Raw genomic sequence first — 57,671 nt, 5'->3', positions numbered from 1 at the left:
GCCTCTGCGAGGCGGCCCTCGCGGCCGGGGCCCTGGGCGGCAAGGCGTGCGGGGCCGGGGGCGGGGGATGTCTTGCATTCCTGGTCCGGGAGGGCGCACGATGGGATGTGGAGCGGGCCCTCGAAGCGTGCGGCGCCCGTATCCTCGCCGCACCGCCGTCGGCCGAAGGGCTCGCCGTGGAGGTCGTGCCGTGAAACGCCTTGTTTGGACGGTCCTCGCGCTGGCCTTCTCCGCGCCCCTCCTCGCCCAGGAGGTGGTGATTTTCAAGGACCACCGCTCCCTGGTCATCCAGAGCCACCGGACGGACAAGGAGTGGACCTACCTGCGGGTGGGCAACGGGGAACTGGCCGTGCGCTCCTCGGAGATCCTTCAGTTCACACAGGAGAAGGGCGCCCTGCCCCTCACCTTGCCGCCCTCCGCGCCCCAGCCGGCGGTCCAGCGTGGATTCCCCGGCCCGACGCCCCCCTCCCGTCCCGGCTTCGTCCCCGAAAGGCCGCCAACCCCTCCGCCGGCCGAGCCCGAGGAGGAGGAGCCGGAGGAGGATCTGGACGAGGAGGTCACGACGGAGGACGAGCCTCCCCCCGAGAAGGAAGGGGAAAAGAAGCCCCAGCCGCCGGCGGGATTCGCCCGGCCCAATCTCAATCTGGACAAGCCCATCCCCATGAACCAGGCCTCCGACGAGGGGAGCGAGGACGATTGACCGTTCGGCCTCCGACGGCATCCTCCTGACGGTGGACGTGGAAGAGTGGTTCCATGTCCCGGACCACCCGGCGGGCGCGGATCCCCGCCTGTGGGCCGGGCTTCCTCCGCGGCTTCCCACCGCCCTGGCCGCGACGCTCGACCTCCTGGCCTCTTGGAGGGTCCGGGCCACCTTCTTCGTGCTCGGCTGGGCCGCCACCCGCCATCGGACGGCCGTCCGACGGATCGCGGAGGAGGGCCACGAGGTGGCCTGCCACGGGAACCTTCACCGCCGAGTCTTCGAGCTGTCCCCCGAGGCCTTCCGACGGGAGGCGAGGGAGGGGCGCCAGGCTTTGGAGGACGTCTGCGGGCGCAGGGTGCGGGGGTTCCGGGCGCCCATGTGGTCCATGGGCGCGGCTCCCTGGCCTTACGAGGTGCTCGCCGAGGAGGGCTTCACCTACTCCTCGAGCCGGCTGGCCGTGCCTTTCTTGGGAGGGGCCCGCGCCGGTCCTCCGGGGCCCGGCGCGGGGGTCCTCGAGGTGCCGGCCCTCCGTGCCCCCTGGCGGTGGGTCGCCCTTCCGATGGGAGGGACCGTCCTGCTTCGGCGCCTTCCCCTGCGCTTCCTGGAGGCGGCTCGGGACGCCGCGCTCCGCCGGGGCGTGCCGGCCGTCTACTGGTTTCACCCCTGGGAACTGGACTCCTCGGGCCCCCGGCTCACCCTGGATCCGGTCCGCCGCTTCGCACGATTCTCCTGGCTTCCCAATCTTCCCGAACGCTTGCACCGCCTCATCGGACCGGGAGACAGAAGGCTGGAAACCTGGATAGCACAGAATTGGGTGAAAAAACCCGCTTGATGGGGCCGTGTTTTCAGTCTGTAAATTGCTCTGCGCCAATTGGTTGGCTCCCCTCGATTGGAGTGCTAGGTGAAATACCCCAATGCGCGCGCGCCCGCGCGGACGCCGGCTTGTCCGATGCCCGCCGGACCGGCTACCGTTTCCCCGGACCGGGGGGGCTTGCACCGAATGTCCCGAACCCGGTACCGTAAAACCAGCGCGTTCCAACCGTTCGTTTGGCGAAAACCTGATCGTGTGCAGGGGACCTCACGATGGCCGAAGCAGACCCCCATCCCACCGTGGAGCGGATGACGCTCCTCCAGCGCGTCGACCACGCTCTCCTCGCCCTCTGCGTTCTCCTCCTCGTCATGTCCGGGCTCGCCCTGGCCTATCACGACCATGCTTGGGCCCAGGTTCTCATCGGGTGGATGGGGGGGTTGGGCGGCCGCCACTGGCTGCACCGCGCGGCCGCTGTAGGGCTCGTAGGGGCGGGCTTTCTACACCTGGGAGGGCTGATCTTCTCCCAGCGGTACAAGAGGGATCTGAGGGACCTCCTCTTCGTTCGGGCCGATTTCATCGAGGCCGCACGGGGCTGGCGGTTCAACTGGACGGGGAAGGGAGAGCCGCCCCGGTTCGGCCGATTCACCCCGTGGCAGAAATTCCAATACTGGGGGATTCTGGCGGGCTGCCTGATCATGGTCCTCTCGGGCCTGGTTCTCTGGTCACCCCAAGCGAGCCTCACCCTCTTTCCCAAAGGCTTCATCGACCTCATGCTGGTCCTCCATTCGCGGGAAGCCCAGCTCATCTTCATCGTCCTCATCCTCTGGCACATCTACGACGTCCACCTGGCCGCGGGGAACTTCCCCATGAACCCCGCCTGGCTCACCGGGCGCATGCGGGCCGACGTGTACCGGCGACAACACCTTGGAGAGGTGGAAGCCCGGGAGAGGGAGGAGAAGAAGCCATGAGGAAAGGCCTTCATCGCCTGGCGCGCCGGGGGTGGCGACCGGTGGCCGTCCTCCTGGCGGCCTCCGCCGCGTGGGTGGCCACGCCGGCCCAGGAAGACCTCCGGTGCCTTTCGTGCCACGGGAAACCCGGATTCCGCCAGGTGCGCCCGTCGGGGGAGGTCCTGGAGCTCTTCGTGGACCCCACGCTCCTGCGCCAGTCGGTCCATGCCCAGAACACCTGCGTGGACTGCCACGCCGACGTGGATGAGGTTCCCCACCCCGAGCGTCCGGGGAGGGTCAACTGCCGGCGCTGCCACTATGAAGGGAGCACGGCCGGGGTCCCCCAGACCCCCAAGTACACGGAGTTCGAGAAAAGCGTCCACGGGCGCGAACTGGCGGGGGGCAATCCGAAGGCCCCCCTGTGCCAGGACTGTCACGGCGATCACCTGATCGCCCCGGGAACCGATCCGCGATCCTCCGTGAACCGCGCCCACGTGACCCAGGTCTGCGGGGCCTGCCACCTCAAGGTGTACGGGGAATACCGGGCCTCCATCCACGGCAAGGCCCTGGATCGGGGCGCGAAGGACGCCCCCGTCTGCACCGACTGCCACGGCGAGCACACCATCGCGCGTCCGGAGGACCGCGGCTCCAGCGTGAGCCCGGCCAACGTGGGCAATACCTGCGCCCAGTGCCACGCCAAGGTCTTCATCATGGAGAAGTACGGCGTGAAGGTCCAGCAGGTGGCCACCTACCGGGACTCCTTCCACGGCATCGCCACCGAGTTCGGGGACCTAAAGGCGGCCAACTGCGCCTCCTGCCACCGGGCTCACCTCATCCTGCCCTCGGCGGATCCCCAGAGTTCGGTGAACGTGAAGAACATCCCCGCCACCTGCGGGAAGTGCCATCCAGGGGCCAACGCCAATTTCGCCAAGGGCCGGATCCACCTGAACCCGAAGGACCGGTCGGCGGGGATCGTCTACTGGGTGGCCCTGGGGTTTGAGGTCTTGACGGTCAGCACGCTGACCGGCCTGTTCATCCACATCGGACTCGACCTGTTCCGTCAGTACCGGTCCAGGAGGCGCCGCAGGACCGAGCCGAATCCGGAGACCAAGGGGGAGGCGAACCCATGAGCCAGGAGGCCGGGAAGGACGCGGGCCGGGCGCAGATCCGGTCCGTGGTGGAGGAGGCGGCGGCCTCCCTCTCCGGGATCCTCGAAAAGGAGGTTCCCTCGGACCTGACACCCGAGCAGGCGGAGCGCCTTCGGGCCCTCCTCCTTTCCACCCTCCACCGGGAAGCGGACCAGGGAGTCCGCCGCGTGTGTCGGGCTTTCCTTGAGGAGGAGCACCGCCGCGCGAAAGCCCTCCGCAAAAAGGAGGCCAAGGCGGAAGCGGGCGGCCACGTGGAGCGCCTCAGCCTCCACCTGAGGGCCCAGCACCTGGTCCTCTTTACCAGCTGCATCCTCCTCATCGTCACGGGCCTTCCCATCAAGTTTCACGAGGCGGCCTTCTCCAAGTGGTTCATGGACGTGATGGGAGGGCCGTCGGTGACGGGGATCCTCCACCGGATCGGCGCCGTCCTGCTGACCGCCGTGGGCGGGTACCACATCTTCTACACGATCTCCTCCGCCGCCGGCCGGAAGGACTTCGGGCTCCTCCTCCCCAAACTCCAGGACATCAAGGACTTTCTCCACCAGGTCCGGTACTTCCTCGGCCTGGAGAAGGACCGGCCCCTCTTCGGGCGCTTCTCCTACATCGAGAAGTTCGACTACTGGGCCGTTTACTGGGGCATGGTGGTCATGATCACCTCGGGGTTCATCCTCTGGTTCAAGGACGACGCCATCAACCGCTTCGGGAAGGTGGTCTACGACATCGGCCGCGAGGCCCACTCGGACGAGGCCCTCCTGGCCACCCTGGCCATCGTGATCTGGCACTTCTACAACGTCCACTTCAATCCCAAGCGCTTCCCCGGGAGCCTCACCTTCTGGAACGGCCGGATCACCTTGGAGGAATTCAAGGAGGAGCACGCGCTGGAGTACGAGGAGTGGGTGAGGGAGGGCCGGCTTCCCGCGGAGGGTCCGGGGTCGGTGGGGCGAGGCGGGGGGGAGGGCTAGACCATGGCGCTCGGAAGGAAACGGACGCTGGTTCTCGGCGGGATCTCCCTCGCGGTCCTGCTGGCCGGATGGCTTTTCGTGGACGTCGCGGCGAGGCGCTCCTCCTTTTGCGACAACTGCCACTACATGGCCCCCTACGTCGATCAGTGGAAGGCCTCCACCCACTTGCACGTGGACTGCGTCCAGTGCCATCCGACCCAGCGGCGGGACATGTTCGCCCAGCTGGTAAAGTACGCTACGGGGACCTACCGGCCCCGCCCCAAGGCCTACGTCCCCGATTCGGCCTGCTCCCAAAAGGACTGCCATCCCGACATGGCGGCGGCCAAGCCCGTCACCTTCTCGGGCATCACGTTCCCCCACGCGCCGCACCTGGCCCAGGAGCGCCGAGGGATTCGCCTGCACTGCGCCTCCTGCCACGGGTTCACGCACGAGGCGGGCCACGTGGCGGTGGACCAGCGGGTCTGCTTCCTGTGCCACTTCGAGGGCCAGCGGCCCGCCGAAACGGTGGGCGCCTGCGGCGCGTGCCACGGCGCGCCCGGGGGGATGTCGGCCCACGGCGGGTTCCTCTTCGACATGAAGACGTACGTGGATTCGGGGGTGGCCTGCTCGCGCTGCCACCTTTCGGTCCACGAGGGCGACGGGGCCGTGGGCAAGGAGAAGTGCTACGCCTGCCACATCTCCAGGGTCGAGGAGTACGGGGAAACGAAGCTCGTCCATGAGGTGCACGTGACGGGCATGCGGGCCCGCTGCCTGGAGTGCCATGAGCCCATCCGGCACGGGAACGTGAAGGTCGCCTCCGTCCTGGAGGTCTCCTGCGAATCCTGCCATGCCAACCTCCACGGAGCGGCCAAGGAGATGTACCTCGGCGTGGGCGGAAAGGGAGCCGCCGATACGCCGAGCCGGATGTTCGCCGCCCAGATCAACTGCACGGGCTGCCATACCCAGGTGCTCACTCGCGGGGGAGCCGCCTTCCTCGGCCAGAGCAACAAGACCGCCGACCCCAAGGCGTGCGCCGCCTGCCACGACGCCCGGTACGTTCCCATGGTGGCCCGGTGGAAGCAGCAGGGCGAGGTCCTGGCCGCCGAGGCCCGGCGTCTCGCCTCCGAGGGAGCCCGCCTCTACGCGGCGTCGAAGGGGGCGCCCGAGGCCGCCTCCCTCGCCGCGGACCTCGAATTCAACGCTCGGTTCCTGGAGCAGGGCCACCCCGTCCACAACATCGAGTACGCCATCCGGATCCTCCAGGGGAGCCGCTCCCTCCTCGGCAAGCTGGGCGAGGTGTCGGGTCGCGCCGGAGAACCGTCCCTCCGCCCCGCCTTCGCCCAGGACGACTTCTCTTACTGCACCGAGTCCTGCCACGGCTTCATCGCGCGCCCGGACCCGTATGACTTCCAGGGCGTGGACGTACCCCACTCCTACCACGTGAAGTCCGCAGGGTTGACCTGCGACACCTGCCACGAGGCCGGGAAGCACAAGGCCCTGGTCCTGGGGTCGCCCAAGGACTGCGCCCCTTGCCACCACGACAGCGCCCAGGCTTCGTGCGCCCGGTGCCACCCTCGCCAGGAGGCCCTCTACAAGGGGACCCTTCCGGCCGGGCTGGGCATGAAGGCGGTCCCCGACACCATGGCCGCCTCCGTGGGGTGCGCGGATTGCCACGATCCCACGAAATCCGAGGCCCTGGCCGAAGTCGCCAAGTCCTGCGAGGGTTGCCACGACGCCCAGGGCTCCGCCGATCTCGCGGCCTGGCGGAAAGACCTGGCGGAGCGCCGGGATCGGGTGAGGGCCCTGGAGGACGAGGCGCGCCTCTCCCTGGGTCTCCTGACCCGCCGTCAGGCGCCCACGACCTCCTATTCGCGGAGGCTGCAAGCGGTTTCGGACCGTGTCGTTTACCTGGACCGGGCCAAAGGGGTCCACAACTACAAGGCCGCCGCGGCGGAGCTGGCCCGGGCCGAAAGCGAATTGAGGGTTCTGGTTTCCGAGATGACCCGGGGAAGGTAGGAGCTCCGGGGCCGGGCCCAGGGGCGCGCGAGAGGCGAGGAAGCCCGACGAAGGCAGGAAAAGGGCGGGTTTGGGAGGCCGCCGTCGAGGCCTTCTCGCGGATCGCCGCATCCAGACCTCTGGACGCGGGACGCGGCGCCCGCCATAATGGGCGCACGTGGAGGCGTCCGTTGGCCAAATCTCTCCTTGCGCGGATGGGTCAGGGCCTGCTGCTGAAGGCGGCGCCGGGCCCCCTGGCCCTCTTCGTCAAGGGCCTGTACCGTTCGGTGCGCGTCCGCCACGTCGGCCGCGAGCCCCTGGAAGCCCTCAAGGCATCGGGCGGACAGTACATCATGGCCTTCTGGCACGGGCATCTCCTTCTCATGGTCTACGCCTATGTGGGCCAGCGGCTCACCTTTCTCGTCTCCGAGCACCGGGACGGGGAGCTCGTGACCCGCGTCATGCGCCGCTTCGGAATGGACCCCACGCGGGGCTCCTCCACGCGGGGAGGGGTCCGGGCCCTCCACGCTCTGCTCCGAAAGGTCAGGGAAGGATACGATCTGGCCTTCACCCCGGACGGGCCTCGGGGGCCGGCGAGGGTGGCCCAGGCGGGGGTGGTCCAGGCGGCCCGCCTCTCGGGCCTGCCCATCGTCCCCATCGCCGTGGCCGCCCGGAAAAAAAAACGCTGGATTCCTGGGACGGCTTCATGATCCCCCTGCCCTTCACGCGGGTGGTCTTTGCCTACGGTGACCCCATCCCCGTTCCCCGCGACCTGGACGACTCCGGCGTGGAGGCCCTCCGCCGGCGGGTGGAGGAGAGCCTGGAGGGAGCGGTGAAAAGGGCCCAAGGGGCCCTTGCGGAGGAGGCCCTGTGGAGAGCATGACGGGCTTCGGCCGGGCGGAGATCGAGCGGGACGGACTGAGAGTTCGGGTGGAAGTCCGGGGGGTCAACCACAAGGGCCTGGACGTGCAGGTCTCCCTTCCCCCCGCGCTTCAGGCCCACGAACTGGCGTGCCGGCAGGCCGTGAGGGCCTCCGTGGCCCGGGGCCGGGTGGAGGTGCGGGCCTTCCTGGAAGCGCTCGGCGAGGAAACCGTGGAGGTCCGGTACTCCGAGGCGGCGGCGAGGGCTTTGGGGGCCTTCTCCGCGGCGCTGGCGCGGGACGGCCTTCTGGCGCGGGGCATGACCCTCGGAGACCTCCTCACCGTTCCCGACGCCGTGCGGGTGGCCCTTTCGCCCCGCGTGGAAGCCCTGGCGGGCGAGGTCCTCCTCGAGGCCCTCTCGGAGGCCCTGTCGCGCTTCCGGGATACCCGCCGGGCCGAGGGAGAGAGGATCGAAGTCCAGTTCCGGCAGGCTCTGGAGGCCCTGAGTGCGCTGAAGGCGGAGGCCGAGGGGGCCGCGGCCGAACAGGTGGAGTCCGCGGCGGAGCGGCTCAATCAGAGGATCCAGCAGCTCGGAGTCCAGGTGGATCCGGGTCGGATGGAGCAGGAGGTGGCCCTCTTGGCGCAGAGGGCCGATGTCCAGGAGGAACTGGTCCGCCTATCCGCGCACCGGCAGGCCATGGCGGACCTCCTCGATGGGAACGGCGGGGACCTGGGCCGCCGCCTCGACCACCTCCTCCAGGAAATGCAGCGCGAGGTCTCCACACTCCTGGCCAAATCGGACGCCTACGCCCTCACCCAGACGGGCCTCCAGATGAGGCTGGTCGTGGAGCAGATGAGGGAGCAGGCGCAGAACGTGGCGTGAAGAGGACATTCGAGGAGAGGGAACGGTGAGGGAGAGCGTGATCCTGGTGCTTTCGGCTCCGACGGGTGGCGGAAAGACCACCATCGGCCGGCGCGTGGTGGCCGAAGACGGCAGGGTCCGCTTCTCCGTGTCGCACACGACGAGGGCGCCGAGACCGGGAGAACGAGACGGCCTGGACTACCACTTCGTGGATCGGCCCCGGTTCGAGGCCATGGCGGCGGCGGGCGAGTTCCTGGAATGGGCGGAGGTCCACGGCCACCTCTACGGGACCCATTCGGAAGAGGTCTCCCGGGCCGGTGCGGAGGGTCTGGACCTCCTCCTGGACATCGACGTGCAGGGAGGGCTCCAGGTGAAGAAGGCCCGGCCCAGGGCCCTGACGGTTTTCATCCTTCCCCCTTCCCTGGAGGTTCTCCTGGAGCGGCTGGCGGGACGGGGAGGGGAGCCGGGCTTCGACCTGGTCCGGCGGCTGCGGTCCGCCGAGAAAGAGCTTGAATTCAGCGGAGTTTACGAATATAATATCGTAAATGAGGACCTGGACAGGGCCGTCGGACAGGTCCGGTGCATCCTGGACGCGGCCCGCCTCCGCCCGGACGGGCGGGAGGATCACGCCGGAAATCTCAAGCGCCGCATCGCCGAATGGCTGAGGGAAGAACATGTTCAAGGTTGACGAAAAGATCGGCAGCAAGTACCGCTTCGTGATCCTCTGCGCCCAGAGGACGCGCCAGCTCCTGGAAGGCGCCGACCCTCGCGTGGAGACGGTCTGCAAGAAGCCGGCCCACGTGGCCATGAAGGAAGTCCAGGCGGGCCTCGTGACCTGGACCCAGAGCGAATCCCAGGCGCCTCTTCCGCCGGAAGCGGGCGAGGTGCTCCAGGTGGAAGTCGGGCCCTGAGCGGGCCGTTTCCTCATCAGAAAGGGGGAGCGACGATGAAGAACCTTTGGAAGGTGGCCGCGGTCGGGTTCATGGCGGCGGCGACGGTGGCGTGCTGCCGCAAGGCTCCACAGCAAGTCGTGGACGCCAACGCGGCCCTGAACGACACCATGAAGACCTGCGCCCCGGCGTACGCCTCCGCCCAGCTCCAGGACGCCAAGGGCGCCGTCGACCACCTCAACGACCTGGTGGCCAACCGGAAGTGCCGGGCCGCGAAGAAAGAGGCTCCGGCGGCCATGGCCAAGGTGAAGGCCGCGAACGAGGCCACCGCCGTCGAGCAGGCCCGCGCCAAGGGGGAGGCCGAGTCCGCCCTTCAGGCCGCCCGAGCCGCCGTGCGCGCCGCCGAGGAGGGCGTGACGGCCCAGACCGCCGCCGGAAAGTCGGCCAACGAGGCCCTCGTGGCCATGGTGACCAAGCCTGAGGGTGAGTGCATCCAGGCCGAGCTCAAAGTGATCGGCCAGGAGATCACGGTGGCCCAGATGGCCCCCGCCGCCCACCAGAACGCCAAGGGGCGCCTGGCGGAGGCCGAGAAGTTCATGGCGGAGTCCGCCTGCAACTACTACAAGGTGAAGGCGGCGGCGGACGAGGCCCTCGCCCTGGCCAAGAAGGCCAGGGCCGAAGCGGAAGCCGAGGTGGCCCGCATCCAGGCCGAGCGCGAGCGCAAGACTTCGGCCGTCGAACAGGCCATGAAATCCAAGCCCTGCACTTACGTGGTCCAGAAGGGCGACTCCCTCTGGCGCATCGCCGCGAAGGAGTTCATTTACAACAACCCCTTCCTGTGGCCCCTCATCTGGGACGCCAACCGGGCGCTCGTGAAGGACCACCCGGACCTCATCTACCCCGACTGGGAGTTCAAGATCAACCGGACCTACACCGCTGAAGAGGCCAAGAAGGCCGAGAAGACGGCCCGATACCACCGGTGGGAGCCCGCCGCCCCGGCGGCCCCCGAGACCATCACGACGGCGCCCGCCGAGACGCCCGCCCCCCAGGGCAATTAGCCTTTCACGCGGGGCGGAGGGTGTTTCCCTCCGCCCCGCTCGCCTCCGCCCCGCACGCCATGGTCCCCGACCCCGAACCTCCTGAATCCCCCCAGGCCGGCCCGGCCGGTTCCGGGACGGTTCCGGTCGCCCATCCGTTTTCCGCCGAGTTCCTCCAGGACCTCCTGGGCGGCGATCCGAGAAACGCGGCCTTCCTGGAAAAGGAGTCGGGGGTTCGGATGGCCCCTCGAGGGGACGCCCTGTTGCTGGACGGGGAGCCCCGGGCCGTGGCCGAGTGCCTGGCCGTTCTGGACCAGCTTCAACGGCTCCACGCCGCGGGCATCCGGTTGGGCTCGGGGGACCTGAAAACGGCCTACTCCCTGCGCGCCGAGGGCTTCCGGGGAGACCTTCTGGATTTCTACCGGGACGCGAAGATCCAGTGCTCGCACGGGCGGGTCGTCTTCCCCAAGAGCCTCAACCAAGGCCGCTACCTCCGGGCCATCCGCGAAAAGGACGTGGTCTTCGGCATCGGCCCGGCGGGGACGGGAAAGACGTATCTGGCCGTGGCCATGGCGGTGGCCGCCCTCAAGGAGAAGCGGGTCAAGCGCATCATCCTGGCCCGGCCCGCCGTGGAGGCGGGCGAGAAGCTGGGGTTCCTTCCCGGCGACATCGCCGAGAAGGTGAATCCCTATCTGAGGCCGCTCTACGACGCCCTCTTCGACCTCATGGAGGGCGATCGGGTGTCCAAATACCTGGAGACGGGGGTCCTCGAAATCGCCCCCATCGCCTTCATGCGGGGCCGGACCCTCAACGACTCCTTCGTGATCCTCGACGAGGCCCAGAACACGACCATCGACCAGATGAAGATGTTCCTGACCCGGCTCGGCTTCAATTCCAAGACCGTGGTGACGGGGGACGTCACCCAGATCGACATCGACCCCTCCCGCAAGTCCGGCCTGGTGGACGCCGCCGAGGTGCTTCGCTCCATCCCCGGGCTGGGTTTCGTCTCCTTCACCGAGAAGGACGTCGTGCGCCATCCGCTGGTCCAGGAGATCATCCGGGCCTACGATCGCGCCGCGGGGCGGTGACGCCGCCGGCGTCCTCTGATAGAATCCCATCAGCCGTGCGGGACGCGAAGATGCCACCCACCCAGACCAACGGTTCGGAGCCGCCGCCCAGTCGGATGGAACTCCGGGCCCGCCTGAGGGAGGGCCGCGCCCAGCGGGCGGCGGACTTTCTGAGGGAAAACCCCTGGTTCTGGGCGGCCGTCTTCCTCGCCGTCGTCTTCGGAATCTATGCCCAGCGGTACCAGGTTCAGCCGCCTCCGGACCTGCCCGTCGGCGCGGTCACCACCCGGGATCTCCGGGCGCCGTTCGACCTGCAGATCGTCGATGCGGTGGCCACGGAACAGAAGCGGGAGGAGGCGCGGGCGAAGGTCCCTCCCGTGTACGACTGGGACTCGGGCCGGTCGGCGGCGGCGACGGCGCACCTGCGAGAGGCCTTCGCGACGGCCCGGACGGAGGCCGGGGAGTTCCGGGAAAAGCTGCGCTCGGGGGAAGTCCAGGCAGGCGCGCGCCACGAAGAGGAGGAGCGGCTCCTGGGTCGGATTTCGGAGATGTTCGGAGGCTCCCTTTCCCGGTTCACGATCAAACAACTCCTCGCCGAGGGCTTCAGCGAGAACCTCCAGGAGGCCGTGGCGTCCGTTCTCACGGAGGTCCAGAAGCGGAAGATCGTCTCGACGGGCGACTCGTTCCAGGGCGCCTCGGTGATCCGAATCCGAGACATCCGCCGCACGGGCTTCGAGTGGGATCAGAAAGACCCGCTGGCGGCGGACGTCGTGAACCTTCAACAGGCCCGGCGCCTGGTGGGGAGCATGGTGGAGCAGGAGCCCGGCGTGCCGCCCGCCCTCCGGGGGGCCGTGGAGGAACTCGTCCGCTCCCAGCTCCAGCCGTCCCTCACCTACTCGAGCAACGAAACCAACCTGAGGAAAGAACGCGCCGGGGCCCAGGTCGAGCCCCTGGTGATCTTCCTGCGGAAGGGGCAGGTGCTCTTGAAGGCGGGAGAGATGGTGGACGCGGCGGCCTCCCAGAAGATCGCCGCGTACCGGCAGTCCAAGAAGGGCGTCGTGAACCTGCCCCTGCTGGGGGCGCTCCTGGCCTTCCTCCTCCTTCTCCTGGCCTTCACCTTCATGTACTTGAAGACCTACCGGAAGGAGAACTGCCCGGATCTCAGCCTCTTCGTGTTGACGCTGGTCCTGGCCATGGTCTTCGTCGCCCTCTCCCACGTTCTGGGCCTCCTGGTGAGACTCCTGGCGGAGGGAGGGAAATCGGCGCTCCTGGATCGCCCCGCCTTCTTCCTCTTCGTGGCTCCCGTGGCGGCCGGGAGCATGCTCATGACGCTCCTGGTGAACCGCCACATCGCGGTGGTGTACACCCTCCTCTTTTCGGTCCTCTTCGGCGTGCTGGCGGACTTCAGCTTCGGGATGCTCCTGTACGCCCTCCTTTCATGCTGTACGGGAATCTACGCGGGGGCCAAGCTCCGGCAGAGGACGGCCCAGTGGAAGGGGGCGCTCCTCATCGGGGCAGTCAACGTTCCGCTTGCCCTCGGAGTTCTCCTGACGGACCCGTGGTGGGCGGACCATCCTCTTCGGGACGTGGGCCTCCCCCTGGGCCTGGCCTTCCTTTCGGGACTGCCCCTGACGGTGATGCTCGTCTCGGCCCTCCTGCCGCCCTTTGAGAGCTTCTTCAGGATCCTGACCGACGTCCGGCTCCTGGAGCTTTCGAGCCTCAACCACCCGCTCCTGAAACAACTGGCCCTCGAGGCCCCCGGGACCTATAACCACTCCCTCATGATGGCGGCCCTCTCCGAGGCCGCCGCGAACGCCATCGGGGCGAACGGCCTCTTCTGCCGGGTGGCCTGTTACTACCACGACATCGGGAAGCTCCTCAACGTCCCCTATTTCGTGGAGAACCAGGCTCCCCCGCACAATCCCCACGACCGCCTGGCCCCGCGCATGTCCTCCCTCATCGTGGCGGCGCACATCAAGGACGGCCTGGGTCTGGGCCGCCAGCACGGTCTTCCGGAGGCGGTTCTGGACATCATCCCCCAGCACCACGGGACGCGGCGGATCGGGTACTTCTTCGACAAGGCCCTGACCATGCTGGACCCCGAGAAGGACACCATCAACGAGGCCGACTTCCGATACCCCGGCCCCAAGCCGCAGACGAGGGAGGCGGCCATCATCATGATGGCCGACGGCATCGAGGCGGGCTCGCGGGTGCTCAAGGAGCCCACGCACCACCGGCTCAAGGCCCTCGTGCAGGAGATCGTGAAAAGGGTGCAGGAGGAGGGCCAGCTCGAGGAGTGCGACCTCACGTTCCGGGATCTGGCCGTCCTCCAGGACGCCTTCCTCAAGACGCTCATGGGCATCTTCAGCCGCCGGATTTCCTATCCCGGATTCAGTTTCGACAAGGAGAAAGCCGATGGACCGCCGCGAAGTCCGGCTCCACAGCCGGCTCCGAAAGCCCCCGCTTCCTAAGGAGGCCCTGGTCTCTTTCGCCCTGGACGCCATGAGCCGTCTGGGGGTAACCGGCGAGGTAGGAGTCCGCTTTTGCTCCGACCGGTTCATGGCCGAGGCCAACCGCCGATACCGTGGAAAAAAGGGCCCCACGGACGTCCTCTCCTTCCCCTCGGGAGAGCCGGCGGAGGAAGGCGGGATCTACCTCGGGGACATCCTCATCGCCGTCCCCGTGGCGGTCCGGGCGGCCCGAGCCGCGGGCCAGCCTCTCGAGACGGAACTGCGCCGCCTCCTCCTCCACGGTCTTCTGCACCTCCTGGGATACGACCACGAAACCGACGGAGGGGTCATGGAGCGCAAGGAAAGGCGCCTGAGACGGGAATGGGGGATCGCGTGACCGGTATCCTGGCCGGGATGGCCGCCGCGGGCCTGGCGCTCTTCTCTTTCCTGCTGGTGCGCTCCGCCCTCAACGCGCTCTCCCTCATGGCGGTGAGCCGGCTCGCGGAGGAAGAGGACCTGCCCCTCGTGGAAGGGGTCCGGCACTACCTCCGCCGCCGTCTGGCTTACTTGCTCACGCTCCAGTTCGGCATCTTGACTTCGGGCGTGGCCCTCACGCTTCTTGCGGCGGCCCTGCTGGCCCGGCTCGGCTCTCCTCACCCCCTCCTGTGGGGCTTCGCGTGGTGCGCGGCGGGTCTTCCCGCGCTGGCCGTGGTGGCTCAGGTGATCGCCTCCCTGAGCCCCCACAAGGTCCTTCTCTACACCCTCCCGCTGGTGCGCGGCGCCCTGCTCCTCTTCGGTGTCCTGACCCTGCCCCTGGACGCCGTCCTGTCCCGGCGGATCGACGCCGCCAAGGAGCGCCTCGGAGAGGGCGAGGACGACAAGGAGGAGGAGATCTCGGCCCTCATCCAGGTGGGCCAGAGCGAGGGGATCCTGGAGAGCGACGATTCGGAGCTCATTCGAGGGGTCCTCCAGTTCGGGGACACCGTGGCGAGGGAGGTCATGACGCCGCGGACGGACATGGTGTGCGCGCCGTCGGACACGCCCTTGCGGCTCGCCGCAGAGATCCTGGCCAAGGCCCGCCACACGCGCTTGCCCCTGTACGAGGGCCAGATCGACAACGTGGTGGGGGCGGCGTATCTCAAGGACTTCCTGGCGCCGCTCCTGGCGGGGGAGGGGGACCGCCCCGTTTCGGCCTACGCCCGTCCCGTGCCCTTTGTGCCCGAAAACAAGCCCATCTCGGACCTGCTGCGCGAATTCCAGGCCGGGAAGCTCCAGTTGGCCATCGTCGTGGACGAGTACGGGGGGGTGGACGGCCTGGTGACCACCGAGGACCTCATCGAAGAGATCGTCGGGGAAATCCAGGAGTCGGCGGAGTCCGAGGAAGAGCCGTTCCACGAGGCGGCCCCCGGTACCCTCGTGGCGCTGGGTAGGGCCTCCGTCTACGATCTGGCGGCCCGGCTCGATGCGGATCTGCCCGAAGGGGATTACGACTCGGTGGCGGGATGGATCAGCACGCGACTCGGGGCCATCCCCCACACGGGGCAGCGGCTCGCTTTCGATGGGCTTGAAGTGGAGATCCTCTCCGCCGACCGGCGCCGGATCCACAAGGTGAAGGTGTCCCGGGCGCCCGCCGCGTCGAAGGACGACGGGGCGCCGGGGTCGGGCTGACGCCGGCGGCGAGAAACCCAGGAGGCGGCCGTGCGCGTGATCGTGGAGGTTTCCTTCGTCCCGCTGGGCGTGGGCCTGTCGCTCTCCCCGTACGTGGCCGAGTGCCTCAGGATCATCAAGGCAAGCGGGCTCAAACACGAGTTGCACAGCATGGGGACCAACCTGGAAGGAAACTGGGAGGAGGTCATGGCGTTGGTCAAGGCTTGCCAGGACCGCCTTTTCGAGATGGGCGCCCCCCGGGTGACCACGTCCATCAAGGTCAGCGCGCGCGCAGATCGGGAGCCATCCATGGAGGACAAGGTGGCGCACGTGCGCCGACTCCTGGAGGACGGCGCGCCCGGCAAGCCGTGAGGTCGACCCGTTCCTCCGCGTGGAGGAGGGGGTCAAGGCGCCGGAGATCCCGAGGGGCCACGGGGGCGCTCCCAAAGAGCCTCAACCTGTCCCGAAGGAGCCTGCCATGAATCGAAGAACCCTGTCGGCCGCGTTCCTGTTCATCGGGTCCCTCCATGCGATGGCCGCGGCGGGCCCGCGCGCCTTCACATACTCCGTCGTGGCCAGGGACCCCGCCACCGGGGAACTGGGCGTGGCGGTGCAATCCCACTGGTTTTCCGTGGGATCGGTGGTCCCCTGGGCGGAGGCGGGTGTGGGCGCCGTGGCCACACAGTCCTTCGTGGAGCCCTCCTACGGCCCATTGGGCCTCGCCCTGATGAGGGCGGGCAAGCCCGCGCCCGAAGCGCTCAAGGCCCTGCTGGCTGGGGACTCGGGGGCGGCCGTGCGCCAGGTGGCCATGGTGGACGCGCGCGGGGGCGTGGCCGCCCACACGGGAGCAAACTGCATTCCCGCGGCGGGACATGTGACGGGGCCCCAGTTTTCCGTCCAGGCCAACCTCATGGAGAGCCCCCTCGTGTGGCCCGCCATGGCCAAGGCCTTCGAGGCGTCCAAGGGAGACCTCGCCGAGCGAATGCTCGCGGCCTTGGAGGCGGCCCAGGGCGCGGGGGGAGACATCCGCGGCATGCAGTCGGCCGCCCTTCTCGTGGTCAAGGGAACGTCCACGGGTCGGCCCTGGTCCGACACGGTCTTCAACCTGCGCGTTGAGGATTCCCCAGAGCCCCTGACGGAGCTGAAAAGGCTCATCAGGCTGCAGCGGGCTTACAACCACGCTTCGGCGGGGGACGAGCACGCCGCCGCGGGCAAGATGGACCAGGCCCTTAAGGAGTACGGGGAGGCGGCGCGCCTGGCGCCGGAGGTGCTGGAACTACCCTATTGGGAGGCCGTGGCCCTCGCCTCCAACGGCCGGCTGGAAGAAGCCCTTCCCATCTTCCGGGACGTTTTCGCGAAGGAGCCCCAGTGGGCGGACCTCACCCCGCGTCTTCCCTCGGTCGGCCTCCTTCCCGACGATCCGGAGCTTCTGAGGAAAATCCTCTCCCAGGTGGAGCCCTAGCGGTCGGGACCGGGAAGCCGGGCACCGGTGAACCGGGGAACCCATCCAGGAACGGGAGCCCGCGAAAGAAACGGGGCTCGTCTGGAGGATCTGTGCAGGCCCCTGAGCTGAATCGCCGTCCGCCGCAGGCGGATGGCGGCGTCCCGGCGCCGTTGGGCCAGATGCGCGAAAGGCGAGCGGGCGGACTCCGACTCGTACTTGAGTACGTGGAGCGTGTCCGCCCGCGAAGCCTGACAAAGCAGATGGTCCGACGCCGCCGGCGCACCCATTAGGAGTGGGGGGGAGGCACACTTAAACCCTGCCAGGCAGGCCGGCCCGCCCGAAGGGCGGCCGGGCGGGTGAGGCGCCGGGAAGAAAGGCGCAAGGAGGACCTCCTGATAGCCTTCCCACGATGCCCTCCGAAGACGCCTTCGGGAGGAGTGCAAAAGAGGGGTTGCCTTTCGGACCGGCGCCTCTTGCCCGGAGCCAAGCGCAGCAGGCGCTTGGGCGGCCTGCCCCACCCTTCGAGATGCACAGATTCTCAGCAGGAGCCATAAATAGAACCGGGCGGTCCGGACGCGCCCCTTGACACCTCCGGGGCGGGGGCGTAAACTGTATATCTGAGTAGTTGCTCAGGTATAGAGGGGGCCAACATGGTTTCGGTTTCCCAGAAGAAAGAGGCGGTGCGAACCAGGCACCAAGCTTACAGCGACCGGACCTACAACGCCATGGCGGAGACCTTCCGGGCCCTGGCCGACCCCACCCGCACCCGCATCGTGCACATCCTCTCCTCGGGGGAACTGTCCGTCAACGAGATCGCCGAACACCTCTCGGTGAGTCCATCGGCCGTATCCCACCAGCTACGGATGCTCCGGCAGTTGGGGCTCGTCCGCTTCCGGAGGGACGCGCAGCAGGCCATCTACGCCCTGGACGACCCCCATGTGGCCATCCTCTTTCAAGAGGCCTTCGAGCACGTCAACGACTTCGTGCAGGAAGGGCGGAAGAGGCGCGAATGGCTCTGAAGGCGGCGCCCGGACCCGGAGACGGCCGGCCCGATGGGGATCGTCGGGCGACGCCGTCGACCCTGTTCTTGGTGGGAAGCCCCAACGTGGGCAAGAGCGTCCTGTTCGGGGCGTTGACGGGCTCCTACGCGGTCGTCTCCAACTATCCCGGTACGACCGTGGAAGTCTCCAGGGGGACCGCGGACCTGGAAGGCCGGCGGTGCGAGGTGGTGGATACCCCGGGCATGTATTCCCTGCGTCCCATCACCGAGGAAGAGCGCGTGGCGCGCGATATCCTGCTGCAGTCCGACGGGCTCATCGTGCACGTCCTGGACGCCAAGAACCTGCCGCGGATGCTTCCCCTGACCCTGGAACTCGCCCTGCTCGGGAGGCCCCTCGTCCTGGTCCTCAATCTCATGGACGAGGCCAGGAAGAGAGGGATTCGGGTGGACGCCGCACGGCTCTCGGAGGCCCTGGGCATCCCGGTGGTGGAAATGGTCGCCACCCGGGGCGAGGGTCTGGAAGCGCTCCGGCGCGTTCTGTCCCGTCCCCCCAACCCACCGAACGCCCCGCACGTGGCCTTTCCAAGGCGCCTGGAGGCGGCCCTGGCCCTGCTCGAGCCCCACGCCGGCCGCTTCTGGGCCCTCCGCCATCTGGAGGGGGATCCCGCGGCGGAGGAGGCGGCCCCCGTTCCGCCCGGCCTGGTGGAGGAGGCGCTTCGGCATCTGGAGGGGCGCGCGTCGCGCCGGTCGCTGGAGGCGCAGATCGCCGGGGGCTTTTCGGTGGCGGCCAGGGCGATTCTCGAGGGAGCGTACCGAAAGGAGGGCCCCGGACATTCGGTCCTGCAGGACCGGCTGGACGGCCTCCTCCTGAATCCCTGGACGGGCTTCCCCATCCTATGCGTCGTGCTGTACCTGGGGCTCTACCGGTTTGTGGGCGTCTTCGGGGGAGGTACCCTCGTGGGCTTCCTCGAGGGTACGGTCTTCGGCGAATGGATCAATCCGCTCCTGGAGCGTGCGTTCGCGTCCCTCGTGCCCGCCGACTGGCTCCGCTCGCTCTTCGTGGGCGAATTCGGCCTCTTTACGCTGGGGCTCCGCTACGCGGCGGCCATCATCCTCCCGGTGGTGGGGACCTTCTTCCTGGCATTCTCGGTCCTGGAGGACACGGGCTACCTCCCGCGCCTGGCCATGATGCTGGACCGCGTGTTCAAGGGGATCGGCCTGAACGGTCGGGCGGTCATCCCGCTGGTCCTCGGCTTCGGGTGCGACACCATGGCGACGATGGTGACGCGGATTCTGGAAACCCGCCGGGAGCGGGTCATCGCGACCTTCCTCCTGGCCCTCTCCATTCCCTGTTCGGCCCAGATCGGGGTGCTTCTCGGCCTCTTGTCCGCCCATCCGAAGGCTCTGCTCCTGTGGGCCGCCATCGTTCTGTCCGTTTTTCTGACCGCTGGGACCCTCATGGCCCGTTTCCTGCCGGGGGAGCGGCCTTCCTTCTTCATGGAACTTCCGCCCCTTCGGTGGCCCTCCTTCAAGAACGTGTGGTCCAAGACCGCGAGCCGGATGGGATGGTATTTTCTCGAGATCGTCCCCCTCTTCCTGGTGGCCTCGCTTCTCATCTGGCTGGGGACGGTGACAGGGTTCTTCCCCCTCCTCGTCGCGGCCCTGGAGCCCGTGGTGGGGTTCCTCGGACTGCCGCCCCAGGCGGCCACCGCGTTTCTCTTCGGGTTCTTCCGCAGGGACTACGGCGCGGCGGGCCTGTACGATCTCCAATCCGCCGGCGGGTTGACGGGAGCGCAACTTCTCGTCGCGACGGTGGTCCTCACTCTCTTCCTCCCTTGCATCGCCCAGTTCCTCGTGATGCGGAAGGAGCGGGGGTGGCCCGCCACCCTGGCCATGTCCGCGACCATCCTGGTGGCGGCCTTCTCCGTGGGGTGGCTTCTCAAGACCGGCCTGAGCTTGTGGGGGGTGGTCCTTTGATGCGGTGCGGCCTCTGCGGGCGTGAGTTTGAACCGGACAGTGCGCAGGACGCTTGCCGGGCGTGCGCCCTCGTCTCCGCCGGGTGCGGCAAGGCGCGGTGCCCGCACTGCGGATACGAGAACCAGCGTCCCCTCCGGGACGCCTGGAGCGCCATCAGGGAGCGCTGGAGGGGTCTGATCCATGGTTCATCAAACTGAAATCACCGAAGCGGAACAGGAACTTCTGGAACAGCTCTGGCAGCACCAGGAGGAAGGAGCCGCCCTCGACCCTTCGGCGCGCTCCCAGGTGACCGACCTCGGTTTCTCGGAGCGAGGGTGGGTGAGTGCGGACGGGGCAGCCCTCACGCCGGTGGGGCTGGACCTCGCCCGCAGGGCCATCCGAAGGCACCGCCTGGCCGAGAGACTCCTGGCGGACCTCATGGGGGAAAGGCAGGAAAACGCCGAGGAGGATGCCTGTCGCCTGGAACACTCCCTGGTGGAGGGGCTCGCCGAGAAGGTCTGCACCTTCCTCGGCCACCCCCGCGTGTGTCCCCACGGAAACCGCATCCCCGAAGGACCTTGCTGCCGGGCCGCTCGCTCCAGCGTGGATCCCGTGGTGGCGCCCCTGCATGCCCTGAAGGCCGGGGAGTCGGGGGTCATCGCCTACCTGGCCACCCCCCACGGGGAAGATCTTCAGAAGTTCCTGTCCATGGGCATCCACCCGGGGGACGGCATCCAACTCGTCCGGAAGACCCCTTCCATCGTCTTCCGGAGCGGCGAATCCCAGTTCGCCGTGGACCGGGACCTCGCCTCCCAGGTGTACGTCAGGCGTCTTTAGGGCGCGCCTGCGGGCGAATCAACGGGCCGCTTCCAGGACCTTCTCCAGGACGGAAGCCACGTGGTCCGCGAAAGGCTCGAGCCCCTCGCGACCGGTGAGCCCCATGAGGGCGTGGGGGGAGATGGCCCCCAAGAGAATCCCGTCTCCGTCCTTGCGGACGATCACGTTGCAGGGAAGGAGCAGGCCGATGTTGGGCTCGGCCGAGAGGGCCTGGTGCGCCACGGGCGCGTTGCAGGCGCCGAGGATCATGTACGGGGGGAACTCCACGCCGAGCTTCTTCTTCATCGTGGCTTGCACGTCGATTTCCCAAAGGACGCCGAAGCCGTTTGCTCCCAGGGCCTCCCTGAGGGCCTCCAGAGCATCCTCGAAGGTCTTGGTGGAGCGAACGTAGATTCCATAGGTCTGTTTCGTGGCCATGCGGTCCTCCCACGGGCGCCGACTCGCCGCCTCCCCTTCAGAGATGCAACCTTGGGCGCTCTGTAACCCGAAGAGGCGAAGGGCGAACCGGGGGGTCAGCCTCCCTCTTGAAGGACGACTCCCAGGGATTTCCCCATCACCTTGAAGGTGCTCTGGACCTTTCCGGTCACCCGCTTCTTCTGGCCCTCGGCGGGAAGCGCGCCCCGAGTCACCACGGTGATTTCACCGGTGGCGTCCCTCAGGACGTAGAACCCCTGGTCCATGAAGGGCAGCTTCGTGGCCGAAAGCACCTCCCCCCTCACGGTCACCGTGTGGTTCTCAAAGCGCCCGGGCTCCCGGACGATGTCGCCGATTCGGGTAGGAAGGAGAGCGCAGGCCGTGGCGAGGAGCCACGCCGAAGAGAGAAGAGCGGCCCCGGAAACAAGCATCGCTTTCCGCATCGTTGCCTCCACCGCGGCATTGTAGCCCCGGTCCGGAGCCGTTACAAAAAAGGGGGGGCGAGGGCCGGAAGATCCAGAACCGAGGAGGCGGCATGGGATTCCGTGACACGGACGACCGGAGGCATTAGAATGAAAGTGGATCATCCCGCCGGACGGGATCCGCAAGGCCCCGCGGCACGAGAGGGCGTGGGAATCGCGCTCCATGCCGCACGGTGGTCTGGAGGTGGCCATGCATCGGTTCAGGTTGACCTGGCTCGCGGTGGCGTTCGCCCTGGTTCTGGGAATGCCCTTCTCCTGGGCGGACGAACCCAACCAGGGCGCGGGTTCCCGCACATCGCTCACGCCCGTTGTGGGCCGGGCTCAAAAGTTCGCCGTGTCCCCGCCCCTGAGAGACCTCGCCCCTCCGCCCCCCCGGGCCTTCAACCCCGAGGCCGAATCCAGGCAGGGTCCCGAGAACCCCCCGCTGCCCAAGCAGAAGAATCCCGGCGCCTCCCACCTGCCCGCCGCTCCGGATGCGGTGGTCCAGTCCTGGCCCGGCCTCGGCTCCATGCCCGCGCCCTCCAAACAGTGGGAGGGGATCAGCAACCTCAACGGCGTCTACCCGCCCGACACCGAAGGCGACGTGGGACCGAACCACTACATCCAGTGGGTGAACCTGTCCCTCCAGATCTGGGACAAGAACGGGACCTCCCTCTTCGGCCCCGTGGACGGCAACACGATCTGGGCCTCCCTGGGAGGCGCCTGCGCCACCAACAACGACGGGGACCCCATCGTTCTCTATGACGCCCTGGCGGACCGGTGGCTCATCAGCCAGTTCGTGGTTCCGGGGCCCTACTATCAGGCCATCGCCGTGTCGGCCACGAGCGACCCGCTCGGTTCCTGGTATCTCTACTGCTTCCAGCTCAGCACGACCAAGATGAACGACTACCCCAAGTTCGGCGTGTGGCCCGACGGCTACTACATGACGATCAACCAGTTCGTCAACGCCAGCTCCTGGGGCGGCGCCGGGGTGGTGGTCTTCGACAGGGAGAAGATGCTGGCCGGGGACCCCTCGGCCACCTTCCAGTACTTCGATATCGGGGCGGTCAACCTCAACTACGGCGGCATGCTCCCGTCCCACATGGAATCCACGTGGAACGCCCCCCTTGCGGGAACGCCGAACTACATCATGGAGGTGGACGACGGGACCTGGATCCCCGGGTATTCCAACGACGCCCTGCGCATCTGGGAATGCCGCGTGGATTGGGACACGCCGGCCAACTCCACGCTGGGCCTGGCCTCCTTCGAGCCCAACCAGATCCTCGACGTGACTCCCTTCACGGTCCTGTGCCCCTCCACCCGGGACTGCATCCCCCAGCCGGGGACCTCGGTGGGGCTGGACGAAATCGGAGACCGCCTGATGTACCGGCTCAACTACCGGAACAAGGGCTCCTACGAATCGGCGGTCGTGAACATGACCGTGGACGCGGGCAGCGGCCGGGCCGGCGTGCGCTGGTTCGAGCTGCGGCGCTTTGGCGGCTCGTGGAGCGTCCACCAGGAGGGCACCTTTGCCCCCGCCGACACGGAACACCGCTGGATGGGCAGCGCCGCCATGGACCACATGGGCAACCTGGCCGTGGGCTACAGCGTCTCCTCGGGGTCCGTGTATCCCTCGATCCGCTATGCGGGGAGGCTATCGGGCGATCCGCCCGGGGAGTTGACCCAGGGAGAATCTTCCCTCATGGTCGGCGGGCCGGGAGTCCAAACGGGCGGCTCCTACCGCTGGGGGGACTACAGCACCCTGAGCATCGACCCCACGGACGATTGCACCTTCTGGTACACCCAGGAGTACATCGGAGCCACCACGGCCTCGGCGCCGTGGCTCACGAGGGTCGGCGCCTTCAAGTTCCCCAACTGCACGACGGGTCCGGAGGGGACGCTTCAGGGCACCGTGTCGAGTTCCGCCTCGGGACTGCCGATTCCCGGCGCCAGGGTCACGGCCACTTCGGCCAGCACCACCGTCCAGGTGACCACGAACGGAAACGGGACGTACAGCATGACCCTTCCCGTGGGCACGTACACGGTGACGGTGAGCGGGTGGGGGTTCGTGACCCAGACGGCCAACGGGGTCACCGTGACCGAGTCGGCGGTGACGATCCAGAATTTCTCGCTGTCTTCATCCCCGCTCCACCAAGTTTCCATCTGGGTTCTGGACACCAACACCTCTTGGCCCCTCTACGCCTCGCTCACCGTCAGCGGCTACCCCTACGGCGCGATTTGGACGGACCCGGTGACGGGAACGTGCACCCTCCAGCTCCCCGCCGGTGCGAGTTACGACATCACCGTATCGGCGTATGTCCCCGGCTACCAGACTTACCAGGCCACCGTGGGTCCCATCACGGGCGACGTGAACATGAGCTTCCACCTGACGCCCAACGGGACCACGTGCAACGCACCCGGCTACAGTCTGAGCAACGGGACGGTCTTTTTCTCCGAGGGCTTCGAGAGCGCCACGCCGCCGGGCCTGCCCTCCGGTTGGGCCCAGACGGACGTGAGCGGCACCTCGGGGAACTGGGCGACCTCCGCCTCCACCGTCCACCCCTCGGGGGTCTCCCCCCACGGCGGCTCCCGTCTGGCCTACTTCAATTCCTACACGGCCGCGTCCGGCAGCGACACGCGCCTGTACCGGACCAGCGGCGTCAACCTGACCGGCTCCCCGGCGGCCGCGGCGATCTTCTGGATGTACCACGACACCGGGTATTCTGGATCCATGGACCGGGTCCAGGTCCAGGCCTCCACCGACGGCGGATCCACGTGGCAGAGCGTAGGGTCCGCCGTCCCCCGCTACGACGGGACCACGGGCTGGAAACAGCACGTGGTGGTCCTGTCGGGGATCACGGGTCCCCTCTCGGACGTGCGGATCGGGCTCCTCGGGGTCAGCCAGTACGGCAACGACGTCCACATCGATGACCTCCAGGTGACCTCCGGGTGCGGAGAGCCCTCGACGGGCGGCCTCGTGGTGGGGAACGTCTACGACGCCAACACGGGGATCGCCCTCACCGGGGCCTCGGTGGCCAATCTCGACAGCGGCGCCTCGACGGCGGCCGCGGCGACCGCCGACCCCAACGTGGACGACGCCTTCTACTGCCTCTATTCGGACGGGAACGACGCCATCCAGGCCTCCAAAGGCTCGAGCTACGCCTCCTCCACCCAGACGCCGGCCGTGGCCGCCGGTACGACCGTCGAACAGAATTTCAACCTCGCCGCCGGCCAGCTCTCCGCCTCACCCTCGCCCATCGACGTGTCCCTCTCCCCGGGCGGGAGCACGACCCGGACCCTCACTCTCTCGAACTCAGGCGAGCGGACCGTGAACTTCTCCATCCTCGAGTCGGAACAGGCGCCTGCCCCTCCGGCTCTTCCCGCCCGGACGCCCTACAAGCTCAAGCAGCAGCTTTACTGGGATCCCTCCGAAACGGCCCCCCAGGACCGCCTCGGCGAACTTCCGAACACCTGGACCACCGGAACGCCCATCCCGACCGGGGCGCGGTACCGCTCCGCCGGCACCACTCCGGATGGGCGCTACCTCTACGTTTTCGGTGGGGCGGACGCCTCGGGTACGGTGCTCAACGAGAGCTGGAGGTACGACTCCTTCACGGACTCCTGGCACCAGCTCGCCGACATGCCCGTGGCCCTCACGAACATGGAGGCCACGGCCATCGGGACCAAGATCTACCTCGTGGGCGGCTACACGGGGAGCGCCCACACCAACCACTTCCTGATCTACGACATCCCCGGCGACTCCTGGACGGCCAGCACATGGCCCAACGCGCGAACGCCCATGACCGCTGCGGCGGGAGGGATGCTCTACGCCTTCGGCGGCAACCCAGGGCCGAGTTCCGAAACCTGGAAGTACGATCCCGGCACCACTTCCTGGACGGGGCCCTTGGCGGCCCTTCCCACGGCGACCACGTACGGCGCCGCGGTGACCGTCCAGGGCCACGTCTTCGTCGTGGGAGGTTCCAGCGGCATCGACACCGTGAGTGACGTCCAGCGCTACGACCCCGTTTCCAACACGTGGGACGTCTCCGGTCCCGCCTTGCCCCAGGGCCGGATGAGTCCCCAGGCCGCCTGGTACGGCAGCGGACTCTACGTTTCCAGCGGGGGCGGTTTGGGCGGCGACATCTGGAACCCCTACCCCGAGACGTACAAGCTCGACACGTCGGCCTGGCCCGCCGGGTCCTGGGTTTTCCAGGGGGAGAGCGTCCCCACACCCGTAGTGGGGGCCGCGTGCGACTGCGTGAACGATGGTCTTGTGACGGCCGGTGGGTCCGGCGCAACGGCCACGGTCGATTTCCTGCAGCGCCTGGACGACGGCGCCGCCTGCAGCGAATCTCCGGACGTTTCCTGGTTGAGCGCCTCCCCGACCTCGGGGACCGTCGCCGCCCTGGGCACCACTCCCGTCACCGTGACCCTCGACGCGTCGGCTCTCGGAAATGGCACGTACCACGGGTGGCTCCTGGTTTCGGGGGACACCCCCTATCCCGCCATCACTGTCCCGGTGAATCTGACCGTTGGATACGGCGCGGTGGTCGCCACGGCGGGAGCCTCCGCCACGACCGGCAGCGCACCTCTCACCGTTTCCTTCACCGGATCCGCCTCCGGAGGGGACGGCGGGCCCTACACCTACGACTGGAATTTCGGCGACGGGACCGCCCACTCCAACCTGCAGAATCCCAGCCATACCTACTCCACGTCGGGCACCTTCCCCGTGACCCTGACAGCCACGGACGGCCATTCCAATTCCGGTGTGGACAGCCACCTGTCCATCACGGTGACGAGCCCGCCGCCCACCCTCACGGGCGTAAGCCCCGCAAAGGGCTCCACCCTCGGAGGGACGGCGGTGACCCTCACGGGCACGAACTTCGCGGCGGGCGCCTCGGTGACCTTCGGGGGAACCGCCGCCACCGGCGTGACCCTCGTGAATTCCACGACGATCACGTGCACCGCACCGGCCCACGCGGAAGGGGCCGTGGACGTCACGGTGACCGTTCCCGGGAAACCCTCGGCCACTTTGGCCGGGGCCTTTGCCTATGTGACGCCCGCTTCGATTTCTTCGATTTCGGCCAAGTCGGGGCCGTTCCGTCTCATCATCCTGGGCTCCAACTTCCACAATCCTTGCACGGTCAAGGTGAACGGGGTGACCCGCGGCACGGTGACGTGGAAGAGCGCCACGAAGATCGTGGCCAAGGGAGCGGACCTCAAGAGCGCGTGCCCGAAGGGAACAACGGTCCAGATCGCGGTCGCCAACACGGACGACGGAGTGGATTCGGCGCCGTACAGTTTCACTCGGTAGGATTCGTCGTTCGAGACCCATTGGGGGCGGGCTTTCGGGCCCGCCCCTTGACGTGGAGCCTGAGCAGTGATACACATTGGCTCTTTCGAGGTCGAATCATGAGCGCCAGACCCTCCGTCCTATTCACCCACCTCCATCATCACGGGACGGGTGCGACCGGAGGGCGCGCGGCCGCGTAGTGCGCGGTATCTCGCGTGAGCAGGGCCCTCCGGAAACGGAGGGCCTTTTTTATTGGCTGGAGGTTCGGATGAAGGCGCGGAAGCGGATGCGGAGAATCCGGCTCGAGAAGGAATCTGACCTGGCCCGCGTGGAGGTCTTTCTGGAGAGGAGAAGGCAGGAGAATCCAGGCGTGCAGGGGCGCGTTCGACGCACCCTCTCGTCCGTCAGGCGCCTGGGCGATGCGGCCCTCGTGGAGGCCGTTCGCGCCTTCGACTGGCCCGCCTGCCCGGGAGCCCAGGCACTGAAAGTGGGGGAGGAAGTCCTCGACCGGGCCTGGAGGGCGTGTCCGGCCCCGGTAAGATCGGCCCTTGCGCGCGGCGCGGCGTCGATCCGGGACTTCCACGCGGCTCAACGGATTCGGGGAATGCGCATTCGAAAACGGGGGATGCGGGCGGGTCTTCGCCCCTTTCCCCTGGAAAGCGTGGGCCTCTACGTACCCGGCGGACGCGCCTCCTATCCCTCCACCCTCCTCATGCTGGCCATTCCCGCCCAACTAGCCGGAGTGGGGCGAATCGCCGTCGCCACGCCGGCCGGCCCCTCGAGCGTCCCCGACGGGGCGGTGCTCGCCGCGGCCCACCTGCTCGGCCTCTCGGAGGTGTACGCCCTGGGCGGGGCCGCCGCCGTGGGGGCCTTCGCCTTCGGGACCCAGACCGTGCCCCGGGTGGACAAGATCCTCGGTCCGGGGAACGCCTACGTGGCCGAAGCGAAGAGGCAGGTCTTCGGCCGCGTGGGAATCGACGCCGTGGCCGGCCCGACGGAACTCGTGATCCTCTCGGACGGGACCGCCCCTCCCTCGTGGATCGCGGCGGACTTGCTGGCTCAGGCCGAGCACGACGTCCTCGCCTCGGCGGTCCTGATCACGACGGACCCACTGGAAGGCGATCGGGTGGAGGCCGAGATGGAGCGGCTCCTCGACCGCTCGCCGAGGGGGAAGATTCAGCGAGAGAGCCTGAAGCACATGGGGACTATCCTCACGTGCGCCGGCCGCTCTCTCGCATGCGCCGCCGCCCGGATCCTGGCTCCCGAACACCTCAGCGTCATGGCCGGGAGTCCCCGGGCATGGGCCGCGCGGGTGCCCACGGCGGCGGCCGTCTTTCTGGGCCCCTATTCTCCCGAGGCCGCCGGGGACTACGGGGCTGGGCCCAACCACAGCCTTCCCACGGGGGGGACGGCCCGCTTTTCCTCCCCGGTGACCTTGTGGGATTTCGTGAGGTACCAGTCCTTTCTGGAGATGGACGCGGGGGCCCTTCGAGGGGCCGCGCCGTGGATGGAGCGTTTGGCCAGGTCGGAAGGACTCCATGGCCACGCCGAATCGCTGTCCGCCCGGAGGTCGCCGTGAACGCCTTCCGGCCCGAGGTCCTGGCCCTGCGCGCCTACTTCATGGAGGAGCCGCCTCTACCGGTGAAGGCGAACCAGAACGAGTCCCCGTGGGACTGGCCCGAGGAACTCAAGCGCGAGGCGCTGGAACGACTCGCCGCCACCCCCTTCCACCGCTACCCCGCCTTTCGGGGATCGCGTCTCGCCTCCCTCTTGTGCGAGAGGTGGGGTCTGCCCGAAGGTTCTTGCCTGTTGGGAAACGGGTCCAACGAGCTTCTCGCCGCCCTCTTTACCGCCTGCCTCGGAGAAGGCCGCTCGGGCCTGATTCCTTCGCCCTCCTTCTCCCTTTACAGGCAGCTCATCCTCCTCGCCCGGGGGGAGGTTCGGGAGGTGGCCCTTTCGGAGAACATGGACTACGACCTCGACCCATGGGTCCAGGCTCTCGAGGATTTCTCTCCAGCCGTCGCGCTCGTGGGGTCTCCCAACAACCCCACCGGCTCGCTCCTGCCCAGGTCGGGTCTGGAGCGCCTTCTGGAGGCCGCTCCGGGGATCGTCGCGGTGGACGAGGCGTACGGGGAGTTCTCGATGGAACCTTCGGCGGCCTCCCTCCTCCCCGGAAGGGATAACTTGGTGGTCCTGCGGACCTTCTCGAAGGCGTGGGGGAGCGCCGCCCTTCGGTTGGGCTACCTGCTCGCCTCACCGGCGGTCGCGGAACAGGTCGCGAAGGCCCTCCTGCCCTACAACGTCAGCCCCCTCGCCCTGACCCTGGGGGAAGCCGCCCTCACACGGAGGGAGATCTTCGAGGGACGGGTGAGGGATCTCCTTCGCTCCCGCGCCGAACTCTCTGAGCGTCTCGGCAGGATCGAGGGCCTGAGGGTCTATGCCTCGGAGGCCAACTTCATCCTGGTCCGTCTGGAGAGATGGGAGGCCGCGGAGGTGCATTCGGCCCTCAAGGCCCGAGGGGTTCTGGTCCGGGACGTCTCCGCCCACCCCGCCCTGCGCGGATGCCTCCGGATCTCCGTAGGGACACCGGCGGAGAACGACGCCGTCCTCGAGGCCCTGAAGGAGGTGGTTTCGTGAACCGGCCTCCCTTCGACGCCCTGATCCTCGACATGGACGGCGTCCTCCTCGACACGTCGGGGTCCTTTCCCGTGGCGGTGCTCGCTTCGGCGCGGAAGAACGCGCTGGAGCCCGGTCTGGGAGCCGGCTGGACGGAGAAGGACCTGGAGCCCCTCCGTCTCGCGGGCGGCTTCAACAACGACTGGGACGCGGCGACGGCGCTGGCCCTTCTCGGCCCAGCGACCGGGCCGGGCCCCGGCTGGGAGGCCCTCTGCGCGAGGCTGGCGGAGAGGGGAGGCGGCCCGGCCTCCGTCCGGGAACTCGCCGGGGAGAGCTCGTGGGACGAGGTGTACCCGAGGGTACGAAGAACCGTCCAGCTCCTGTACGCCGGACCCCGCGCAGGGGATCTGTACGGCCTGACGCCCACGGAATCACGGGGACTTTGGGAGCATGAGGTCCCCCTGATCGCGGCGAGAGAACTGGAATCCACGGGCCTGCCCTTCGGGGTCCTGACGGGCCGGTCCCCCGAGGAGGCCCGGCTGGGGCTCTTCCGCCTGGGCCTGACTCTGGACCCCAGCCTGCTCGTGGCCGATTCGGAGCCCCGGTTTCGCAAGCCGTGCCCCGACGGTGTCCTGGAGCTTGCCTTCCGCATGGGGTCGGTCCGTCCCCTGGTGGTTGGGGACACGGTGGACGACCTGCGTGCCGCCCTCTCCTCCCGTGCCCGGGGGCTGGACGCGGCCTTCGCCGGAATCGCCCCGGCGGGAAGCGCCCGCGAGGCCCGGTTTCGTGCGGGCGGGGCGTACCGGGTGGCGGCGTCCCTGAGAGAGTTGTTCGTCCTGATTTGCGGTGGAAGGTCTTGCGGGAAGGAGGCCGGGTCGTGACGAGAGCGAGAGCGAAGATCGTGCGGGAGACGAGGGAGACGAGGCTCGAAGTCGGCCTGAGCCTGCGCGGAGGCCCCGTGGCCGTGGAAACGGGGGTGGGGTTTCTGGACCACATGCTGGAAACCCTCGCCGTCCACGGGGACTTCGGCCTCTCCCTTCGCGCCAGGGGAGACCTCCACGTCGATGCGCACCACTGCGTGGAGGACGTGTCCATCTCCCTGGGCCGGGCCTTGGACGAGGCCCTGGGCCGGCGGGAAGGGTTGGCGCGTTTCGGATGGGCCTACGCCCCCCTCGACGAGGCCCTCGCCCGGGCCGTGGTGGACCTCGCCCGGCGTCCTGGCTGCACCTTCACGAGCCCGCCCCTGCCCGAGAGAATCGGGGACTTTCCGGGCGACATGGCGGCGCACTTCTTCCGGTCCCTCTCCTCCGAAGGCCGGTTCACGCTCCATCTCGACGTCCTGCGCGCGGAGAACGGCCACCATGCCCTCGAGTCGGCCTTCAAGGCCCTCGCCATGGCCCTCCGCCAGGCCTGTTCTCCGGTGCCCCAAAAGGTCCGAAGCACCAAGGGGGTTCTATGAAAGTCTGCGTCGTGGATTCGGGCACGGGAAACCTCCGATCCCTGGGAAACGCCCTCACCCTCCTGGGGGTCTCGCACGAAACGCGGACCGAGCCTCGGGGGCCGTCGCCGGACGTGATCCTCCTTCCGGGAGTGGGCTCCTTCGGCCACGCCATGGGGCGGCTCGACGCCTCCGGCTGGGCGTCCTTCCTCCGCGAGTGGGCGAGCGAGGGCGGCGCGATCGTGGGGATCTGCCTCGGCCTCCAGCTCCTTTTCGAGGGCTCCGAGGAGAGCCCCGGCGTTCAGGGGCTCGGGCTGTTCGCCGGGGGCGTGCGGCGCCTGTGCTCCCGGATGGCCAAGGTGCCTCACATAGGATGGGCGAAGCTGGAAGGGGCGCAGGAGGGCTCTCCCGAAGCCCGGCTGGAGTGGGCCTACTTCGTTCATTCCTACGCGGCGAAACCCGTAGACGCGCGCGACGTTCCGGCCTGGGCCCGACACGGGGAGGTCTTCCCGGCCGCCGTGCGGCGCGGGCGGGTCGCCGGCGTCCAGTTCCACCCCGAGAAATCCCATCGCGCCGGGGTCGCCTACCTCGGAGCGCTTCTCCGAGAGGTGGCGCGGTGAGTCCGGCGCAGGGGTCTCTCCGAAATGGCGGGCGGCCCTTTCTCGCCTGGGCGGCCGTGGACGTCCTGTCGGGACGCGCCGTCCGCTTGCGGCGTGGGCAGGAGGGGGACGTCACCGATTACGGGTCCGCCGAGGAGTGGGTGGACCGGTGGGCCGAGGCCGGGCTGATCCGCCTGCACCTGGTGGATCTGGGCGCCGCCTTCGGTCGGGAGCCGTCCCTCGTCCCCATCGTTCGCCGCGCGGCCAGGGCATTCCCTCAAGTCGCCCTCCAGGCGGGCGGTGGAATCCGCGGCGCGGCCTCGGCCCTGTCCCTGGCCGAGGCCGGGGCGGCCCGCGTCGTCGTCGGGACCCTGCTCTTCGACCGACCCGCGGAAGCGGCGGCGGTGTCGGATGCCCTCGGGACGCGCGCCGTGGCGGCCCTCGACTCGCGGGGCGGCCGGGTCCGAGTGGCCGGGTGGAGGCGGGACGCGGGCGAAGACGTGGGGCGGGCCGCGCGCCTCGCCAGCGACCTGGGGTACTCGGAGGCCCTGGTGACGGACATCGAGCGGGACGGCACCGGCGAGGGTCCCAACCACGCCCTCTACGCCTCCCTCTCCGATTGCGGGTTGTCGATCCTGGCGTCGGGGGGAGTGCGCCAGGCCCAGGATCTGGAGGCGCTCGCGTCCATGGGGCACCTCTGCGGCGCCGTGGTGGGCCGCGCCCTTTACGAAGGAATGGTCCGGGTCGAGGACATGAAGGAGACCTGGCGATGAAACGGGTCATACCGTGCCTGGACGTGGACTCCCGGGGAGTCGTGAAGGGCCTCCGGTTCCAAGGCCTTCGGCGCGTCGGCGATCCGGTGGAGCTGGCTTCCCGGTACGACGCCCAGGGCGCCGACGAACTCGTCTTTCTGGACGTGGGCGCCACCCTCGAGGGCAGGCGCCCCCTCCTCCACGTCCTGGAGAAAGTGTCGGAGAGGGTCTTTCTCCCCATCACGGCGGGGGGAGGGGTCCGGAGCGCCGAAGACGTGGCGGACTTGCTGAGGGCGGGGGCGGACAAAGTCGCCGTCAACACCGCCGCCCTGGACGATCCCTCGTTGCTTTCCAAGGCCTCCGAGCGCTTCGGCCGCCAGTGCGTCGTTCTGGCCATGGACGTTAGGAGGAGGAGCGGGGGGGGATGGGAGGTGATGGCGGCGGCGGGGTCGCGCCGAACGGGTCGGGATGCCCTCGAGTGGGCCGAGCTCGCCGAGCGGCTCGGGGCCGGGGAACTCCTAATCACCAGCATGGACGCCGACGGGACCCGGGGCGGGTTCGACACGGACCTCTACCGAGCCCTCGCCGGGTTCACCCGCCTTCCCGTCGTCGCGTCGGGAGGCGCGGGGGCGCCTGCCCATTTTCTCGAAGCGTTGGAAGCGGGGGCCGACGCGGTCCTCGCGGCGTCGGTTTTCCATGAGGGAAGCCTGACGATCCCCGCCTTGAAAGGCTTTCTCTCCGGCAGAGGCCAGGAGGTCCGCCCATGAGTCCCGATTTCGAGAGAAACGCGCTTCTTCCCGCGGTGGTTCAGGATGCCCGGACCGGGCAGGTGCGCATGCTGGGGTACATGGACCGTGAGGCCTTCGAGGCGACGAGGCTCACGGGCCTTCTCCACCTCCACTCCCGTTCGCGGGACCGGCTATGGAAGAAGGGGGAGACCTCGGGGAACCTCCACGAGGTGTCGGCGGTCTCGGCGGATTGCGACGGAGATTGCCTCCTCGTCGCCGTGGTCCCCAAGGGACCCACCTGCCACACCGGCGCGTCCACGTGCTTCAACGAGAGGCTCTGGGGCGGCGCGCCTTCTGGGGGGGTCTTGGAGCGGCTGGAAGAGACCATCGCGGCACGGAAAGGGAACCTCCCGCAGGGGTCCCGGACCGCCGCCCTCTTTCGGGCAGGCACGCCCCGGATCGCAAGGAAGGTCGGAGAAGAGGCCGTGGAGACCGTCGTGGCGGCTCTCTCGGAGAGCCGTGAGAGGGTCGTGGAGGAGTCGGCGGATCTCCTTTACCACCTCCTGGTGCTCTGGGCGGACCGGGGTGTGTCGCTGGCAGAGGTGCTCGGCGCCCTGGCGGCGCGAGAGGGAGGCTCCCCGTGATCGCCGCCGGAGGGCTGAGCGCCGGGCTGTGGATGGAGCCCACGAAGAGACTCCGGGAAGTGGAAGGGGCGCTCATGGAGCTTTGGCGGAGCCGCGGCTTCTCCGAGGTCGTTCCTCCGCTCTTGGTCCCGGAAGCCGCCGCGCGGAGGGCATCTCCCGAGGCCCTCAACTCGCGGATCCTCCCGGTCAGGTCGGAAGGAGCCGGACCTCTGGCCCTCCGTGCGGACTTCACATCGGGGGTCGCCTGGATGGTGTCCCGCCGCGTGGAACGCCTGGACGGTCCACTGCGGCTCTGCTACTCGGGGGTTGTGGTCCGCCGGCCCCGAGGAGACGGAAGTGCCGGACTCGAGATCCTCCAGTCCGGGTGCGAGCGGGTATCGGGCTCACCCGGTCCGGAGGGCGACGAGGAAATCCTGGCCCTGGCCGCGGAAAGCCTCTTGTCCTTCGACTTGAAAGGCGCCGTCTTGGAGTTGGGCCACTGGGGGTTGGTGGGTCCGCTCCTCGAGTCCGTGGCCTGGCCCGCCGAGGGCAAGGAGGCACTGGGTCGGGCGTTGAACGCGAAGAGCCTTTCCGCCCTTGGCGGACTCGAAGACCGGTACGGAGCCACGGCCGAGTCCCGCGCCTTGAGACGGTTGCTCCACGTGGGAGATCGGCCCGGGGAGGTGGAGTCCCTCCGCCCGGACCTCCAGGCCCTCGGGGCGTGGGAGATTTGGCTCGAACTGAGAAACCAGGGCGCGCGGCTGGAGGCCCTTTTCCCCGGCCTGACCCTGCGCCTGGACCCCGCCGATGTGCGTCACTGGGATTACTACACGGGACTCACCTTCAAGGCGTTTCGTCCGGGTCACCCGTCCGCGGTCCTCTCGGGAGGCCGCTACGACGGGCTGTATCCGGCTCTGGGACGCTCCTTCGGCGCCATCGGTTTCGCCGTGGATCTGAGCGGGATTGGCCCTGCCGGCCAAGCTCGCGGCGGGGCCGTGCGATGAAGGCCGACCGGAGATTCCGATAGGCGCTTTCGAAAACGAAGTCTGGAAGGAGAAGGCCGTGCCCAGAATCGCCTTGACCAAGGGAAGAATCCTCGAACCCGCCCTGAACTGGCTCTGCAGCCGGGGTTTCCAACGCCCAGACCTGGGAGCTCGGGCCCTTCTCCTCCCGCTCGGTCCGGGCTGGGAGGTCGTGCTGCTCAAGGGCCCGGACGTGCCGGTGTTCGTCCAGAACGGCGCGGCCGACTTGGGGATCGTCGGTTCGGACGTCCTCGAGGAGCAGAGCCCCGACGTGTACGACCTCAAGGCCCTCGGTTTCGGGACCTGCCGCCTGTCCCTGGCCGGACCCCATGGAGAGGACCCGCCCCGCGAAGGCCCTCTCCGAGTGGCGACCAAGTACCCGCGCACGGTGGAGCGGATCTTCGGCGAAAGCGGGGAGTGGGTCCGGATCATTCGCCTCCTTTCCTCCGCCGAGCTGGCGCCGGCCCTGGGGCTCTCGGATGTCATCGTCGATGTGGTGGACACGGGCCGAACCCTGAGGGAAAACGGGCTTGTCGAGAGGCGGGTGTTGAGGTCCGTGGAGTCCCACCTGGTGGCCAACAGGGGGGCCTACCGATTCCTCCGAGAGAGATGGTGGGAAGACGAAGGGGCGTAAGGGTCCCCGTGAACTCAAGCCCGCGGGTCGGTTGCATCGCGGTTCCAGGTGGTCCATCCTGAACAGGCGGTGGTTTCCCACGGGACGCCGCGGGAGGGTTCCGTGACCGGCCAAATGGACGCCTTGTTCGAATTTCTGCTTTCCTTCTCACCCCAAGTCAGCGACCTGAACTTCTCCGTAGGACGCGCCCCCCAGGTCGAGGTGAACGGGCAGCTCGTGGAAGTCCCCATCAAGGGGCTGGGCAAGCTCTCTCCTTACCAGACGGAGCAGATCGCGCTCCACCTCATGCGCAACGACCGGAACCTCATCCGGAAGCTTCTCAAGCAAGGATCGGCGGACCTTTCCTACTCCATCCCGGGCAAGACCCGCTTCCGGGTCAACGTGTTCTCCCAGAGGGGCACCTACAGCATCGTTTTGAGGGTCATCCCCAGCGGGGTTCCCACGGTCGAGGAGCTGGGCCTTCCGGATCAGATCAACCGGGTGGCCGAGGAGCGCAACGGGATCGTCCTCGTCACGGGCCCCACGGGGAACGGAAAATCCACGACCCTGGCGGCGATCATCAACAAGATCAACATGGACAAGGCCTATCACATCGTGACCATCGAGGATCCCATCGAATACCTCCATCGTCACAAGAAATCCACCATCAACCAGCGGGAGCTGGGGGCCGACGTTCCGACCTTCGCCCTGGCCCTCCGGGCGGCCCTCCGCCAGGCGCCCAAGGTGATCCTGGTGGGAGAAATGAGGGACGTGGAGACCACCGAGATCGCCCTGGAGGCGGCGGAGACCGGGCACCTGGTCCTCTCCACGCTTCACACCATCGACGCCAGCAAGACCGTGGACCGGATCATCGGGCTCTTCCCGAAAAACGAGGAACAGCAGATCCGGACGCGCTTCGGCCAGACCTTCAAGTGGATCATCTCCCAGCGCCTCATTCCGCGGGCGGACGGGACGGGGCGCCTGGCGGTGTGCGAGATCCTGAGGTCCAGCGAGCGGACCCGGGAGTACATCCAGAAGGGCGAGAGTGAGGGCAAGAGCCTCGTGGACGCGATGAACGACGGCTTCCTCGACGGGATGCAGACCTTCGACAACGAGTTGGAGCGCCTCTGGAAAGAGGGAGCCGTGACCCGGGAGATGGCCCTCTCCTACGCGACCAACGCGGCCAACCTGGCCCTCAGGATGTCCGGCATCGCGGCCACCGGGGGGGAGGCCAAGGTCGCCCAGCGGCTCGTTCCGGGGGGAGGGGCCGCTGCGGGTCAGGCCGTTCAGACTCAGGTCCCCGCAAAGAAGGCATCGGTTTCCGAGCCCGCGGCCCCGGCCCCAATCCCGGCCGCTCTGGACGTGGACATCAAGGACTTGATGGAATAGGTGGGAGAAACCGCCATGACGATCACGTGCCCCGATTGCGGGAAATCCTTCCGGGTGGACGAGGCCAAACTCCCGGCCCGTCCGGTGGCCCTCAAGTGCCCCGCCTGTGGAGGCCGGATCTCCGTGGCGCCCGAGGAGGCTCCCGCGCCCTCCGAAGGGGCGAGACCGGCCCGCAATGACCTTCCGGAAGAGGGGAACGGCCTGCGGCCCGGGACCCCTTCCTGGGACCGTCTGCGCCGCGAGGTGACGGCCGACGTCCTGAGGCACCTGGGGGTCGCAGCGGGACCCTGGGGCTCCGACGAGGACGCCGAGTTCGGGGAAGAAGGGCAGAAGACCGCGCTCGTCTGCGAGGACGAAGCGCTCTTTCAGGTCGCCATCTCCGAGATCCTGGAGCGGCAGGGGTACGCCGTGGACCTGGCGGCCTCCAAGGCGGCGGCGCTCGAGGCGCTCGGGCGAAAGCCTTACAGCCTGGTGACCGTGGACAACTGCTACGGAGACGACCCGGAGGGCGGATTCGCCATCCTGCAGGCCATCAACGGGCTTCCTCCCGAGGTGCGGCGAAGCATGTACGTGGCCTTCGTATCCGTGGACTTGTCTACCATGGATACCCGGTCCGCTTTCATCCTCGGGGCGAACCTCACGGTTTCCAAGAAAGACGTCAAGAAGCTGGACCGCATCCTCCACCAGGGCCAGCGGGAGCACGCCAACCTCTACCGGGTCTTTCGAAGGGTGGAGGAGGAGATCCAAAAAGCGGAAGGCTAGACCGGTCCCCTCCGGTTTCCTGTGGCCCCAGGAGGGACCGGAAAATCCCCGGGCCGCATCCCCAAACCCTTGCCCCACCGCCTTGCGCCGTGAGGGCGCGAGACTTGACGCCGGGGCGGGCGGACCGCTAAACTGAACCACTGTACCGCCCCGGAACACTGAGTCCCTGAACAGGAGGGGTCATGAAAGTCTACGGACCGCAGGAGATTCGGAACGTCACGCTTCTCGGCCACGGCGGCACCGGGAAGACCAGCCTCGCCTCGGCCATTCTCTATACGGCGAAGGCCGTGAACCGCTTTGGAAAGGTGGACGAGGGCACGGCCCCCACGGATTTCGAGCCGGACGAAATCGAAAAGAAATTCTCCGTCTCCACGAGCCTCGCCTTCGCCGAATGGAACAAGTGCAAGATCAATATCCTCGACACGCCCGGATACGGCAACTTCATCGCCGACGCCAGGGGCCCGATCCGGGTCTCGGACGCGGCGGTCCTGCTCGTGAGCGCGGTCTCCGGTGTGGAGGTCATGACCAACAAGGCCTGGGAGTACGCGGAGGAGTTCGGCGTACCCAGGATCTTGGCGGTCAACAAGATGGACAGGGAAAACGCCTCCTTCGAACGCGCCTTGAAGTCCATCCACGAGAATTTCGGCCGCCTTGCCGTCCCCGTGTTTCTTCCCCTGGGGGAGGAGAAGCACTTCGAGGGCGTGGTGGACCTCATCCACGGGAAGCTCCACCGTTATGCCGCCGACGAGTCCGGTCAGTACAAGGAGGAGGCAATCCCGGCCGACCTCCAGGAGGAGGCCTCCCGCCGGCGCTCGGAACTGGTGGAGATGGTCGCGGAACTGGACGAGAAACTGATGGAGAAGTACTTCGAGGCCGGGGATCTGACCCCCGAGGAGCTCACCGCGGCCCTCCGGCTGGGCGTGGCCCAGGACAAGATCTTCCCGGTCCTCTGCCTTTCGGCCACAAGGAACGTGGGCGTGGCCGACGTGCTCAACTTCCTCACTGAATTCGCTCCGTCCGCCTCCGAACGGCCCCTCTTCTCCGCTACCCCCAAGGAGGGAGCGGAGCCGGAGACGGTGCCCGCCGACCCGGCGGCCCCCGCCAGTCTGTTCGTCTTCAAGACGATCTCGGACCCCCAGCAGGGCCGGATATCCATCTTCCGGGTCGTGTCGGGCAAGATCAACGGGGATTCGGTCCTGACGAATCCGGCCCGCGGGAGCCAGGAACGCATGGCGGGGCTCTTTCACCTGAGGGGCAAGGAACACGTGAAGTGCGAAGAGATCGCGGCCGGGGACATCGGGGCCGTGATGAAGCTCAAGGAGACCTTCACCGGCGACACCCTGGCCGCCAAGGAGCGGGTCCTCCAATTCCCCCCCGTGGCCTATCCCATCCCCGCCATTTCCTTCGCGGTGGAACCCAAGAGCCGCGGGGATGAGGACAAGATCATGGCCGCCCTCCAGCGGATGGTGGAGGAGGACCCGAACCTCAAGGTGGGCCGGGACCCCCAGACCCACGAAATGCTCGTTTCCGGATCGGGAAGCCAGCACGTGGAGGTCGTGGCCGCTCGGGTCCAGCGCCGATACGGCGTGGAGATGAACATCAAGCAACCCAAAGTCCCCTACAAGGAGACGATCAAGGGCAAGGCGGAGGTTCACGCGCGTCACAAGAAACAGACCGGCGGCCACGGACAGTTCGCCGACATCCACATCCGAATGGAGCCCCTGCCCCGGGGAGGAGGATTCGAGTTCAAAGACGAGATCTTCGGCGGCGCGGTCCCTCGGAATTTCATCCCGGCCGTGGAGAAGGGGATGGTCGAATCCCTGGAGAAGGGCGTTGTGGCCGGCTATCCCGTCGTGGACCTGCGCATCACCCTCTTCGACGGGGGGTTCCATCCCGTGGACTCCTCCGAAATGGCCTTCAAGATCGCGGCCCACATGGGGTTCAAGGAAGCCATGGAGAAGTGCAAGCCGACGATCCTGGAGCCGGTCATGGGGGTGGAGGTGGTGGTCCCCGAGGAGTGCATGGGTGACGTCATGGGGGACCTCAACAGCCGAAGGGGCCGCATCCTCGGCATGAATCAAAAGGGCGGGAACCAGGTCATCAAGGCCCAGGTTCCGCTCTCCGAGATGCTGACCTACGCCTCGACCCTGAAGTCCCTCACGGCGGACCGGGGGACCTTCGCCATGGAGTTCTCCCAGTACGAGGAGGTTCCCGCTCTGATCCAGCAGAAGATCGTGGAGGAAGCCAAGAAGGCCGCCGAAGCGGAATAGGGACCGCCAACGGAATCCCAAAGGTCGGGGGTGGGCGTCTGTCCGCCCCCGCCTTTGTCTTGACAGATAAGGCCGAAATCCCGTATTATTAACAGTTGCGCGCGGGTGCGCGCCGACGAGGAGGCGCCTTTGCTGGCCATTCGCTTGAAGAGGATCGGAAGGAAGCACCGCCCCTACTACCGGCTGGTGGTTTCGGACAGCCGTAACCGGCCCGGGGGGAAGAACGTGGATGAAGTCGGACACTACGATCCCCTGCCGGATCCCTCCGAGCTGAAGGTGGACCTTCAGCGCGTGGACTACTGGCTGGCCCGGGGAGCGAGGCCCTCGGCCCAGGTGGCGCGGCTCATCGACATCACCCGGAAGAACGCCCAGGTCTGACCCCGCTCCCGGCGCTGGAGCCCCCTCCGCGCCTTCGGGGTTCCGCTGCCGGCCTTGCCCGCTCCGATGAGACTCGTTGCCGTTGCCCGCGTAAAGGGTCCCCGCGGGGCGCGGGGCCAGATGTGGGTCGAGCCGTACCGAGAAGGGCTGGAGGAGAAGACCGCCGGAGAGCCGGTCTGGGCCGGCTCCAGTGCGGAAGGTGCGCGCGCCTTGCCCTTCAAGGAGTTCTTCACCTACGCCAAGGGGTCCGTTCTGGCCCTCGACGGGGTGAAAACGCCGGAAGAAGCCGAGGGACTCCGGGGACTGGAAATTTTCCTGCCCGAGGAAGCGGTCCCTTCGGAGGACCCGGACGCTTTCTTCACCGACGAGGTCCTCGGGCTTTCGGTTACGGATGCCCGGAGGGGCCGGATCGGGACCGTCGTCGGGGTCGATGCGGGGAAGGCCTACTGGGTGATCCGGGCCCGGGGCGAAGGGGGTGAATTCGAGGTGCCGGCCGTGAAGGGGCTGGGAGTGGCGGTGGATCGGTCGGGCGGAGCGGTCAGGGTGGACCTTCCGGACGGATACCCGGGACTCGGGGAAGGAAGCGATGCGGATTGACGTGCTGACCCTTTTCCCCGAGATGCTCGAGGGATTCCTCGCGCATTCCATCGTGAAGAGGGCCCGGGCGGCCGGAGTGGTGGACGTCCGCCTGCACAACTTCCGCGACCACGCGTCCGACAAGCACCGGACGGTGGACGATTCGCCCTTCGGCGGTGGTCCGGGAATGGTCCTCAAGCCCGAGCCCATCTTCGCCGCCGTCGAGGCTCTGCGGGCCGAGACGGGAGGGGACATGCCGCTGGTCTACCTGTCCCCCAAAGGGGAGCGCTTCACCCAAACCCTCGCGGAGGAGTTCTCCCTCCTGCCCCGGCTGGGACTCCTTTGCGGCCGGTACGAGGGACTCGATCAAAGGGTGGTGGACCACCTCGTGGACCGGGAGGTGTCCATCGGGGATTACGTTCTCTCCGGCGGCGAGCCCGCCGCGGCCGTCGTCCTCGACGCGGTCGTCCGGCTTCTGCCCGGCGCCCTTGGGGACGGAGCCTCCACGGAGGAGGAGTCCTTCCGGGGAGATCTGCTCGAATATCCGCACTACACCCGCCCGGCCGAATTTCGGGGTTGGGCGGTACCGGAAATCCTGCTCTCGGGGAACCACGAGGCCATCCGGAGATGGCGCCTCGATCAGGCCATCGAGACCACTCGGAAGAAGCGGCCGGACCTGCTCGTGGGCCGGGCCGCGCGGGAGGCATGCCATGAGTGAGAAAATCGGGTCGGTGGAAAAGGAAGGCCTTCGGGCCGACCTCCCCCAGTTCAAGGCCGGCGACACGGTCAAGGTCCACGTGAAGGTCCGGGAGGGGGAAAAGGAGCGTCTGCAGGTGTTTCAGGGCGTGGTCGTCGCCCGGAAGCACGGCGGCATCCGCGAGACGATCACCGTCCGCAAGATCTCCGGAGGGATCGGCGTGGAGAGGATCTTCCCGCTCCACAGCCCCATCGTCGATCGGATCGAGCTCGTGTCCGAAGGAAAGGTTCGACGGGCCAAGCTTTACTACCTCCGCGCCCTCAAGGGCAAGAAGGCGCGCATCGAGGAGGTGGGCAAGGCCTGAGGAGGGCCGGGTGCCCGACCTTCTCGCGCTCGAGCGGGACCTCTGGGCCCGGGGGTATCTGGCGGTGGCCGGCGTGGACGAGGCCGGCCGGGGGGCTCTCTTTGGCCCGGTGGTCGCCGCGGCCGTGGTTCTTGACCGGCGGAAGGACCTCTCCCTTTACCGCGATTCGAAGACGCTCTCGGAGGGAATGAGGGAGAGGCTGTACGGCCGGTTGGTGGCCGACGGCCACCGCTTTTCCACCGGTTTCTCCACCTGCGAGGAAATCGACGCGACGGACATCCTGAGGGCCTCCCTCCAAGCCATGGCCCGGGCCCTTGACGGCCTGGGCGCGCCCCGGCCGGACTTCGTGCTGGTAGACGGCCCTCACTATCCTGAGGTATCCTTGACGGGACGAGCCGTCGTACAGGGAGACGGGTGCTCCGCGAGCGTAGCGGCCGCCTCCATCGTGGCCAAGGTCACGAGAGACCGGCTCGTAAGGGATTTGGACCGCCAGTTCCCGGGATACGGGCTCGGGCGGCACAAGGGGTATGCCACGCAAGGCCACCTCGAGGCCCTGCGTAGGTTGGGGCCCACGCCGATGCACCGGCGAACCTTCCGCGGCGTGGGGCAGGAGACGGCCTGATGGCCCTGGACCGAGCGAAGACCAAGGCCAACGTGGACAAGTTCTTGCGGGCCAACCGCATCCAGGACGCCGTCCGCGAACTCCAGAAACTCGCCGAAGACAATCCACGGGACATCCAGACCCTCAACCAGATCGGCAACCTGTACCTTCGCCTGGGAAACAAGACCGCCGCCGTGCCCATGCTCATCAAGGTGGCGGAACTCTACGCGAAGGACGGCTTCGCCACGAAGGCCGTCGCCTCCCTGAAGATCGCCACCCGGGAGCAGCCGGAGAACCTCCAGGCCTGGGAGATGCTGGGTTCCCTGTCGGAACAGCAGGGCTTCATCCGGGAGGCGAGGCTCGCGTACGATCAGGTCGGCCGGCTCGTGGGCCAGAGCGGGAACCTCGACGCGCTCATCCGGGTCCAGCGGAAGGTGCTCGACCTGGAGCCCGAGAACATCAAAATCCGCGTCCAGGTCGGGGACAACCTCCTCAAGCTCGGGAGGACCGACGAAGGCGTTCGAGAGTACCTGAAGGCCGCGAACCAGCTCGTCTCGGAGGGCCTCCTGAAGGAGGCCGCCAGGCTCTTCGAACGGGCCCTTCAGCTGAGCCCGGACAACATCCGGCCGCTCGAGGGCCTGGTCAAGAAGCTCCTCTCGAGTCAGCAGGCCCAGCATGCCCTGGAAATCCTGGACACCCTCCTCGAGAAGCACCCGGACGCCGAGTCCCTCCTCCTCCTCAAGATCGACGCCCTGAGCGAAACCCAGCGGGGCAAGGAGGCGGAAGGCCTTTGCCTGCGCCTCCTGAAGTCCCGGCCCGACAGCGTCGCGGCTCATAGCCGGCACATCAAGCTCCTGGTCGGCGCAAACCGCCACAGCGAGGCCTTCGCCGCCCTGGGGACCTGGGGGAAAACCTGCGATCCAGTCCGCCTGGCCGACGTGGAAGCCCTCCTCAACGAGGTGCTCTCCCACGCTCCCGGCAATCTGGAGGGTCTCAAGGGGCTCGCCGATGTGGCGAGGAGGTCGGGGGACGCCCGCCGACTCCTCGCCGCCCTGTCCAACCTCGCCGCCACGGCCGAGGAGCAGAGGAGCGACCAGGAGGCCCGGGCGGCCGTGGAAGAAATGGTCCGGATCGATCCGGCCAACCCCCTCTACCAGGAGAGACTCGAACGCCTGCGGGGAGGAGGGGCTCCCGTCGCTCCCGCGCCTCCCCCGGCGCCTCCGAGGCCGGTTCCGGCCGCCGCCCCCCCTGTTTCCGAACCGGAGGATCTGTCGGCATCGGCGGAGGAAACGGGCGAACTCGAGATCGAGATCGACGTGGGCGACCTCCAGATGGAGCAGGCGGATGTCACCGCCTCCCTCTCCTCGGGCCCCCCGCGGCTTCCCGCGGAGGAGCCCCCTCCACCCTCCCCGATGCCGCCGGCCCAGCCGGGGAGGCCGGAGGGCCCTTCCGAAACGCCCCCGCCGGGACCCTCGGGCAAGGTGTTCACCCCCCGGGAGGCCGAGGCCATCCGCGAACAGCTCACGGAGGCCGAGGTCTTCCTGAAATACGGGTTCGCGGACAAGGCCATCGCCGAACTGCAGGCCATTCTCCGCAAGGCGCCGGACCACGTCCACGCCCACCAGAAACTCATCTCCATTTTTCGGAAGCAGAAGAAGCCCGACAAAGCCGTGCGGCAGATTCTGAAGCTCGCCCGCGTCTTCGAAATCCAGGGGGATCGGGAAACCCGGGACAATCTCGTCGAAGAGGCGCGCGCCCTGGACCCCAACAGCGAGGCCCTCCGGGAGTTCCTCGAGCCCGCCAAGGCCCAGAGCGCCGTTCGGCCAGGACTGCCGGAACTCGATCTGGATCTGCTTCTCCCCGCGGCGGCGGCCCCCCGCCGGGAGCCCGCGGACCTCGAAGTCGAGATCTCTCTGGACGAGGTTGGCGGAACGCCCCTCGAAGAAGAGCCCCGAGTGGAGCCGGTGGAGGAACCGCCGGTTCAGGAAGAGCTCCTGGGCGAAATGGCGCCTTCCGAGGAGCCGTCTCCCGAGGAGCCGCACCATCCCCAAGCGCCCGAAGCGGAGGTCCCCTCTTTTTCCCTGCATCTGGCGGAGGAGGAGATCCGAGCCGACGCCGAACTCACGGAGAGCCTGGAAGAGGCGGAATTCTACCTCAGTCAGGAGTTGTTCGGGGAAGCCAAGCGAGCCCTGGAAGGGCTCGAGGCGAGATGGGCCGGTCACCCGAGAGTGGTGGACCTCAGGCGCCGATTCGACGAGGCCGTTCAGGAGCCTCCCGCCCCCTTCGAACCCCTGGTGGAGGCGCCCGAGGAGGCGCCGCTCATCGAGTTCCCCGCTCCCGAATCGGCCTCCGGAGGTGATGGCCGGTCCGCCGACGAGTTCGTTCTGGATTCGGGGCCCGAGGAGGCCCTCTTGGAGAAGGACGCCTTCCCGGAGGCGCCTCTGGCCGATGTCGGACCTGCGGCCCTCGATGCGCCGCTCCAGGAAGAGGCGGAGGTCCTTCCGGAGGAAGCTCCCTCCCTGCCCGGGGTTGAGGCGGAGGAGGCGCCGCAGGAGGCTCCTGCCGCGGCCTCACCCAGGAGCCGGACCAAGCTCAGGGTGAGCCTGGAGGAACTCTTGCCCCCCGACGTGCTCGAGCGCGACCAGAAGGCCTTCACGGAAGAGTCCGGCAAGGACGAGTTCCTGGAGCTCGCCAACGAACTGGGCGCGGCCCTCGAAGGGCTCCAGTCCTCGGAGGAATCCCTCTTCGAGGAGACGCCGAAATCCCCCGAGGAGATGTCCTTCGAGGAGGTTTTCGAGGAGTTCAAGAAGGGGGTGGAAAAGAAGGTCGGCGAGGAGGATTACGCGACCCACTACAACCTTGGCATCGCCTACAAGGAGATGGAGCTCCTGGACGAGGCCATCGGCGAATTCCAGATGGCGGCGAGGTCTCCGCAGTACTTCGTGGAATGCTGTTCCATGCTGGGGATCTGCTTCCGGCAGAAGGGGCTGCTGGAACTGGCGGAGAAGTGGTATCGAAAGGGACTTACGGCCCAGGGGTTCCCGGAGGAGGTCATGACGGGCATCAAGTACGACCTCGCGGACACCCTGGAGGAAATGGGAAACGCGGAGGAGGCGGGCGCCCTCTTCCGCGAGGTGTACGCCTCCGACGCCAACTACCGGGACATCCGAAGCCGGATCAAGAGGTTGTCCGGAAAATAGGCCCCCCGAGCCAGCCCGGATCCATTGAGAAGGTCCCCCTCAGGACCGTTCCCACGCGCAGACCCGAACCCGGCCGGCGAGATCGCGCAGGGAGAACTTCCAGATCAGATCCCCGTGCAGGCTCCTGAGGGCGCGGACTCGTCGCGCCTGGGCCGCTCCGATTTCGCACAGGAGATGGCCCCCCGGCCGGAGCGCCCGGGCGGACCAGCCCGCAAGGGCCCGGTAAGGGGACAGGGGGTCGGGGCCGCAACGCAGGGCCTGCGGGGGTTCGAATCGGCGCACCTCTGGGGGAAGGTCATCCCACTCCGGATCCGTCACGTAGGGGGGGTTGCTGAGGACGAGGTCCAGCCCTCCGGCGAAAGGAGGCCGAAGGAAGTCCCCCTGGACCAGGCAGACGTTGGGTCGGCCGGACAGATTGGCGCGGCTCCAGGCCAGCGCTTCCCGCTCCCGCTCCAGCCCGATGAACGCGGCGTCGGGCCTCTCGACGGAAAGGGCGAGGAGAACGGCCCCGGACCCGGTTCCCGCCTCGACGATCCTCGGCGCGGTTCGTTCTTGCAAGAGGCGCAGGGCCGATTCCACGAGGTGCTCCGTCTCGGGCCTGGGGATCAGGCATCCGGGACCCACCCGCACCTTCAGCCCCCAGAATTCGTGGAATCCCCGGATGTACTGGAGGGGTTCCCGGCTCTCGCGGCGGGAGAGGAGGCTTTGGAGCAGGGCGAGCGACGACGGCGGGATGGCCCTCTCCGGGTGCGCGAGGACCTCCGCCTTGTCGGACTGCAGAGCCTGCGCCAGGAGAAGCAGCGCGTCCCGTCCCGGGTGGGGAACGCCCGAGGCCCTCAGGCGTCCGTGAGCTTCCCGGAGCCACTCCCCCGCGTCCACGGCCCCTCACCTCCCCTAGGGTTTTACGGAGGCGTCCACCAGCTCGATGCTCAGGTCCCTTGCGGCCTCGAAGATCCGGTCGTCCCGGTAGAACTCGCCGAAGACGATGCGGCGGATCCCCGAAGAGGCGAGGAGCTTGAAGCAGGTCCAACACGGTGAAGCGGTGATGTAGGCCGTGGCGCCGTCGGTGGAAACCCCGTGCTTGGCGGCCTGGACGATGGCGTTGGCCTCGGCGTGGCTCGTCCGCTCGCAGTGGCCGTTCACCATCATGTGACCCGCTTCGTCGCAGTGGGGCAAGCCCGCCACGGACCCGTTGTAGCCCGTCGCGATGATGTACTTGTCCTTCACGAGGACGCACCCGACGTGTTTCCGGTCGCAGGTGGCCCGGCTCGCCACCTCCCTCGCGATATCCATGAAGTACTCGTCCCAGGACTTTCGCATGCGCCAGACCTCGCCGATGGGCCCCTATGCTAGCATAGCCGGGGCGGATCTCGTCAGGGCGGGCGCCAGAACCCCCTAGGCCGGAAGGGTCGGGGGAACGGGGAGCGTTTGCCCGGAAGGGATCCGCCGGAGCGCGAGGCGGATATGTACGTGGATGTCCATTGTCACCTCTTGCCCGGGGTGGACGACGGCGCGGCGGACTGGGCCGAATCCTCGGCCATGCTCACCCAGGCCCGCGAGGAGAAGGTGTCGGCCCTCTGCGTGACGCCCCATATGTGGCCGGACCGCTATCCGAACCGCCCCGGGGACCTCCGGGAGGCATTCCGCGCCTGGTCGGAGAAGGCCTCCGGCCGGGGAATCGAACTTCACCTCGGAGGCGAGGTCCATTTCCGGCCGGACCTGGCCGAAGCGTGGTCGGCCGGTGACCTGCTTCCCCTGGGCGAGAGGGCCGCCTACGTCCTCGTGGAGCTCCCGCTTCTCCTTTGTCCTCCCGGGGTGGAGGAGGTTCTGTACCGGCTTCGGCTCGCCGGCGCGGAACCCGTCCTGGCGCACCCGGAGCGCTACCCCTACGCCCAGAGGGATCCCGGCCGCCTTTCGGGGATCGCCGAGGCGGGGATACCCTTCCAGCTCACCTGCGCCAGCGTGGCGGGCCACTTCGGCTCGGCGGTTCAAAAGGCCTCCTTCGCCTTCCTGGAGCGAGGGTGGGTCCACGTGATGGCCTCCGACGCGCATTCTCCAACGGGCCGCAGGCCCGTCTTCCGGGAGGCCGTGGAGGTCGTGGTCCGGCGGTACGGCCGTGAGGCCGCCCGGCGCCTGTGCGTGGCCAATCCGCGGAGGCTCCTGGATGGCGAGGCCGTTCAGCCCGTCCTCTGCGCGGTTCGGAAGCGTGGGCTTTGGCGCTCCTGAAATGAGCCTGCGTGACGAAGTCCTTTCGCTCCTGGAAAGCCGGCCCGAGGAGGGGTTCACCCTGAATCGGATGGCCTCCGAACTCGGTTTCACGGGCAAGAAACGGTATGCCCTGGAGGGGATCGTCCGCGCGCTGGAAGCCCAGGGCCTCGTGGAGAGGGCGAGGCGCCTCGTGCGTCTCTCTCGCCGCCCCCGGGCCGTCGCCGGAACCTTTCACGCGGCGCGGGGCGGCTTCGGCTTTCTCACCCCGGATGCGGGCGGGGAAGACCTCTTCGTACCTCCGGGGAAGACGGGCGGGGCCCTGGAGGGAGACCGGGTCTCGGCCCACGTGGTCCCGGGACGGGGGCGAGGGGGCCGGCCCGAGGCCCACGTGGCGCGGGTCCTTTCCAGAACCGCCCGCCCAGTTATCGGGATTGTCCAGTCGGGGAGGGTCCTTCCCTTCGGCGGTTCCCAGCCATCCATCGCCCTGAGAGAGTGGGCCTCACTGGAGGGTCGAGTGGTGGCCGTGGTTCCCGAGGCAGGGGCGGATCTTGCCGCGGCCTCTTCCGCCGTCCTCCTGGGAGACCTCGACGATCCCAGCACCCCGGTTCGGGCGGCCGAAGGGCGGTTTGGATTGGATGCCCAGTTCCCACCGGAGGTGGAGGCCGAGGCCCTGGCCTCCGCCGAGGGTGCCGATTTCATCGAGGGGCGGAGGGACTTGAGGGACCTGCCCACCCTGACCCTCGATCCGGCCGACGCCAAGGACCACGACGACGCGCTATCGGTCCGCCGCGAGAAGGAGGGGTACCGGCTCTGGGTCCACATCGCGGACGTCTCCCATTTCGTCCGCCGCGGGACGGCCCTGGACCGGGAGGCGCGCCGCCGCGGGAACAGCGTCTACCTTCCGGGAACGGTCTACCCCATGCTCCCCCGCGCCCTCTCGGCGGATGCCTGTTCGCTTCTCGAGGGGCGAGACCGCCCCGCCGTAACCGTGGACCTCACGGTGGATCCCTCGGGCCGCGTGCGAAGGGCGGGCTTCTACCGAAGCGTGATTCGCGCCGACCAGGTCCTTTCCTACGAGGAGGCCCAGACGCTGCTGGAGGAGGCGCCTCCCCGCGAAGCCACGGACCTCGTGCGCCTCCTCCGGGACGCGCGGGACCTATCCAGGGCCCTTTTCAAGCACCGGCTCTCATTGGGCTCCCTCGATCTGGACCTCCCCGAGGCCAGCCTGCGCTTCGGCCTCACGGGGCGAGTCGAGGACGTCCTTCCCTCCGTGCGCCTCGCGACGCACCGGCTGGTGGAGGAGGCCATGCTCGCGGCGAACGTGGCCGTGGCGCGCGAGCTGGCCAGGAGAGGGAGCCTCGCCCTCTTCAGGGTCCACGATCCTCCGGACCCCGAAAAGCTGGAGGCCCTCCGGCCCCTGCTGAACGCCCTGGGGCTCGGCGCGGCGGGCATGAGGGACCTTTCCGATCCCAGGGCCCTCCAGACCCTGCTCCGGCGCTGCGAGGGCCACCGCGCCGCCAAGATCGTCTCCTATCTCATCCTGAGGGCCATGGCGCAGGCCCGGTACGCACCTGCGCCGAGGCTTCACTACGGGCTGGGATTTCGCACCTACTGCCACTTCACATCGCCGATCCGCCGTTATCCCGATCTGATCGTCCACCGGGCCCTGCTGGGAGAAGAAACCGAGAAGGAAGAAGCCGTCGAGGACCTCGCGAACCACTGCTCTTCGACGGAGAGGGCGGCGGACCTCGCAGAGCGGGAAGTGGTCAGCTGGCACCAGATGGCGTTCCTCTCCGGGCGCCTGGGAGACACCTTTCAGGCCATCGTGCTCGGCTTCACGCGCTTCGGGGCCCGCATCGAACTGGTGGACCATCTCATCGAGGGGGTCTGTCCCTTTGCGCTCATGGAGGGGGATTACTTCACCGTGGAGCGCGACGGCCTGGCGGCCAGGGGTCGGTTCAACGGGGCGCGGATTCAGGTCGGCGACCTTTTTCCGGTGCGGCTGGTCCGGGTGGACCGTCTGATGGGGGAGGCGCACTTCGCGCCCGAAGGGTGGCCGCCTCCGGCTCGCGGGCCGGGCCGGCGGCGCCGGGGAGGCCCGACTCGCGTATAATAGAATCCGCGGTCCCCGGGGCCGCGCATCTCGGTTGGGGGACTCCCGATGCGGATCAAACCACTGAAGATCGACACCTACCGCGAGTACATCCTGTACCTGAGAAAGGACTCGGACCTGTGTCGGGCCCAGGGATTCGGGGCCCTGTCGAAGGTGGAGGTCGTGGCCGACGGAAGAAGCATCGTGGGCGTCCTCGACGTGGTCGACGAGCCGTTCCTTGCCCCCGACGAAATCGGCCTGTGCGAGTACGCCTTCAAGAAGCTGGGGCTTCCCGCCGGCACCGAGGTGGTGGTGCGCCATCCCGACCCGGTCCGGTCGGTGGAATTGATCCGCCGGAAGATCCACGGCGAGGTGCTCAGCGCCGAGGACTACCGGTACATCGTCCAGGACATCGTGAAGAACCGGTACTCGAAGGTCGAACTCACGGCCTTCGTCGTCTCCACGGCCCAGGGCGGGATGGACCGGGACGAGATCGCCTACCTCGGCCAGGCCATGGTGGACGCCGGGGAAAAGCTCTCGTGGGGCCGGGACATGGTGGTGGACAAGCACTGCATCGGCGGCGTTCCGGGAAACCGGACCACCATGCTCGTGGTTCCCATCGTGGCGGCGTACGGGCTCACGATCCCCAAGACCTCCTCCCGAGCCATCACCTCACCCGCGGGCACGGCCGACACCATGGAGGCGATCGCGGAGGTGAACCTGAGCCTGGACCGGCTGAAGGAGATCGTGCGGGAGGAGAACGGTTGCCTGGCCTGGGGAGGCTCCTTCGCCCTCTCCCCGGCGGATGACATCATCATCTCGGTGGAGCGTCCCCTCAACATCGACGCGCCCGGCCAGATGATCGCTTCCATCCTCTCCAAGAAGGCCGCGGCGGGCTCCACTCACGTCCTCCTCGACATCCCGGTGGGGCCCACCGCCAAGGTCACGAGCGCCGCCCACGCGGTTCAGCTCCGCAAGCTCTTCGAATACGTCGGGGAACGGATGGGCCTCCACGTGGAGGTTCTGATCACCGACGGCTCCCAGCCCATCGGCAGGGGCGTGGGTCCGGCCCTGGAGGCCCGGGACGTGCTCCGGATCCTGGAGGGGGCGCCCGAGGGGCCGGCCGACCTGAGGGAGAAGGGGCTCGAACTCGCCGGCCGGGTCATCGAATTCGACCCGAAGGTGCGCGGGGGGGCGGGACGCGCCTTGGCCGAGGAGATTCTCACCTCCGGCCAGGCGCTGGACAAGATGCGGCGAATCATGGCCGCGCAAGGGCCCAGGACACCCGCGGTCCCCGGGGCGTTGACCCGGGAAGGCCGGTCGCCTCGCTCGGGCAGGATCGCGGCCCTGGCCAACCACCTCGTGGCCAAGTGCGCCAAACTCGCGGGGGCTCCCCTGGACATGGGCGCGGGCGTGGACCTTCTCAAGAAGGTGGGCGACGAGGTGCGCCAGGGAGAGCCCCTCTTCCGGATCCACGCCGAGCAGGAGGCGGACCTCGGCTTCGCCTGGGAGTACTGGGAGCGCCACCCGGAAATGTTCGTGGTGGAGTGAGCGCGAGAAATCCTCGGGGGATTCCATGGGACACGTGGCGGAAACGGCGGCCCGGATCCGCTCCCTGGAGATCCAGGGGGCCAACGCCATCGCCAAGGCGGCCCTCGAGGCGCTGGCGAGGGACATCGCCCGCGACCCGGCCACGGACCGGCGCGAGGCGGCCTCCCTGCTGGTCTCCGCCCGCCCGAACGAGCCCATGCTGCGCAACCTGTTGGCGGCGTTCTTGGGGGCCCTCGGAGATCCGGCCTCTTCCCTTGAACTGGCCGCGGAGCTTCTCGAGCGGGTGCGGGCCGACGAGGAGGCGCTGGCGGCGGCGGGCGCCGACCTCGTTCTCGACGGGATGACGGTGTTTACGCACTGCCATTCCTCCTCCGCCGTCTCCATCCTTCGGGAAGCCCACAGGCGAGGGAGGCGCTTCAAGGTCTTGAACACGGAGACCCGTCCTCGGTACCAGGGGCGCATCACGGCTTCGGAGCTCGCGTCGGATGGCGTGGAAGTCGTGCACATGGTGGACTCCGCCGCCAAGTACGCGCTGGACGGCGCCGATCTCTTCCTCTTCGGCGCCGACGCGATCCTTCCCTCCGGGTACCTCATCAACAAGGTGGGCACGGGGATCTTTTGCGTGGTCGCCAGCCGGTACGACGTGCCCACCTACTGCGCCACCCTGACCCTGAAGGTGGTCAGGGACCGGGCGGACGAGAGGGTGGAGGAGCGGGATCCTCGAGAGGTCTGGCCGGAAGCTCCGCCCGGGGTCCGGGTCTTCAATCCGGCCTTCGATAAGGTACACTTGAAGTACATCACCGCCTTCGTCACCGAGAAGGGGCTCGTCAAGGATGTCCTCGCCCAGGAGTGGAACCCCGTACGGGACGGAAGGCCCTAGAGGAGCGCGCATGTCCTTCGACCATCCCTACCTGGACCTTGGGGCGAGCCCGAGAGAAGACGATTTGCTGTGCCTGTTCGACGTGACGCCCGCCGAAGGTGTTTCCATGGAAAAGGCGTGCAACGCCCTCGCGGCCGAATCTTCCATCGGGACCTGGACGGACGTTGGAACCCTCTCTCCCGACCTGCGTGAGCGGCTCAAGGCGAGGGTCCTCTCCATCGATAAGTCCAGGGTCTGCGTGGCGTACGGGGCCTGCCTGTTCGAACCCGGGAACATGGCCCAGATTTACTCTTCCGTGGCCGGGAACATCTTCGGCATGAAGGACGTTCGGCGGCTGAGGCTCGCGGCGATCTCGTTCCCCGAGGCGCTTCGGGACGCCTTCCCCGGGCCCGGGATGGGCATCCGCGGGATCCGGGAGGCCCTCCAGATCTTCGACCGCCCCCTGGTGGGGACCATCGTCAAACCGAAGATCGGGCTCTCGCCCAAGGAACAGGCCCAGGTCCTCTACGAGGCCATGGCGTCTGGATGCGACGTGGTCAAGGACGACGAAAACCTCACCTCGCAGGCATTCTGTCCCTTCGAGGAGCGCCTGCGCGCCTGTCTCGACGCCACCCGTCGCGCCGAGGACGCCACGGGCCAGGCGAAGGCCTACATCCCCAATGTCACCGCCCCCACGGAGGTCATGCTCAAGCGGGCGGGACAGGTGTCGCACCTTGGAGGGAAGGTCGCCATGGTGGACCTCGTGACGGCCGGCTGGTCGGGCGTCCAGAGTCTGAGGGGCGTCGGGTTTCCGCTCATCCTCCACGGGCATCGGGCCATGCACGCCGCCTTCACGCGACTTCCCGACCACGGCATCGCCATGGCCGTCCTGTCACGGTCAGCCCGCCTCGCCGGCATCGACCAGCTGCACGTGGGGACGGCCGTGGGCAAGATGGCCGGCGGCAGAGCCGAGGTGCTCGCCTCGATCCGAGCCCTCACGTCCACGGGAAGGGACGATGCGCCCGACACGGTTCCCCAGAACTGGAAAGGGACGGCGGCCTCCATGCCCATCGCCTCGGGAGGACTCCATCCGGGCCATATCCCCGAGGTCTTGGCCATGTTCGGGCGGGACGTCATCCTCCAGTTCGGAGGAGGCATCCACGGCCACCCCGGCGGCACGGCGGCGGGGGCCAAGGCGGTGCGGCAGGCACTGGACGCGAGTCTTGCGGGACTCTCCCTCGAGGAAGCCGCCGGGTCCGCCCCCGAGCTCAGGACGGCGCTGGACGCCTGGAAAGGGGGGGCATGAGCGTTCTTCTTCTGGTTTCCAAGGACGCCGAGCTGAAAGGCCTGGTGGAGAGCGTCGCGTCCACGGGGTGGAAGCTCCTCGAAGCGACCTCACCCGCCATGGTCATTCAGCTTCTCCAAGGCGCGACGCCGACGGTCATGGTGGCCGACATGCACCTGGTCGGCGTGGAGGGTCTCAATTTTCTGGACGCCGTCTGCCGCCGGACGGACCCCCCGCTCCCCCTCGTCCTCGTGGCCCCCGCGGCGGCGGATGCATCCGTCCGGCGCAAGGCGGTCTCCCTCAAGGTGTTGGCCCTGCTCGATCGGCCTTTGTCCCAGGAGGACCTGAGGACCGTTCTCGCGCCCTTCGCCCCCGCGGAGGTCCCTTTGCGCATGTCCCTTCTGGAGTGCCTGGGGGCCGGTTTCACCGATTTCACGGCCCGGGAGATCACCCTGGGGGGGGAGTTCGGAACCCTCTCCCTGCTCTTCGGGAAGGGAAGCCTCTGGACCATCCGCCATGTTCTCTACCCAGAGCGGTATGTGCAGGTGCTCCGTGAGCGAGGCCTGGAGGTCGGGCTGGATGAGGGGGACCCCTACCTTTCCGTCGCTGGGGCCGAGGAGCGCCTCGGTCCCTCCCCCGCGCTGCTCGCAGCCAAGCAGTCAGTGCTCCTCTCCACCCTCGCAGGATGCTCGCCCCACCAGGCCCTGGAAATCCGCACCGAGGACGCGGTGATTCCCGAGGGCCTGGTTCCCGTGGACATTCCCTCCATCTTGGTCCCGCTCATGGAACACGCGCCGGAGGAGGCCCTCAACGTTCTGTGGTCCGAGGGGTTTCGGGTGCGGACCTCCGGGAGCACGATCCCGGAGGACCTCGCCATCCGGCCGGAGCACGGGTTCATCCTGTCCCAGTGCGGCGAGCCCCGGAGCCTGAAGGACCTCTCCGTCACCGGCATCCTCACCCGCAAGCAGGTCGGTTCCGGGGTCTATCTCCTGTGCATGCTGGGGCTTCTGTCCCCCGAACCGGAGGTGGAACCCCCCTTCCGACTCGAAGCCCTTCGCGTTTCCCTGGAGGAAGCCGAAGGTCGGATCCGCCGCCAATCCGAGGCCATCCAGTCCCTCCTGAGGAGCCTGCAGGTACCGGGCCAGAATCCATACCAGATCCTGGGCGTCCCCCCCGACGCCACGCCCGCCGAGGCCCAGCGGGCATCGGAGGCCCTTCTGAGGCGCCTCAGCCCCGAGATGCTGCATCCGGAGGTGTTCCGAAGGCACCAGAGGGACATCCTGCTGATCAAGGCGAAGGCAAACGAAGCCCAGCTCCTGATCCAGACCGCGTACTTCCAGTCGCGGAAAGGAGGGTTGGAGGCCCCGGCCGATTCCAAGCCCTCCGCCCCGGCCGAGGGGAGCGCCTCCGGGGAGAGCAGGAAGGCGGAGGCCGCCAAGATGCTTGGGTTGGCACGGGAATACCTGGAGCAGGACCAGGCCTACGAAGCCTCCCAGTACCTCAAGGTGGCCCTCTTTCACGACCCCGCCTCGGCCCCGGCGCACTTTTTGATGGCCAAGATCTACGAGAGGAATCCCTCTCAGAGGGCGAGGCACATGGCCGAGCGGGAGTACCTCCAGGCCACGCAACTGGATCCAAAGAACATCGACTACCTCCTGGACCTGGCCGAATTTTACAAGGACAACGGGCTCCTGGCCCGCTGCCGGGCCTTTCTCGACAAGGCCCAGGCCATCGAGTTGCGGCACCCCCGGGCTCTGTCTATCCGCAAGGCGATCAAGGGGATGTGAGTGGAGGCCGGTCCTTTGAATGGAAGCGAACCACGAACCTCTGGCCCAGGCGAAAAACTTAACCCATTAGATTGGATATGACCCCGAAAACTTGACTTTTCAAAGGGCGTTCGATAGACTTTAATGGAGAACAGGTCTCGCGTGAGAGGGGAGAGAACGATGCGAATTCGGTTGCGGTACCTCTTGCTCCTCGCGCTGTGTGGGGTGCTCGCGCTCGGCTCCACCGTGAGCGCTTCCGCCCAGAGCGCGGAGGAGCCGAAGCCATCCGAGGGCGTTGCCCCGCAATCCGTTCCCCCGGAGGTCCAGGAGAAGGCCAAGACGTACAAGGGTTCTCCCGCGCCGCCGCGGGATCTGAAGCGTGAGGCGGACGGCCATTGGACCCCTTACGTCATGCCCGAAAAGCCGCCGGAGGGTGCGGAGGTGTACACGATTCAACCGGGAGACACCCTCTCGGGTCTGGCCCAGCAGAAGTTGGGAACGTGGCTTCTTTGGCCCCAGATCTGGGACCTTAATCCCTACATCAAGGACGCGCACTGGATCTATCCCGGAGACCCCCTGTACATCCAGAAACCTCAGGTGATCCAAGAGGAGATCCCCCTGGCCGACCAGGGTGCGGGCCCCTCGGAGACGGTTCCCGAGGGGACCTCGGCCGAGGAGGCTCTCCAGCTGGAGGAAGAGGCGCCGATTCCGCCCGTCAGCGAATACGACGTCTACTGCTCCGGGTTCATCCAGAGGGACTTCCAGCGGCCGCATTTGTCCGTGGCGGGCGGTCCCATACCCAGCCGGGAGTCGCTTTCGAAAGGGGACGTGGTCTACCTCAACGAGGGCAAGGCCGAGGGTCTGGAGAACGGGCAGCAATTCTTCGTCATTCAGGAAGGCGCGAGGGTGGTCCATCCGGACACGGGCAAGGGCCTCGGCCGCATCCTCAGGCGGACGGCCCAGGTCCGCGTGGTGGCCGCCCAGGAGCACGCCTCCATCGCCGAAGTGGTTCAGTCCTGCGACGTCGTCCGGCCGGGGGATTCTCTCGTCCCGTTCCGGCCCATCCCGATCCCCTGGAACATCCAAAAAAGCTCCCAGATCCCGCTTGAACTGCCTCCCACCGACAAGCCCTCCGGAAGGGTCGTCTGGTCCGAGGATCGGATGGAGAGCACCGGCCAGCACAACACGGTCTACATCGACATGGGATCGGATCGGCAGCTCCTTCCCGGAGACAAGGTCTGGTTTTTCCGCTTTCCGGCCAGTCAGGGAAGCCTGACGAGCGCCTGGAAGGACCTCTACCGGCAACAGAGCGTGGAGGTCAGCGATAACGACCTCTTCCGCCCCAAGAAGCGCGCCAAGTCCGGGGCGGTCGCGGAAGCCGACGAATCGAAGGGCGGGGACATGGGCGGGGAGGTCCTCGACCTCAGCGCCGGGGACCTCGGCACGATCCGGCATTTCCTGGGCGAGGGCGTGGTGCTCACGACCGAGCGGGAGACGGCCTGCGTGAAGGTGCTCAGTTCGCTGGGAGAGATTGGGATCGGCGACAGGGTCCTCCCCCAGTAGATTGGGCTTTCCAGCTTGAAAAACGGGGAGGGCGGCCAGAGCCGCCCTCCTCGTTTCATTCGGAGCCGCCCTCCGGCTGTCTGGCTTGCTTCAGGAACGGGTCCGGAGGGCCTCCAGACCGGGGAGAGCCTCGCCCGCCAGAAGTTCCAGCGTAGCTCCTCCGCCGGTTGAGATGTGGGAAATTCGTTCGGCCACGCCGGCCCGGTGGACAGCGGCCACCGAATCTCCCCCGCCCACCACCGTGACGGCTCGGGAATTCGCGAGGGCGCGGGCCACCGAAACGGTGCCCGCGTCGAAGGGGGGCCGTTCGAAGACGCCCATGGGGCCGTTCCAGAAGACGGTTCCCGCGGCGGCGGCGGCGGAGGCGAACTCGGCCGCCGTTTTCTGGCCGATGTCGAACCCGGCCAGGTGATCCGGCACCGAGGGCCCAACGACGGCCACGGCGGCCTCGGCCTCCTCCAATGAGGGAGCGGCCACGTGGTCCAGGGGGAGGAGTACGCGGATCCCCCGGCCTTCGGCCTCTTCGAGGATGTGAAGGCATTCCTCCTGAAGCGCGGGTTCGCACCGACTCTGCCCGATGGAGACGCCGCGGGCGAGAAGAAACGTGTAGGCCATGGCGCCGCCTATTCCCAGCGTGTCCACCTTGGCAAGAAGCCTGCGGAGGATCGGGAGCTTGTCGGCCACCTTCGCGCCGCCCAGGAACGCGGCGTACGGCCGGACCGGATCGGACAGGCGGTCCGAAAGGTACTCCAGCTCCCTCTGCATCAAGAACCCGATGGCCGGGTTCGGGAAGGCCTTGGGGAGGGCGCACACGGAAACATGGGCCCGGTGCGCGGCGCCGAAGGCATCGTTGACGTAGAGATCCGCCAGGTTGCGCAGGGCCTCCGCGAGCGAAGGGTCGCCCACGGTCTCGCCGGGCTCGTACCGTATGTTTTCGAGGAGAAGGACCTCTCCGGGTG

At 68.0% G+C, this 57,671-nt stretch carries 54 protein-coding genes (1 of these 54 running past the window's edge); 49 read left to right on the top strand and 5 right to left on the bottom strand.

Annotated features, from left to right (window positions below; translation table 11 throughout):
* The 22 genes from AB1824_02670 to AB1824_02565 all read left to right on the top strand — a co-directional run.
* Positions 1-194, top strand: partial view of a hypothetical protein gene (locus AB1824_02670; protein MEW5763857.1) — the end only. Its footprint begins 802 nt before the window's first position; only the last 194 of its 996 coding nucleotides appear in the window; the start codon falls outside the window, past its left edge; the stop codon is at positions 192-194.
* On the top strand, positions 191-700 hold the full coding sequence (locus AB1824_02665) for a hypothetical protein (protein MEW5763856.1): 510 nt from the start codon (positions 191-193) through the stop codon (positions 698-700). Before AB1824_02670 ends, AB1824_02665 begins: the two co-directional genes overlap by 4 nt.
* 37 nt (positions 701-737) lie before the next feature.
* Positions 738-1,532, top strand: a complete 795-nt coding sequence (locus AB1824_02660) for a polysaccharide deacetylase family protein (GenBank protein ID MEW5763855.1) — start codon at positions 738-740, stop codon at positions 1,530-1,532.
* Positions 1,533-1,783: 251 nt separating this feature from the next.
* Complete coding sequence (locus AB1824_02655; protein ID MEW5763854.1) at positions 1,784-2,479, top strand: cytochrome b/b6 domain-containing protein; 696 nt, start codon at positions 1,784-1,786, stop codon at positions 2,477-2,479.
* Positions 2,476-3,588, top strand: a complete 1,113-nt coding sequence (locus AB1824_02650; protein ID MEW5763853.1) for a hypothetical protein — start codon at positions 2,476-2,478, stop codon at positions 3,586-3,588. Before AB1824_02655 ends, AB1824_02650 begins: the two co-directional genes overlap by 4 nt.
* A complete protein-coding gene (locus AB1824_02645) occupies positions 3,585-4,568 on the top strand; it encodes a cytochrome b/b6 domain-containing protein (protein ID MEW5763852.1) in 984 nt (327 codons plus the stop codon). The genes AB1824_02650 and AB1824_02645 overlap by 4 nt, the downstream gene beginning before the upstream one ends.
* Before the next feature lie 3 nt (positions 4,569-4,571).
* Positions 4,572-6,563 carry a hypothetical protein gene (locus tag AB1824_02640; GenBank protein MEW5763851.1) on the top strand — a complete coding sequence of 664 codons (1,992 nt, stop codon included), beginning with the start codon at positions 4,572-4,574 and terminating at the stop codon, positions 6,561-6,563.
* A 170-nt stretch (positions 6,564-6,733) separates the two neighbouring features.
* The gene (locus AB1824_02635) at positions 6,734-7,252 is read left to right on the top strand and encodes a lysophospholipid acyltransferase family protein (GenBank protein ID MEW5763850.1); all 519 of its coding nucleotides are present in this window, start codon (positions 6,734-6,736) and stop codon (positions 7,250-7,252) included.
* Positions 7,249-7,425, top strand: a complete 177-nt coding sequence (locus tag AB1824_02630) for a hypothetical protein (protein MEW5763849.1) — start codon at positions 7,249-7,251, stop codon at positions 7,423-7,425. The genes AB1824_02635 and AB1824_02630 overlap by 4 nt, the downstream gene beginning before the upstream one ends.
* Positions 7,422-8,285: a YicC/YloC family endoribonuclease gene (locus tag AB1824_02625; protein ID MEW5763848.1), complete on the top strand. Its 864-nt coding sequence runs from the start codon at positions 7,422-7,424 to the stop codon at positions 8,283-8,285. The genes AB1824_02630 and AB1824_02625 overlap by 4 nt, the downstream gene beginning before the upstream one ends.
* Positions 8,286-8,310: 25 nt before the next feature.
* Entirely contained in the window at positions 8,311-8,952 is a 642-nt protein-coding gene (gene gmk, locus AB1824_02620; GenBank protein ID MEW5763847.1) for a guanylate kinase, read from the top strand.
* A complete protein-coding gene (rpoZ, locus tag AB1824_02615) occupies positions 8,939-9,175 on the top strand; it encodes a DNA-directed RNA polymerase subunit omega (GenBank protein MEW5763846.1) in 237 nt (78 codons plus the stop codon). Before gmk ends, rpoZ begins: the two co-directional genes overlap by 14 nt.
* 35 nt (positions 9,176-9,210) lie before the next feature.
* Complete coding sequence (locus tag AB1824_02610; GenBank protein ID MEW5763845.1) at positions 9,211-10,212, top strand: LysM peptidoglycan-binding domain-containing protein; 1,002 nt, start codon at positions 9,211-9,213, stop codon at positions 10,210-10,212.
* Between the two features lie 20 nt (positions 10,213-10,232).
* Positions 10,233-11,279 carry a PhoH family protein gene (locus AB1824_02605; GenBank protein ID MEW5763844.1) on the top strand — a complete coding sequence of 349 codons (1,047 nt, stop codon included), beginning with the start codon at positions 10,233-10,235 and terminating at the stop codon, positions 11,277-11,279.
* A gap of 50 nt (positions 11,280-11,329) precedes the next feature.
* Complete coding sequence (locus tag AB1824_02600; protein MEW5763843.1) at positions 11,330-13,729, top strand: HDIG domain-containing metalloprotein; 2,400 nt, start codon at positions 11,330-11,332, stop codon at positions 13,727-13,729.
* The gene (gene ybeY, locus AB1824_02595; GenBank protein MEW5763842.1) at positions 13,674-14,105 is read left to right on the top strand and encodes an rRNA maturation RNase YbeY; all 432 of its coding nucleotides are present in this window, start codon (positions 13,674-13,676) and stop codon (positions 14,103-14,105) included. The genes AB1824_02600 and ybeY overlap by 56 nt, the downstream gene beginning before the upstream one ends.
* Complete coding sequence (locus tag AB1824_02590; protein ID MEW5763841.1) at positions 14,102-15,376, top strand: hemolysin family protein; 1,275 nt, start codon at positions 14,102-14,104, stop codon at positions 15,374-15,376. The genes ybeY and AB1824_02590 overlap by 4 nt, the downstream gene beginning before the upstream one ends.
* Before the next feature lie 30 nt (positions 15,377-15,406).
* Positions 15,407-15,727 carry an MTH1187 family thiamine-binding protein gene (locus AB1824_02585; protein MEW5763840.1) on the top strand — a complete coding sequence of 107 codons (321 nt, stop codon included), beginning with the start codon at positions 15,407-15,409 and terminating at the stop codon, positions 15,725-15,727.
* A gap of 106 nt (positions 15,728-15,833) precedes the next feature.
* Complete coding sequence (locus AB1824_02580) at positions 15,834-16,817, top strand: DUF1028 domain-containing protein (GenBank protein MEW5763839.1); 984 nt, start codon at positions 15,834-15,836, stop codon at positions 16,815-16,817.
* Positions 16,818-17,449: 632 nt separating this feature from the next.
* Entirely contained in the window at positions 17,450-17,818 is a 369-nt protein-coding gene (locus AB1824_02575; protein ID MEW5763838.1) for a metalloregulator ArsR/SmtB family transcription factor, read from the top strand.
* The gene (gene feoB / locus AB1824_02570; GenBank protein MEW5763837.1) at positions 17,809-19,776 is read left to right on the top strand and encodes a ferrous iron transport protein B; all 1,968 of its coding nucleotides are present in this window, start codon (positions 17,809-17,811) and stop codon (positions 19,774-19,776) included. Before AB1824_02575 ends, feoB begins: the two co-directional genes overlap by 10 nt.
* 180 nt (positions 19,777-19,956) lie before the next feature.
* The gene (locus AB1824_02565) at positions 19,957-20,592 is read left to right on the top strand and encodes a metal-dependent transcriptional regulator (protein MEW5763836.1); all 636 of its coding nucleotides are present in this window, start codon (positions 19,957-19,959) and stop codon (positions 20,590-20,592) included.
* A gap of 18 nt (positions 20,593-20,610) precedes the next feature.
* Here AB1824_02565 and AB1824_02560 read toward each other — a convergent pair whose 3' ends face one another.
* On the bottom strand, positions 20,611-21,009 hold the full coding sequence (locus AB1824_02560) for a DUF302 domain-containing protein (protein MEW5763835.1): 399 nt from the start codon (positions 21,007-21,009) through the stop codon (positions 20,611-20,613).
* Positions 21,010-21,104: 95 nt separating this feature from the next.
* Positions 21,105-21,449, bottom strand: coding sequence for a hypothetical protein (locus AB1824_02555; protein MEW5763834.1), 345 nt, complete (start codon positions 21,447-21,449; stop codon positions 21,105-21,107).
* A 229-nt stretch (positions 21,450-21,678) separates the two neighbouring features.
* Here AB1824_02555 and AB1824_02550 point away from each other — a divergent pair, with 229 nt between their 5' ends.
* From AB1824_02550 to AB1824_02455, 20 genes are all read left to right on the top strand, one after another.
* The gene (locus tag AB1824_02550; protein MEW5763833.1) at positions 21,679-26,781 is read left to right on the top strand and encodes a kelch repeat-containing protein; all 5,103 of its coding nucleotides are present in this window, start codon (positions 21,679-21,681) and stop codon (positions 26,779-26,781) included.
* Positions 26,782-27,028: 247 nt separating this feature from the next.
* Positions 27,029-28,339 (top strand): histidinol dehydrogenase, encoded by a 1,311-nt coding sequence (gene hisD, locus AB1824_02545; protein MEW5763832.1) that lies wholly within the window; start codon positions 27,029-27,031, stop codon positions 28,337-28,339.
* A complete protein-coding gene (gene hisC / locus AB1824_02540; GenBank protein ID MEW5763831.1) occupies positions 28,336-29,397 on the top strand; it encodes a histidinol-phosphate transaminase in 1,062 nt (353 codons plus the stop codon). Before hisD ends, hisC begins: the two co-directional genes overlap by 4 nt.
* Positions 29,394-30,257 (top strand): HAD-IA family hydrolase, encoded by an 864-nt coding sequence (locus tag AB1824_02535; protein MEW5763830.1) that lies wholly within the window; start codon positions 29,394-29,396, stop codon positions 30,255-30,257. The genes hisC and AB1824_02535 overlap by 4 nt, the downstream gene beginning before the upstream one ends.
* On the top strand, positions 30,254-30,835 hold the full coding sequence (locus AB1824_02530; GenBank protein ID MEW5763829.1) for an imidazoleglycerol-phosphate dehydratase: 582 nt from the start codon (positions 30,254-30,256) through the stop codon (positions 30,833-30,835). The genes AB1824_02535 and AB1824_02530 overlap by 4 nt, the downstream gene beginning before the upstream one ends.
* Positions 30,832-31,434 (top strand): imidazole glycerol phosphate synthase subunit HisH, encoded by a 603-nt coding sequence (hisH, locus tag AB1824_02525; protein MEW5763828.1) that lies wholly within the window; start codon positions 30,832-30,834, stop codon positions 31,432-31,434. Before AB1824_02530 ends, hisH begins: the two co-directional genes overlap by 4 nt.
* The gene (locus AB1824_02520) at positions 31,431-32,186 is read left to right on the top strand and encodes a HisA/HisF-related TIM barrel protein (protein MEW5763827.1); all 756 of its coding nucleotides are present in this window, start codon (positions 31,431-31,433) and stop codon (positions 32,184-32,186) included. Before hisH ends, AB1824_02520 begins: the two co-directional genes overlap by 4 nt.
* Complete coding sequence (gene hisF / locus AB1824_02515; protein MEW5763826.1) at positions 32,183-32,932, top strand: imidazole glycerol phosphate synthase subunit HisF; 750 nt, start codon at positions 32,183-32,185, stop codon at positions 32,930-32,932. The genes AB1824_02520 and hisF overlap by 4 nt, the downstream gene beginning before the upstream one ends.
* A complete protein-coding gene (gene hisIE, locus AB1824_02510) occupies positions 32,929-33,537 on the top strand; it encodes a bifunctional phosphoribosyl-AMP cyclohydrolase/phosphoribosyl-ATP diphosphatase HisIE (GenBank protein MEW5763825.1) in 609 nt (202 codons plus the stop codon). Before hisF ends, hisIE begins: the two co-directional genes overlap by 4 nt.
* On the top strand, positions 33,534-34,520 hold the full coding sequence (locus AB1824_02505) for an ATP phosphoribosyltransferase regulatory subunit (GenBank protein MEW5763824.1): 987 nt from the start codon (positions 33,534-33,536) through the stop codon (positions 34,518-34,520). Before hisIE ends, AB1824_02505 begins: the two co-directional genes overlap by 4 nt.
* A 58-nt stretch (positions 34,521-34,578) precedes the next feature.
* A complete protein-coding gene (gene hisG, locus AB1824_02500; GenBank protein ID MEW5763823.1) occupies positions 34,579-35,172 on the top strand; it encodes an ATP phosphoribosyltransferase in 594 nt (197 codons plus the stop codon).
* Between the two features lie 102 nt (positions 35,173-35,274).
* Positions 35,275-36,540: a PilT/PilU family type 4a pilus ATPase gene (locus AB1824_02495; protein ID MEW5763822.1), complete on the top strand. Its 1,266-nt coding sequence runs from the start codon at positions 35,275-35,277 to the stop codon at positions 36,538-36,540.
* Positions 36,541-36,555: 15 nt separating this feature from the next.
* Positions 36,556-37,302, top strand: coding sequence for a zinc-ribbon domain-containing protein (locus tag AB1824_02490; protein ID MEW5763821.1), 747 nt, complete (start codon positions 36,556-36,558; stop codon positions 37,300-37,302).
* Between the two features lie 182 nt (positions 37,303-37,484).
* Positions 37,485-39,572: an elongation factor G gene (gene fusA / locus AB1824_02485; GenBank protein MEW5763820.1), complete on the top strand. Its 2,088-nt coding sequence runs from the start codon at positions 37,485-37,487 to the stop codon at positions 39,570-39,572.
* 129 nt (positions 39,573-39,701) lie between these two features.
* The gene (gene rpsP, locus AB1824_02480) at positions 39,702-39,950 is read left to right on the top strand and encodes a 30S ribosomal protein S16 (protein MEW5763819.1); all 249 of its coding nucleotides are present in this window, start codon (positions 39,702-39,704) and stop codon (positions 39,948-39,950) included.
* A 66-nt stretch (positions 39,951-40,016) separates the two neighbouring features.
* Positions 40,017-40,547, top strand: coding sequence for a ribosome maturation factor RimM (gene rimM, locus AB1824_02475; GenBank protein ID MEW5763818.1), 531 nt, complete (start codon positions 40,017-40,019; stop codon positions 40,545-40,547).
* Positions 40,537-41,244 (top strand): tRNA (guanosine(37)-N1)-methyltransferase TrmD, encoded by a 708-nt coding sequence (gene trmD, locus AB1824_02470; GenBank protein MEW5763817.1) that lies wholly within the window; start codon positions 40,537-40,539, stop codon positions 41,242-41,244. The genes rimM and trmD overlap by 11 nt, the downstream gene beginning before the upstream one ends.
* Entirely contained in the window at positions 41,237-41,587 is a 351-nt protein-coding gene (rplS, locus tag AB1824_02465) for a 50S ribosomal protein L19 (protein MEW5763816.1), read from the top strand. The genes trmD and rplS overlap by 8 nt, the downstream gene beginning before the upstream one ends.
* A gap of 10 nt (positions 41,588-41,597) precedes the next feature.
* Positions 41,598-42,209, top strand: coding sequence for a ribonuclease HII (locus AB1824_02460; GenBank protein MEW5763815.1), 612 nt, complete (start codon positions 41,598-41,600; stop codon positions 42,207-42,209).
* On the top strand, positions 42,209-45,388 hold the full coding sequence (locus AB1824_02455) for a tetratricopeptide repeat protein (protein ID MEW5763814.1): 3,180 nt from the start codon (positions 42,209-42,211) through the stop codon (positions 45,386-45,388). Before AB1824_02460 ends, AB1824_02455 begins: the two co-directional genes overlap by 1 nt.
* Before the next feature lie 39 nt (positions 45,389-45,427).
* On the opposite strand, the gene prmC is transcribed toward AB1824_02455, so the two are convergent.
* Positions 45,428-46,267, bottom strand: a complete 840-nt coding sequence (gene prmC / locus AB1824_02450) for a peptide chain release factor N(5)-glutamine methyltransferase (protein MEW5763813.1) — start codon at positions 46,265-46,267, stop codon at positions 45,428-45,430.
* 15 nt (positions 46,268-46,282) lie between these two features.
* Positions 46,283-46,708: a dCMP deaminase family protein gene (locus AB1824_02445; GenBank protein MEW5763812.1), complete on the bottom strand. Its 426-nt coding sequence runs from the start codon at positions 46,706-46,708 to the stop codon at positions 46,283-46,285.
* Positions 46,709-46,852: 144 nt separating this feature from the next.
* Between AB1824_02445 and AB1824_02440 the strand changes: the two genes are divergently transcribed.
* From AB1824_02440 to AB1824_02410, 7 genes are all read left to right on the top strand, one after another.
* The gene (locus AB1824_02440; GenBank protein MEW5763811.1) at positions 46,853-47,614 is read left to right on the top strand and encodes a CpsB/CapC family capsule biosynthesis tyrosine phosphatase; all 762 of its coding nucleotides are present in this window, start codon (positions 46,853-46,855) and stop codon (positions 47,612-47,614) included.
* Position 47,615: 1 nt separating this feature from the next.
* Positions 47,616-49,709 (top strand): VacB/RNase II family 3'-5' exoribonuclease, encoded by a 2,094-nt coding sequence (locus AB1824_02435; protein ID MEW5763810.1) that lies wholly within the window; start codon positions 47,616-47,618, stop codon positions 49,707-49,709.
* A 48-nt stretch (positions 49,710-49,757) separates the two neighbouring features.
* Positions 49,758-51,239 carry a thymidine phosphorylase family protein gene (locus AB1824_02430; protein MEW5763809.1) on the top strand — a complete coding sequence of 494 codons (1,482 nt, stop codon included), beginning with the start codon at positions 49,758-49,760 and terminating at the stop codon, positions 51,237-51,239.
* Positions 51,240-51,264: 25 nt separating this feature from the next.
* Entirely contained in the window at positions 51,265-52,119 is an 855-nt protein-coding gene (locus tag AB1824_02425) for a hypothetical protein (protein MEW5763808.1), read from the top strand.
* 10 nt (positions 52,120-52,129) lie between these two features.
* Positions 52,130-53,404 (top strand): type III ribulose-bisphosphate carboxylase, encoded by a 1,275-nt coding sequence (gene rbcL / locus AB1824_02420; protein MEW5763807.1) that lies wholly within the window; start codon positions 52,130-52,132, stop codon positions 53,402-53,404.
* Positions 53,401-55,170 carry a hypothetical protein gene (locus tag AB1824_02415; GenBank protein MEW5763806.1) on the top strand — a complete coding sequence of 590 codons (1,770 nt, stop codon included), beginning with the start codon at positions 53,401-53,403 and terminating at the stop codon, positions 55,168-55,170. Before rbcL ends, AB1824_02415 begins: the two co-directional genes overlap by 4 nt.
* 159 nt (positions 55,171-55,329) lie before the next feature.
* A complete protein-coding gene (locus AB1824_02410; GenBank protein ID MEW5763805.1) occupies positions 55,330-56,712 on the top strand; it encodes a LysM domain-containing protein in 1,383 nt (460 codons plus the stop codon).
* Between the two features lie 90 nt (positions 56,713-56,802).
* On the opposite strand, the gene pgk is transcribed toward AB1824_02410, so the two are convergent.
* Positions 56,803-57,671 (bottom strand): phosphoglycerate kinase (gene pgk, locus AB1824_02405; protein ID MEW5763804.1); only part of this gene is annotated, 869 nt, incomplete at its 5' end.

This window comes from Acidobacteriota bacterium, assembly GCA_040752915.1.
Taxonomy (GTDB): domain Bacteria; phylum Acidobacteriota; class UBA4820; order UBA4820; family DSQY01; genus JBFLVU01.
This window is presented reverse-complemented; position numbering and strand designations above follow the sequence as displayed.

Excerpts from the sequence above, each read along its gene's own strand:
- AB1824_02655 (MEW5763854.1), top strand. The coding sequence starts at position 1,784 with ATGGCCGAAGCAGACCCCCATCCCACCGTGGAGCGGATGACGCTCCTC.
- AB1824_02650 (MEW5763853.1), top strand. The coding sequence starts at position 2,476 with ATGAGGAAAGGCCTTCATCGCCTGGCGCGCCGGGGGTGGCGACCGGTG.
- AB1824_02645 (MEW5763852.1), top strand. The coding sequence starts at position 3,585 with ATGAGCCAGGAGGCCGGGAAGGACGCGGGCCGGGCGCAGATCCGGTCC.
- AB1824_02640 (MEW5763851.1), top strand. The coding sequence starts at position 4,572 with ATGGCGCTCGGAAGGAAACGGACGCTGGTTCTCGGCGGGATCTCCCTC.
- AB1824_02630 (MEW5763849.1), top strand. The coding sequence starts at position 7,249 with ATGATCCCCCTGCCCTTCACGCGGGTGGTCTTTGCCTACGGTGACCCC.
- AB1824_02625 (MEW5763848.1), top strand. The coding sequence starts at position 7,422 with ATGACGGGCTTCGGCCGGGCGGAGATCGAGCGGGACGGACTGAGAGTT.
- rpoZ (MEW5763846.1), top strand. The coding sequence starts at position 8,939 with ATGTTCAAGGTTGACGAAAAGATCGGCAGCAAGTACCGCTTCGTGATC.
- AB1824_02610 (MEW5763845.1), top strand. The coding sequence starts at position 9,211 with ATGAAGAACCTTTGGAAGGTGGCCGCGGTCGGGTTCATGGCGGCGGCG.
- AB1824_02600 (MEW5763843.1), top strand. The coding sequence starts at position 11,330 with ATGCCACCCACCCAGACCAACGGTTCGGAGCCGCCGCCCAGTCGGATG.
- ybeY (MEW5763842.1), top strand. The coding sequence starts at position 13,674 with ATGGACCGCCGCGAAGTCCGGCTCCACAGCCGGCTCCGAAAGCCCCCG.
- AB1824_02580 (MEW5763839.1), top strand. The coding sequence starts at position 15,834 with ATGAATCGAAGAACCCTGTCGGCCGCGTTCCTGTTCATCGGGTCCCTC.
- AB1824_02575 (MEW5763838.1), top strand. The coding sequence starts at position 17,450 with ATGGTTTCGGTTTCCCAGAAGAAAGAGGCGGTGCGAACCAGGCACCAA.
- feoB (MEW5763837.1), top strand. The coding sequence starts at position 17,809 with ATGGCTCTGAAGGCGGCGCCCGGACCCGGAGACGGCCGGCCCGATGGG.
- AB1824_02565 (MEW5763836.1), top strand. The coding sequence starts at position 19,957 with ATGGTTCATCAAACTGAAATCACCGAAGCGGAACAGGAACTTCTGGAA.
- AB1824_02560 (MEW5763835.1), bottom strand. The coding sequence starts at position 21,009 with ATGGCCACGAAACAGACCTATGGAATCTACGTTCGCTCCACCAAGACC.
- AB1824_02555 (MEW5763834.1), bottom strand. The coding sequence starts at position 21,449 with ATGCGGAAAGCGATGCTTGTTTCCGGGGCCGCTCTTCTCTCTTCGGCG.
- AB1824_02550 (MEW5763833.1), top strand. The coding sequence starts at position 21,679 with ATGCATCGGTTCAGGTTGACCTGGCTCGCGGTGGCGTTCGCCCTGGTT.
- hisD (MEW5763832.1), top strand. The coding sequence starts at position 27,029 with ATGAAGGCGCGGAAGCGGATGCGGAGAATCCGGCTCGAGAAGGAATCT.
- hisH (MEW5763828.1), top strand. The coding sequence starts at position 30,832 with ATGAAAGTCTGCGTCGTGGATTCGGGCACGGGAAACCTCCGATCCCTG.
- hisF (MEW5763826.1), top strand. The coding sequence starts at position 32,183 with ATGAAACGGGTCATACCGTGCCTGGACGTGGACTCCCGGGGAGTCGTG.
- hisIE (MEW5763825.1), top strand. The coding sequence starts at position 32,929 with ATGAGTCCCGATTTCGAGAGAAACGCGCTTCTTCCCGCGGTGGTTCAG.
- AB1824_02490 (MEW5763821.1), top strand. The coding sequence starts at position 36,556 with ATGACGATCACGTGCCCCGATTGCGGGAAATCCTTCCGGGTGGACGAG.
- fusA (MEW5763820.1), top strand. The coding sequence starts at position 37,485 with ATGAAAGTCTACGGACCGCAGGAGATTCGGAACGTCACGCTTCTCGGC.
- rimM (MEW5763818.1), top strand. The coding sequence starts at position 40,017 with ATGAGACTCGTTGCCGTTGCCCGCGTAAAGGGTCCCCGCGGGGCGCGG.
- trmD (MEW5763817.1), top strand. The coding sequence starts at position 40,537 with ATGCGGATTGACGTGCTGACCCTTTTCCCCGAGATGCTCGAGGGATTC.
- rplS (MEW5763816.1), top strand. The coding sequence starts at position 41,237 with ATGAGTGAGAAAATCGGGTCGGTGGAAAAGGAAGGCCTTCGGGCCGAC.
- AB1824_02455 (MEW5763814.1), top strand. The coding sequence starts at position 42,209 with ATGGCCCTGGACCGAGCGAAGACCAAGGCCAACGTGGACAAGTTCTTG.
- AB1824_02445 (MEW5763812.1), bottom strand. The coding sequence starts at position 46,708 with ATGCGAAAGTCCTGGGACGAGTACTTCATGGATATCGCGAGGGAGGTG.
- AB1824_02440 (MEW5763811.1), top strand. The coding sequence starts at position 46,853 with ATGTACGTGGATGTCCATTGTCACCTCTTGCCCGGGGTGGACGACGGC.
- AB1824_02435 (MEW5763810.1), top strand. The coding sequence starts at position 47,616 with ATGAGCCTGCGTGACGAAGTCCTTTCGCTCCTGGAAAGCCGGCCCGAG.
- AB1824_02430 (MEW5763809.1), top strand. The coding sequence starts at position 49,758 with ATGCGGATCAAACCACTGAAGATCGACACCTACCGCGAGTACATCCTG.
- AB1824_02425 (MEW5763808.1), top strand. The coding sequence starts at position 51,265 with ATGGGACACGTGGCGGAAACGGCGGCCCGGATCCGCTCCCTGGAGATC.
- rbcL (MEW5763807.1), top strand. The coding sequence starts at position 52,130 with ATGTCCTTCGACCATCCCTACCTGGACCTTGGGGCGAGCCCGAGAGAA.
- AB1824_02415 (MEW5763806.1), top strand. The coding sequence starts at position 53,401 with ATGAGCGTTCTTCTTCTGGTTTCCAAGGACGCCGAGCTGAAAGGCCTG.
- AB1824_02410 (MEW5763805.1), top strand. The coding sequence starts at position 55,330 with ATGCGAATTCGGTTGCGGTACCTCTTGCTCCTCGCGCTGTGTGGGGTG.